Here is a 57671-nt window from a genome sequence, read left to right on the forward strand (position 1 = left end):
ATCTAAAGAATTAACTTATCAATATGCGGTAAATACGTCTGTTTCACCACGAGCAAGTAACATCATGGTTGCTGGTTCACCGCTGGTTGACAGTAAAGTATACCGCGTGACTGTAAATAGCTTTTTGGCAGATGGTGGTGACAACTTTACGGTATTAAAAGAAGGCCAAAACCGTATCGGTGGTGGTCAAGATATTGATGCCCTTGAAAGCTATGTCGCTAAGAATTCACCTTTAATTATTCCAACGACTACTCGAATTAAAGTCATTAAATAGCAAATTTAATAAAAAAGGACAGTTTAGGCTGTCCTTTTTTCTATCTGAACTTTTTATTCTGTATAGAGATTAAGTTCAATACTACTGATATTAGTTCCTGTATTCGCAAAAATAACATCTATGACTTCATGCAGTAGCTCTTTCACTTTTTCATGTTCATAGCTAGTTGCTTCTGCGGTTTTTAAACAAATCAAGTTACAACTCATTTTATCTTTTCTGATCTTATAAATACTTTTACTTTTTCCTAAGAACACCCTTTTGATGAGCTTGCGATTTTCAAATTCAGATAAGATTCGATAAATTGTTCCAAGCGTAATTTTATGTTCATTTTTAATTTGTGCATAAATGCTCACCGCGCTTAAGCCTTGTGGATTTTGATTTAAAATTTCAAAAACCTGTATTCTCGATTTTTTTATTGGTAGTCCATTTAATAATGATTTTGAAGTTGCCGTCATGATTAATTAGCCCTAATGTTGAAAAGTATAGAAATTCTTAAAATTATTTTGTCTACACTGGTTTAAAAATTATGGATATTTGTTTAATAAAAAACAAAGCCTATTCCCCTACGAATAGGCTTTGTGCTTAGTTTTAACTTAGAAACTATAAGTCGCTTTTACAAAGTAATTGCGGCCATAAAGTTTGGTATTAAATGATGCATCTTCATTCTCGAGATCAACATCGGTTAGGTTTTTTACACCATAGTCCAATGTTAAACGTGGCGAAAGTGGTGAGGTAAATGTCACATCGTAAGTCGTATAGGCTGGTAACTCTTTACCACTAGATAACATTTGATGACCTACATAGCTTGCACCAAAATTCATACGATAATTTTCAACAATAGCCCATGAAAGTGAACTATTAATTAACCATTCGGGACGTTCAGTAAGGTCTTTACCAGTTACTTCATTTTTAGCATCCAAATATGTTGCATTAGCTGTTATGCCTAAATCATCACTAAAGTCATATCCACCGTTGAGTTCTACACCTTTTAGTTTTGCTTTAGCAACGTTGTCCCATTTATATGGATATTTGGTTAGATTTGAAGAATCAGGATTAGAAACACGTTCAATTAAGTTCTCTACATCATTTTCAAATACTGTAACACCGGCATTCCAGTTTGGTTTACGAACAATTAAAGATGCTTCATAGTTGGTACTTTCTTCGGGTTTTAGATTTGGATTCCCTGTAATAAAACAGCTCCCCCCACAAGAAATTAACTCATAATTTGCATCTAACTGATATGGTCCTGGAACTTTATAAGCTTGACCAACACCACCTTTAAGAATAACTCCTTCAGCGAGTTGATAAGCTAAATATGCTTTACCAGTTGCTTTACCATCAAAATTATCAAAGTCGTCGTAACGACCACCTAAAGTTAATGTCAGTGCATCGTTAATATGGGTATCATTCTGAACAAATACTCCATAACTTTTCTGTTCAGATCCACCAGATGTGTATCCTACGGGATCTGTGATTTTCTGGTCTTTATAATCAACACCAGCTGTGGTGTTATTCATCATCCAGTCAAAGTTAGCAAAAGCACGACCTAGTAAGTTTTCTTGCTTATAATTACGACTTTGCGGAGCATTATATTCGCTGTCATAGTCATAAATTTTAGCGGTTTCTTTTCCAATATAAGCTTCTGTTTTACCCCAACTCCATTTCCCTCGATGAGTAATACCTACATTGGTTCGCTCATCTTCACCTTCTTGAATCGAAGATGCCGCATCTTGGGTAAGTGGTCTCTTATCTTTGGTATAACCTAAATCTAGGTCTAAAGTTTGTTGATCATTGATATCCCAACTTAAAGTCCCATGTACATTCTTAGTATCTTTCTCTACAAAATAGGCGCCATTTGAGTCCGGTTTACCATTTCGATACCACGCATCACGGTTATAAGAATCACCAGAAAGAGAAAAACTAACATTATCGGTTAAGCCACCGTATAGGTTAAATCCGTATCGGAATTGATCTTTACCATTCCCACGGTCAGCTCGGTTATATTGCCCAAAGATCGAACCATGAAGCTGTCCATTTTCGGCTTTCTTGGTAATAATATTAATTACACCACCCATGGCATCAGACCCATAAAGCGATGACATTGGTCCGCGAATTACTTCAATTCGTTCAATACTATTTAATGGAATTGAACTCCAGTCGAAGTCATTGCCCCGCCACATTGCTCCCAAGGAAGATGTTCTTTTTCCATTGATTAGAATTAAAGTATAACTGCCAGAAGTATCTTGCATCCCTCGGATAATAATTTTGTCCTGTCCGCTGTTATAGTTATAAACCCCAGCCTGTTTTTGTAAAACATCAGCAAGGCTCAGCGCCGCACTGCGTTCAATCTCTTCACTCGTGATCACACTAATGGATGCGGGTGCTTTATCTACGTCTTGTTCTTTTAATGCAGCAGAAACCACAATAGTTTTAAGTTTTTGAACTGGTTCACTATTACCTTGCTGTTCAATATCTGTATTTGCTTGAACGGCGAAAGGAAGCAGTGTTGAGATGGCGACCACCAGCGCCTTTTTCGTTAACGTCATTTCTCGGCCCTTATTCTGGATAATGATTACCACATGATAATTATTATCATTTATGATGTGCCGAGCATCATATACGCATGACTTTTACTGATCAAGATAAAAATAATTATTAGTTATATAATGATAATCATTATTGTTTGTGCTGTAAAAAAGCGTTACCATTACACTTTCGTGTGCCTAAAAACCTATTTAAAACAATCTTAAAGTAGACATAACAATGCTCTCTCGATTTTTTATCTATCACCCTATTTTTGTTTCTGTCGTTGCAATCACTATTCTTATTTTTGGTTTTCTTGCCACTTTAGCAATGCCTGTCGAACGCTATCCTAACCTTGCTCCACCGGGTGTTACGGTTGTTGCGAACTATCGTGGTGCAGCTGCTGACACAGTCGAAGAAAGTGTGACCCAAATTTTAGAACAACAAATAAAAGGTCTGGATAATTTGCTTTACTTTACGTCCTATAGTGAATCATCAGGAACGAGTAGCATTGATATTCATTTTAAAATTGGCACAGATATTGATAAAGCACAGCTCCAAGTACAAAACCGAATTAATGGTGCATTAAACCGTTTACCTGAGGAAGTTCAAAGACAAGGCGTAAACATATGGAAAACCACAGGCGATATGCTACTTATTGTGGGGCTATATGATGAAACTGGTAAAACCAGCAATATTGATTTGTCTGATTATATGGTGAATCACTTTGAACAGCCTTTAAGTCAGTTGCAAGGCATTGGTGAAGTTAATGTTTTTGGTTCAAGCTATGCCATGCGCATTTGGTTAAATCCAAATCAGCTTAGAAATTATCAACTTGTACCGAGTGATATTGAAAAAGCCCTAGAAGATTATAATACACAGATTGCTGCGGGTTCGATTGGTGCAATGCCCTCTGCTTCTGACCAAAATATTTATGCAAAAGTAAAAGCAGGTTCACGTTTAAAAACAATAGATGACTTTAAATCGGTAGTGGTTAAAGCAAATGTTGATGGTAGCCTTGTTTATTTAAAAGATATCGCGAGAGTCGAATTAGGGGCAGAAAATTACGAAAGTATTAATACGCTTAATGGCTACCCATCGGCAGGTTTAGGCATTTCTCTAAGCCCAGATGCTAATGCAATCGAGACTTCTGCCCTTATTAAAGAAAAAATGGCTCAGCTTAGCCAGCATTTACCAGCTGGATATAAAGTCGTTTATCCGCGAGACAATACACCATTTATTGAAGAGTCAATTAAGCAGGTCATGATCACTTTGCTTGAAGCAATCGTGCTTGTTGTTATTGTGATGTATCTCTTTTTACAAAATTGGCGTGCAACTCTTATTCCAACCATTACGGTTCCCATCGTCATTAGTGGCACATTTGTGGTGTTGTATTTATTTGGGATGAGCATTAACACACTTACGCTATTTGCCTTGGTTTTAGCGATTGGGTTATTGGTTGATGACACGATTGTAGTCGTGGAAAATGTTGAACGGCTTATGCACGAACAACAGCTAAGTGTACGTGAAGCTTGTTTAATGTCGATGCAAGAGATTAGCGGCGCATTGGTGGGTATTACACTGGTCTTAACCGCGGTATTTATTCCAATGGCTTTTTTTAGTGGTTCGACGGGTATGATTTACCGTCAGTTTTCTATTACATTAGCAGCAGCCATGTTGTTATCGCTATTTGTAGCCATGACCATCACACCTGCAATGTGTGCAGTTCTATTAAAAAAACATAATAAAAAACCAAAATGGGGACAACTGCTTGAGCTTGCTCTTCAAAAAATCAGATCAGCTTTTAGTTTTTTATCTGTTCTTTTAATCCGGTTCAAAATATTTTCCAGTCTGTTGGTTGTGGGCATCGCGGTTGTTCTATTTATGATTTATCGCAGTTTGCCTACAAGCTTTATTCCAAATGAAGATCAAGGATTACTTGCTGTTCCCTATAGTTTGCATAACAGTGCCTCAATGAGCCAGACTGAAGAAATTGGAAGACTCGTCAATAATTATTTCTTTGAACATGAAGGCAAAAATATTAATACCGTACTGGTCGTAAATGGACAAAACTTTTCAGGGAGCGGTCCAAATTTAGGTATGGCCTTTGTTTCGCTTAAACATTGGAATGAGCGTAAAGGAGAAGCCAATACGGCGAGTGCTATTCGTGAACGCGCCCAAGTATATTTACAAAAAAACTTGCCCGCTAAAGTCATGGTAGGAATGCCACCAAGTGTATCTGGTTTAGGTCAATCTGATGCTTTAGAACTTTGGCTTAGAGATGTAAATGGTCAAGGGCGTGATGAATTAATTAAACAATATAAAGCCTTAGAAAAAGAATCTCGAAATTATTCGGCCTTTGAAAATCTAAGTCCTCTTGTGAGTGAAGATAAAGCCGAAGTATTTATTCAACTCGATCAAAATAAAGCCAAAATGTTAGGAATTGACCAACAAGCAATTCGTTCAACACTATCGACTGCTTGGGGTGGAAACTATGTTGGCGATTTTGTTGAGCGAGGTCGAATTAAGAGAATCATTATGCAAGGTGATTCAGAGTTTCGTTCTAAACCCGAAGACTTAGCGTATTGGCATGTACGCAATAACTCAGGTGGAATGCTTTCCCTCGCCCATTTTGCACAAAGTCAATGGACAGGTGGCCCAGAAGCTCTTACCCGATTTATGGGACTGGCTGCCATTCAACTTGAAGCAAATGTAAGTTCTGGCTTTAGCTCAGGTCAGGCAATGCAACAGTTAAGTGATATGGTCAGTAAACAGTCTGGTATAGATGTCGCATGGAGCGGTCTTTCTTTACAAGAGCAACAATCTAGCCGCCAAGCAATTTATTTGTACCTCATTTCTATTTTGTTTATTTTCTTATGTTTGGCTGCTTTATATGAAAGCTGGAAAGTTCCTTTTATTATTTTATTAGGGCTTCCCCTAGGCATTACAGGCACTATTATTTTTGCTTGGATTTTTAAGTTACCTAACGATGTTTACTTTCAAATTGCCCTATTAACAGGTATTGGCTTATCTTGTAAAAATGCAATTCTCATTGTTGAGTTTGCGACTCAAGCACTCAAACAGGGAAAAAGTAAAATCGATGCAGCAAGTGAGGCTTTAAAGCTGCGTTTACGCCCGATTCTGATGACATCTCTTGCCTTTGGTGCGGGTGTGATTCCTTTAATTTTTGCAACTGGTGCAGGCGCTGCGAGTAGATATGAAATTGGAATGAGCGTATTTGGTAGTGTCGTGTTTGGTACTTTACTGGTACCGCTATTTACTGTGTTCTTCTTTGTTGTGGTTCATAGCTTACCGAGTTTGCAGTGGTCAATGAGCAAACCATGGTTGAGTCGAACTTTGAGATTTAACAGCCGTATTAAAAAGAACAATACTTCCTTTTAAAAGTTAAAATAAAAAAATGGCAGATTTAAAATCTGCCATTTTTTTTATTCTTTCAATTTAAGCGACTAGCTTATCAATCCAAACTTCTAGGGTTGGTTGTTCAGCTAAATCTTCAAAGCTTACCTGTGCGCCGTAAGCTTGCCATTTACCCACTAATGTCATAAGGCGAACCGAATCAAGTCCAAGCATGAGTAAATCATCATTTAACTGAATGTCTGATGCAGGAATCTGAAGCTGTTCACTCACTGCCAAAACAATACCTTCTTCAGTAAGTGGTGATGCAGCTTGTTCAAGCGCCCAAGCTCGTGTGACTTGTTGAGTTGTCATGACTTGCCCACAACGTGTACTTGTATATTTTAAAGCCATATCGTGTTCTTCACGGCTAAAGTCAGCAAGTGCATCTCCGCATAAAAACGGCTGAATATTTAGCATAAAGGCTTCTGCCGCACTCATGAGGCAACCAATATGGGCATAGACACCACAAATGATCAGTTGATCGCGGTTTGACTCATGCATAAGTTGTTCGAGTGGAGAAAATTTAAAAGCGCTATAACGCCATTTTGTTAAGACAGTATCATTTTTATCAGGCGTAATTTCCGGCAAAATTTGGGTAATATATGGATCATCTTTTAGACCAGTTCCCCAAAAGTCAGTTAATAACTGGCGATGTTCAGGTGTCTGGTTACCGGGCTGTGCAGTATAGACCACAGGGATATTAAACTTACGCGCAGTTTCAATCAGTTCTTTGGTATTTTTAATGAGCTCTGGAATAGGCGCTTGGGTCTGATCATAAAAATCTAAAAAATATTGCTGCATATCATGTACTAATAAAACAGCGCGATCGGTATGCAACTGCCAATGTGTTTTATTCGCTGTAAATTCGTGCGCTTGTGGCATGTTGTAACTGGCAATTTTAGGAATACTCATCAAATTTTTCCTTTTTTATCTTTAAGCAAAAACATTAGTGTTGGTTTCAAATTGTTGACGTAATCTTTTTTTGTCGATTTTTCCAAAAGCTGTATATGGAAATTGCTCGATAAATTCGACTCGATCAGGAATTTTGTAGGTAGCAAGTCCATAGTCTTTCAGATGTTGACGAACTGACATTGCAAGACGAATTGGGCTTGGATCATCAGCGTGTGATTGCCATGCAACAAAGGCGCAGCTTTTTTCACCCATAATCTCATCAGGCATAGCAACCAATGCTGCTAGGCGAATTTGTGGATGAGTTAATAAAGCTTGTTCAACCTCTTCGGTCGCAATTTTTTCACCAGCGCGATTGATTTGTTCTTTTGAACGCCCTTCTACAACAATGCAACCATCTTCACGAATACGTACTAAATCGCCTGTTCGATAAAAACCATCTGGTGTGAAAGAACGAGCGTTGTGCTCCGGTGCTTGATAATAGCCGCGAATAGTATAGGGACCGCGAGTCAGCAAATGCCCTACCTCTCCAGCTTCTACTGGCTGATCATTATCATCCAGCACTAAAATTTCATCATCTTGTGAAATTTTTAAACCTTGGGTATGGATAATTTGCTCTTTCGTCATGTCAGAATGGGTGTAATTCACCAGTCCTTCAGCCATGCCAAAAACTTGTTGTAGATTGACTTGGAACTCATCAATTAAGCGTGTGGCAACGGCATCGGGTAAACGCGCTCCTCCGACTTGCAAGCAATGTAGAGTTGATAATATTGGATCTTGATCTTTTGCCGCTTTATCCATCCATGGGCGAACCAAAGCAGGAACCAAGCAAGCATCAGTCACACCGTGTTTTTTGATCAATGAAAAAGCAGTTTCAGGGCTTGGGTCAGTTCCTAAAACCACAGCCCCGCCTGAATAAAAAATACCTAAAGAACCGGCCGAACTCATTGAAAAGTTATGTGCCGCGGGTAAAACCATGAGTAAGCGTGATACCTGATTGAGACGGCAGATTTTCGCACTCTCACGTACGCTATAAAGGTAGTCATCATGGGTACGTGGAATCAGTTTAGGAACACCGGTACTTCCACCTGAAAGTTGTAAAAAAGCAACCTGATCTGCCATAGTCGGTGAGATGGCTTCATCTAAAATATGGGTTTCTTTTAATAGATCTTGAATTGCTATAAATTTGCCGGCATTTCCAAGTACAAATATATGTTGTAAGTAAGGAGCAGTTTGCTGAAGCTTTTCGGCAAGCTCTCGGTAGTCAAATTTTTGTGCACCAAAATCAGCACAGAAATAAGCTTTTGCTTGAGTTTGTTTGAAAAAACTACTGAGTTCTGCATATCGATGGGCAGGCAATGACATCACAGGTAAAGCACCAAGCCGAATCAGTGCAAAAAATAAAACATAGAACTGATAGTAATTTGGCATTTGTAAAACTGCTTTGTCACCCGCTCTTAGCCCATGTCGATATAAGTGGCTTGTACAGTAATCAACTAAATGATCAAACTCAGCGTAACTAACTGCTTTATCAGCATCATATACCGCAATATTTTGCGGGTATTTTTGAGCACTTTCACGCAAGAAATCACTCAAGTTTTGTCCAAGCCAATAACCTTTTTTGCGGTAAATCTCAGCAAATTCTGCTGGATATGGCACTGCACCATCCAAATAAACCTGTGTTGTCATGTGTTTGGTCCTTGTATTGGCAATTGATTGGGTGAAATCTGGAATCCGTCCAGCACAGTGCGAAATTTAGCGGCAGTTTCAGCATGTTCAGCTTGTGGACGAGATGCCTCCACAATCCCTGCACCAGCAAATAAACGGGCAATGTTTTGATAGATTCGGGCACAGCGCACAGTTACCGACCATTCACCATTACCTTGTTCATCTGCCCAACCCATAGTTCCTGCAAATAATTCACGGTTAAATGGTTCAAGTTGCTGAATTAGTTCTTTCGCAATTGGACTAGGCTCCCCACAAATTGCAGGGGTTGGGTGCAAGCGTTCAATTAAGTCAAAAACATGTGTATCGGCTTTCTTAAGTTCGCCAGTAATGTGTGATGCCAAGTGCCAAAGGCGTTTGGTACGAATGAGTGATGGTTGCGTAGGTACTTTTAACTGCTTACAAAAAGGTGTGAGCTCATCGGCAATCATTTCGATGACGAGTGCATGCTCATGTTGATCTTTTTGTGAAGCAAGTAATGCTCTAGCGTTATTTTGGTCTAGGGTTGGATCGTCATCACGAGCCAATGTGCCAGCAACCGGTTTACTCCAGATTTTTGTATTTTGCTTTGCAATTAAAAGTTCGGGGCTTGCACCGACAAACCATCCTTCACTTTGAGGATGCCTCGCGACTGCATAGTTATAGCCTTCGGGATTATGCTTGGCTAAGTTATAAAATAGGTCCGAGACGGAAATATTTTGTTCAAATTCAAGTTGTAAAATACGAGCAAGTACGGCTTTATCAAGTTTTTTTGCTTGCATTTGCTGAACTAAATATTCAACCTGCTGTTGGTAATGTTCACCTAAAGGGAAATAATCCGCCTTTTCTAAAGATAAAGAACCAAAATCAATATCAGACTGTGCATAGAGTACTTTCTGATAGATTTTTGCATTTTGCATCAGCATTAAATTGACATCGGCTGCCGAACAAAATGGTAGTCCACCCATAATCTTGACGTCTTTATAACCGTCATTCATTGCAAGTTCTAATTGAGCTCGTGCTTCATCTAACCAATCTTTTAAAAGGCTATTTTTAGCAACTTGAATATCTTGTAATTTTTGATCACTATTGATGGTGTATTCTGGCGTTGTGAAAATAAAACCTGCGTCATTTCCACAATTTAAAATTTCTTGGGCTAATGCAACGCGGCTTTCAGTAAAATTTTCTCGTTGGATAAAATACGGATGCTGTGCCGACATCTCGCAACTCCTTATACAGTTATTTTGTTGTAATGAATGAATGTTTAAACGCCTAAAGTGGCTCCTCCATCAACCACAATTTCTTGCATGGTAATTTGTGCAGCTTGATCAGAAAGTAAAAAGCTGACCGTATTGGCAATATCTTCAGGCTGGGCTAATTTTCTTAAGGGGATGCCTGTACGGTATTGGCTTAAATCTCCATCGATTACCGCAGGCGGAGGTGAATTATCTGTCCAAAGCTGCTGCTGCATTTGAGTTAGCGTAGAGCCTGGTGAAACAATATTAAGCCTTACTTGGTGAGGTGCGATTTCAAGCGCAAGATTACGGCAGTAATGGCTCAGTGCAGCTTTACTCGTTGCATACATGCCAAGTTGTATACGTGGCATACGTGAACTGTTCGAGCTAATCGTGACAATACTTCCCTGCTTTTTTTCACAAAAGTGCTTGGCAAGTTGTTGACTTATTGCGATGGGTGCCATGACATTTACAGCAAAAAGTGTTTGCCAGTCTTCTGTTTTTGCTTCAAGCATAGAACGCATAATCAAAACGCCCGCTGCATTCACTAAACCCGTTACGCTATGGTTGTTTAAAATATCTGTAATGAGCTTCGCTGTTGTTTCTTGATCAGTAATATCTTGTTGAAAGCCTTGCCAACGCGATATTTCACTGCTTTCTATCTTTTGTTTGATTTCCCATTGTTCAGGATTTTCCTGTCGGTCGATGCCGATCACTTGATACCCTTGCTGCAATAATTTTTTTGCAATAGCAGCTCCAATACCTCTTGCAGCACCTGTGACTACGATGGTAGAGCTCATGTTTTACTCCAGTTTGACTCGAATAGTAAATTCCGCCACATAATTGCAAATAATTATCATTATTATCAAGTGCGATAAATATCAAACATAAGATTACAATCTAAATCAAGTTATTTATTAACCAAGATTTCGACCTATTTTATTGATTTTTAAAAATTTTAATAAAACTCATCTTTTTTTATTGATTATAATGATAATTGTTTTCATTTACTAATGAGAATCATTTTGTTAATTTGACCGCGCTTTCTTGTCGAGATGGACTCAAAATGAAGCCATTTTCTCATCCCTTACATCCCCTATTTCAACAACTCAATGTTGGGAGTGAGGTCTGGTGGAATACCGTTAACAAATTAGGTAGTCCGCTAGTTAACCTACAAAAAAATAAAGTGCTCTGTACCTTTGTATGGCGTAGTCCTGAGCCTAAAGAAAGTATCTTTGTCTATATTGATATTTATTCACAAAGCCCTTCTATCTATCAAAAGTGGAATCGTTTTAGCCATATAGCTGGGACAGATGTGTACTTCTTTGAAATAGAGCTGCCCTTAACTTGGACTGGTAGTTATGTTGTAGTGACCGCTAGTGAAGAAGCGCCAGAAACAGATTGTGCGTCAACACGACGCTCATGGTGGCAAACACAGCTTAAACAAAATGCTCAAATTGACTCATTTAATCAAAATAAGTTTTATACAGGACATCTGGCCCGATACATCAATCAAATTCAACTCGAAAACACAAAAGCTTTCATAGACGATTGCCCAATTACAAAGACATTTCAATGGTCAAGTCGCTTATGCCAACAGGACTATTTGGTCGACATTTTTATTAGTCATCAATCGACTCAAGAAGTCTTGTCTCTCGTTATATTACTTGATGGCCAAATCTGGAGTCGAGAGCTTTCAATTCTGTCCGAAATTCAACATTTGACTGATTCAAATAAGATTCGTCCAGCAGTTTATGTTTTTGTTCATAGTTTAAATAGTCAACAACGCCAACAAGATTATGGCTGCCATGATGCATTTAGTCAGGCGTTGGTTGATGAACTCATTGAAATACTCTTAAAAGAATATTCTTTTATTTCTAAAACAGACATTACGTTATGTGGTCAAAGTTTAGGTGGATTATGCACTTTACATAGCGCTTTGCTGTTTCCGACCATTTTTACTTCCCTGATTTTGCAATCTGGATCTTATTGGTGGTCAGATTTTTCAAACAGTATTTTAGGGCAAAAACACAAAGGTAATATTTTAGAACTGCTTCAAAACCTATCTCATCAATTATCAAAAACAACTCAAATTTATATCAGTGCTGGCACGTATGAAACCGATATGCGGGACGATGCCCTTCAGCTTTATCAACAATTGCAATCATTCAATCAAGTGAGTTTTCACACTTTTCAGGGCGGACATGATGCCGTGAACTGGCGTACTGACTTGCTTAAGGCATTGCAAAAAACTCTTTCACTATAACCATTTGTTTCATCAAGGATAACAATATCATGAGCAACTTACAGGAAAACTATATTAATCCTTTCGATAATGAAAGTTTGTCTTTTCAGGTTTTAAAAAATCAACAAGGTGAGTTCAGTTTATGGCCTGCTCAACATCAGGTGCCATCGGGGTGGGATATTCAGCATGGCCCGGATACGCGGGCTTCATGCATTGCATATGTAGAAAAGCACTGGCTTGCAATTAACCCCTTTCAACAAGCGTAAAGGAGTATTGTCATGAATCAGGCATTAAACAATGAATTTACTCCGGACCTTTCTCAACCAGCTCGTTTTGAATTGGCATCTACTCAGCTCGGCATTTTCCTTGCCGATCATTTAAGTTCAATTGAAGATTTATATACCATTGCGCATTGTTTGGAACTACCAAAAACTGTCGATATCCCAACGTTTAAAAAAGCAATTCAGATCGGCTTAAATGAAGCTGACACGGTCATTGCTTCGTATTCATCTGACCCATCTCAACCGTTTATTGAGCTTAATAACCAAGTTCAGTTTCAAATTGAAGAATTTGATTTTTGTCATTTAACGCCTAAAAAAGCTCAGCAACGTTTATGGGACTGGATGCCATCAGATCGTCAATGTGCTAAATCACTTAAAGCGGGTGAATCTCAACTGTTTCGTCAGGTGTTATTTACGACGCATGATAAAGTGTATTGGTATCAACGCTATCACCACATCATGCTTGATGGTTTTAGCATGATTAACCTGACCAAACGTATTGTTGAACTCTATCAACAATTACAAGAAGAAAAAGACCTTTCAGTTTCTCCGTTCATTGGCGTCAATGACGTTATTTCTGAGCGTCAGGCTTATGAAAATAGTCATCAATTTAAAATAGACCAAGCTTTCTGGAAGGCATATTGTGAAGATTTACCTAGTCCAGTTAGTTTAAGTACTCATCATTTAGCGGCAAAAACCACAGCGACATTTATTAAGCATCAACTCCGTTTTTCGAAAGGAATTTTAGAGCAAATTCAGGCTTTAGCTGCGCAATCTAAATTAGCTTTAAATGACATGATGATGTCATTGTCATTACATTATATTTACAAAATGACAGATAAAGCCGATTTGGTTAACGGTATTCCATTCATGCGCCGTTTAGGTTCAAAAGCGATTCGCTCAACCTTACCTACGGTAAATGTATTGCCTGTGAAGTTTAAAGTTGCTGAAAAAGACAGTTGGGTAAGCTTGGCTCAACATGTACAAGAGCAATTACGACAAATTCGTCCGCATCAGAAATACGATGCCGAACAAATTTTAAGAGATTTAAATAGTATCGATATTCATGAACGAATGTACGGCCCTATTTTAAACTATAAAGCTTTTGATCAAGACTTGATCTTAGATGGTGAAAAGGTCAAAACACACCATATTTCTACAGGACCAATTGATGATTTTGAGTTTTCCTTTATTGTTCAAGATCATGAACTCATTATCGAACTACGTGCAGATTCGCAGCGTTATAGACAAGATGAACTATTTAACCATGGTCAACGCTTAACTTTATTACTTGAACAGGCTCTAATTCGTCCAGAACAGGCATGTAGCAATTTTAATATTACGACACCACAAGAGCTTGCTGCCCTGACCCAAAGTGGTATTGGTCCACGTGTTAGCCATCCTGAACAATATAATAATGTTCTAGATATTTTTTATGAGCAAGTTAAGAAGTATCCCGAACGTACCGCAATTGTGAGTGGTGAACGTCCAAACCTTCAGCATCTTAGTTTTGCTGAGCTTGCAGTACAAGTGAATCAACTCACTCGTTTTTTACAAGAAAATGGTGCCAAAAAGCAAACTGTCATTGCTGGAGCTATTCCTCGTTCGATTGACTCAGTTGTAGTGATGTTATCTGTACTCAATTCTGGTGCGAGTTTCTTACCTCTCGATTTAGATTATCCAATCGATCGTATGCAAATGATGTGTGAAGATGCAAATCCATTATTTGTATTAACCACACAAGCTCTTGCACAGCAACTACCACAAAATATTCAGCAGTTATATCTTGATCATGGAGATGTTCAAACACAAATTCGAAAGCAAGATGCGAGTGATATTCCTGCCGAAAATCGTAAATTTGATTTCCAAGACATTGCTTATGTGATTTTTACCTCAGGTAGTACTGGTCGTCCTAAAGGGGTAATGAACACACATGGTTCTTTACTCAACCTCATTTTGTCACATAAACCAACCATTTACTGGCCAGTATTAGAAGCTGTAAATCAGCGTTTCCCTGACCGTCCGTTACGTGCAGCGCATACACACTCTTTCTCGTTTGACTCATCTTGGTTGCAAGTTTTCTGGATGTTATGGGGCCAAGAGCTACATATTTTTGATGAAAACATGCGTCGTGATGCATTTGGTTTAGTGCAAGAAATTCAGCAACGACAAATCGATACACTTGATTTACCGCCATCTTTTTGTGCGCAAATGATGACGAATGGTTTATTTGCTGAAAATCAGCATCACCCAAGTCTTATTTTGATTGGTGGTGAAGCTGCACCTTTAGCTTTATGGCAACAGCTCAATGCTCAGCCAGCGCTTTTTGCACATAACTTATATGGCCCAACAGAATATACGGTTGATACTTTCCGAGCCGAATTAAAACAGACAGCTCGCCCTGTCATTGGTAACCCTATTGGTAATACACAGGCCTATGTACTAGATCGTCATTTACAACGATGCCCTACAGGCGTGATTGGTGAACTTTATATTTCTGGCTTTGGTATTGCCAATGGTTATTTAGGTCGAGCTGATTTAAGTGCTGCCCGTTTTGTAGCGAATCCATTTGAACATGGACAGCGCATGTACCGTACGGGTGATTTAGTCCGCTGGAATAGTTCGGGTAAACTTGAATTTATGGGGCGATGTGATGACCAGATTAAAATTCGTGGTTATCGAGTTGAGATCGGTGAAGTTGAAAATGCACTTTCGATTTTAGCCAATGTTGAAAGCGCAGTCGTGATTGCAGAACCGATTAATAACAGTCATCGTTTACTTGGTTATTGTGTGGTTAAAGACATTGAACTTGATGAAAAAACCAGTGAGCAATTAAGTCAGCAATATTTAAGTCAGTTACGTCAAAACTTACCTGAATATATGGTGCCTTCTGCTCTAACTGTTATGTCCGAATTTCCACGAAATGTAAGTGGTAAAGTTGATAAAAAAGCACTGCCAAAACCTCAAATTCGTACCCATAGCCGAATGGCCGAAACGTCTGAACAACAACTTTTATGTCAAATTACTGCATCTGTTCTTAAGCTTGACGCAATTGGAATTGATGACGACTTCTTTATGACGGGTGGCGATAGTATTTCGGCCATTATGCTTTGTACTCAATTGCGCCAACGTGGTTACGGCTTAAGACCAAGTGATGTATTCCAATTTAAAACAGTGGCCGCTATGGCACCGCAACTCACCCGTTTAGATGAGCAACAAGCAGCCATTTCAAAACCATTATTTTCAGCAGAACTAGAACAAAAAGTTCAAGAAAAATATGGCAAAAACAGCACTATTTTACCTTTGCTTCCTTTGCAAAAAGGCATGCTGTTCTTATCTCAAGTAGAAAATCAATCGAACTATAATGCCTTTACTCGTCTTAGTTTAAATGGAGACATTGATCCGGTACGTTTACAGCAAGCGTTGATTACCGTATTAAAACGTCACCCACAATTAGGTGGACATTTTGATAGCGAATTAGCTGAAGAACCTGTTTTTATTTATTCATTACATCCTACTCAAGCTTGGCCAGTTCAGTTTTGTTCGGTCACTCCCGATTTGCTTGAGCAAACCATTCAAGAAGCATTGCAGCAACCGATTCAGCTCGACCAATCCTATGGCTTAATTCGGGCAACCTTAATTCAACATGCTCCAGAACAGTCAGAATTATTGATTATGGTGCATCATCTGTTAACTGATGGTTGGTCAACTCCGCTATTTTTACAAGACTTTATTAAAGCCTATCAGCAAACTAACCAACAACTGCCAGTGCTTGAACATAGTTATGAAACAGTGATTAAAGCTTTATCTGCACGTGACCATGAAACATCAAACTTAATATGGCAACGTGATTTAGCTGATTTGCAGCCACTTATTTTATTTAATCAAGCACAGCAAGCTGTACAGGAAACTTCATATCGTTTAAGTGCTGAGTTGGGCGCGAAACTTCAACACAAATTACGCCAGCAAGGCATCACGCTCAATGTCTTCATGCAAATGATTTGGGCAATGACTTTAAATATTTATGCTCATCGTGAAGATATTGTATTTGGTACACCTGTTTCTGGGCGTTCAGCACCTATTAATGGTTTAGAGCAGCAAATCGGATTGTTTTTAAATACGATTCCGGTGCGTGTAAAACTCAACATGCAGCAAACGCTTTGGGAACAATTGACTCAGTTACAACAATTACATGTTGAACATTTAGAACATGATGGTTTGGGTCTGGGTGCAATTCAGCAATTAGTGGGGCAAGGCAATCTTTTCGATAGTTTGTTAGTCGTAGAAAACTATCCTGATAACCAGTATTTACAGCAAAAACTTGGTGATGCTACGATCTCCAAACTCACAAATCGTGGTTATAGCCATTATCCACTTGCTTTATTGGTTATTCCTGATCATCAAATTGAACTATTACTCGAACAGCGTGGTGTAATTGATCAACCAGAGCATTTCCTCGAGCGAATGGTTCAATTGATTGAAATTGCATTAAATGAACCAGAGACTTCTCTAGCTCACTATCGCTTACAACTGGCCGAAGAACGCGATTTAATCCAGAAAACGAATCAAACCCAATACTATGTTCGCCAGAGCACGTTACAGCAATTACTCAGAGAACAAGCTCGAATTACTCCTGAACAAACGGCATTATCTGATGAAAATCATCAGCTCAGTTTCAGTGAAGTGCGTTTGCAAGTTTGTGCGTTAGCACAGCAATTGCAAAGAGCGGGCGTACAGGCTGGGGATATTGTTGCGGTTGCTCTACCAAGATCAGTCAAATTGAGTATCGCTATTTTAGCGGTGATTGAAGCAGGTGCAGCTTATTTACCTATTGATTTACAACATCCGTCTGAACGCATCAAATTTATGTTGCAGAATGCCAAATCTAAACTTGTGATTGGTGAACAAAAAGATCTAGCTGCTATTGCCTCTCCATCAATAGCCACCTTTACTTTTAATGAATTGTTTGATGAAACAAAGGTTGATTTAAGCAGCTATAAAACAACAGTCATTACGCCACAGCATCCAGCATATTTAATCTATACATCGGGTACAACAGGCCAACCAAAAGGTGTCATGGTTTCTCACCAAGCCATTGTGAACCGTATTTTATGGATGCAATCAGAGTATCCACTGTCAACCAACGATACGATTTTGCAAAAAACGCCATGTACTTTTGATGTTTCGGTATGGGAGTTTTTCTGGTCATATTTAGTAGGTGCACGATTGGTTATGGCACCTGTAGATGCACACCGTGACCCATTGGCATTATTAAGCCTCATTCAAAAATATCAGGTAACAACATTACATTTTGTACCGTCAATGTTGGCTGTTTTTGAAAATGCTGCTACCGAAATTTTGTCATCTGCTCAGCGTCAAAGTTTACCGATCCGCCGAGTATTCTGTAGTGGTGAGGCATTACCAACGGCTTTAGCAAAATCATTTACCGAGCACTTTAGCTGTGAGCTACATAACTTATATGGCCCAACCGAAGCTGCGGTAGATGTGAGTTATATGGACGCAACACTCGGATTACACCCAGAAGAAAGTAGCGTTGCAATTGGATATCCAGTCTGGAATACCCAGCTTTATATTTTAGATCAATACTTACGCCCTGTTCCTGTTGGAGTGGACGGTGAGCTTTATTTGGCAGGCCATCAACTGGCCATGGGTTATTTGCATCGAGCAGACTTAACAGCAACACGTTTTGTGGCAAATCCATTCGCAGCAGGTCAACGCATGTACCGCACTGGTGATATTGCCCATTGGCATGCAGACGGAAGTATTCAATATGTAGGCCGTGCTGATGACCAGTTAAAGATACGTGGGCAACGTATTGAACTGGGTGAAATTGAACAACAATTACGCTTAATCAGCGGTCTTGATGTGGTTGTACATCCTATCGTTACTGAACAAAATAAAGCTGATGTTCAATTGGTTGCTTACTTACAAACAACAGCACCTTTGGACATCGACCAATTAAAGAAACAATTGGCGAAACAGCTTCCTGCATATATGGTGCCGACACACTATATGTTGGTCGAGAAATTCCCATTAAGTCATAATGGTAAGCTAGATCGTAAAGCACTACCACGACCACAACTTGATACTTCAAACACAGAAAAACAGTACGCCACAACTGGCTTTGAACATGAACTGACACGTATTTTCCAACAAGTTTTAAATACAGAACAAAATATTGGTGTAAATGAAGATTTCTTTGCCATTGGTGGACATTCCATTTTGGTCATGAAGCTTGCAATTGAAATCCGAAAAGTATTTAAGCGGACCATTCCAATTGGTCAGTTAATGAGTCATGTCACGATTCAGCGTTTAGCGGCTTTGCTTCTTACACAAGAACGTTTGGAAGAAGTTGAACAAACTGGTATGCAACCTGTTTTACCAATCCGTTCTGGCTCTGGGTATCCATTGTTCTGTTTCTTCCCTGGTTCTGGTTCGGCATGGCAATACACTGTGCTTAATCGTTATCTGCATTCTGACTTACCAATTATCGGGTTGCAGTCACCTCGACCAGATGGCCTATTGGCAAATAGCACTGATATGGATGAACTCGTTGAAAAACAACTTGAGATTATTCGTAAGCAACAACCGACAGGACCTTATACCTTATTAGGTTATTCACTTGGTGGCACTGTAGCCTATGCGGTTGCTGCAAAGTTAACTGAACAAGGTGAGCAGGTTGATTTTCTCGGCTTGTTAGACACTTACCCAGCCGAAATTCATCAGTGGTTAGATTTATCGGTAGAGGAAATGAATGCTGAAGCCGAACAAGAACAGCTTCAATTCTTCAATGATATTCTGGCCGATGCAGATACGGCATTAAGTGAAGAAACTCGACGTTTACAAGAGGATATTTTCGCAAACTATCGCGATGCCGTCCGTTTATTAAAACCTTATAAAATGCCAAACTTTGATGGTGAACTACACTTAGTTGTCGCTGAAAAAGACTTGCTTCCGTATATCCAACCAGAACAACAATGGTCCCCTTTAGTTAAAAAACTCAATATTGTTCGACTAAGCGAAGCGGACCATACCGATATATTGTCTCCACAGCAACTTGAAACACTTGGCCCAATTTTAAACCGTATGATTTGTCAGGCACGCGGTTTAGAGGAGCACACGCCATGAGCTTCAAATCTATATTGACCGATTTTAGTCTTTTAAAACGTAATGCTCATTTCCGACATGTATTTATTGCCCGCACATTGTCATTGTTAACCATTGGCATGTTGGTCGTGGCTATTCCAAAACAGGTCTATGACATTACGGGTAACTCGCTTAACGTTGCCGTCGCAATGGCTTTTGAAGGCATAGCCATGTTTATTGGCTTGTTACTTGGTGGTTTGCTGTCAGATCGCAAAGACCGAAAATGGCTAATTTTATTGGCACGTGGTGTGTGTGGTTTAGGCTTTGCAGGCCTCGCCATCAACGCCATGTTTGAGCACCCTTCGCTCTATGCGATTTATTTTCTATCAGCATGGGATGGTTTCTTTGGTGCACTAGGCGTAACGGCAATGATGGCGATCATGCCTGTGATTGTAGGGCGCGAGAATATTGTACAAGCCCGTGCGATCAGTATGGTATCCGTACGTCTTGCAACCGTTATTTCACCAGCAATCGGTGGTATTTTAATTGCTGCTAGCGGTGTTGCAACCGTATATTGGGTATCAACGGTGGGTACTTTACTTACTGTATTTTTATTGATGGGACTACCTGCGCTTAAACCACAACATGCATCAAATGGTGAAAGTCCTCTTCGCCAATTGGCTCAAGGATTTAAATTTGTTTTTAAAAATAAAGTGGTCGGTAGCACCATTTTAATTGGAACGCTGCTCAGTTTTAGCAGCGCTATTCGTATTATTTTTCCGCAAATGGCAGATGAAATTTTTCACGGCGGCGCATTTGAACTCGGACTTATGTATTCGGCCGTGCCTTTAGGCTCGACTTTAGGTGCCTTACTGAGTGGATGGACAACAAGGTTACTCAGACCCGGCTTAGTCATGCTCTATACGTGTTTAGGTGTTTTTAGCTGCATGATTATGATTGGGCTTTCACCTTGGCTAATCGTGACTTTACCGATTTTATGTGTTTTCGGATATTTGATGTCGATTGCCAACTTGCTTCAATACAGTATTGTGCAAGGACATACGCCTGATGAATATTTAGGACGTATTAATTCAATCTGGCTCGCACAAGATGCATTAGGCGATTCGATTGCCACTACAACTTTAGGCCTTTTAACTCGGTTTTTACCAATATCAGGAAGTATCCTCTTCTTTGGCATACTAAGCTTTGCAGTAGGATTTATGTTCTTATTCAACTCTCAAGATATGCGTGAAACAGGCTTCCAAGATCCTAAGTTACAAGAAAATTAAACCCTAAAAAAGAAAGAAGGCAATTTGTTGCCTTCTTTCTTTTTAAGAAGAATTTCGTGCTTGAAAAACCCAAGTCATAATATGGTCTTGTTCTACAGCCCAGCCACCTTGATATTGTTCTAAGAGTTGATAACGTTGTTGAATTTCTGGCAAGAAAGTTAGCGTTAATGTTTGATTTTCAAAATTAATATCAACGATAGATGCTTCTAAGAAATCGATATATTGCTTTGCAGTGGGATAAACCGCCTTATACAGGCTTTCTTTTACAGAGAAAATTAAGCTCACATAGCGGGCAAAATCAAAAAACTCGCAGGCTTTAGTTTTCCATAAATCAAACTCAGATGGCGTTAAAACAAGATGTGCACTCTCTTGAGCAAATTCTGAGGTCACCCAGTGCTCAATATCAATTCCCAAATAAACCGCATGGTTAAATAGCGCAACAATTAACTTATTTTGTGAATGACTAATACTACCCAAAATACGAGAGGGCCAAATGGGTAAATGTTCATACATAGAGGTTATTGGCTGATCTAAACCGAAATGATGATTTAAAACAGCCTGAGCTAAGACCCTGCCACATAAGTACTCATTTTTACGTTCGACACGCGCTTGAGCAATTTTTAGCGGATGCTCTAATCGTTGGTCTATATGCAAATGCGTTGTTTGCGATAAATCTAGCCCATAACAAAATAGCTCTGATGTAAGAAAAATAGGACTCGAAATTTCATAAATTGATTTACTGATTTGTTTAGGAATGTATAGATAATGACTCACTGTATTCGACTTCAAAATAAATATTTTTAATGAGTTATCTCCTATCTTAACTTACTCACCATAAATAGATAAATAATTATATTTATCATTTGATAATAATTATTATTTACTTATACTATTGGGTAAATTTTGACTTTAATTTACTTATAAATATTGATTATGAAACTTATAGGACTTTTTTTGACCCTGTTGGGAGCGGTCAGTATCTATTGTAGTCATAGCAACCAAAATCTGTTGTCTCGACATCTTCCTACTTTCTTTAAGTATTTGGGTCTAGTGCTATTAGGCATTGGATTTATTACGCTCTTTGCAAGCTTACCGAAAGTGGTTGCCGCTTTTTGCTGGTTCATGCTCATCATTTTTGCGTGGTCTTTCCTCCCTTTTATGGCGCTTTTTAAACGGAAACTGGTTTCATGAAAGCTAAAATTCAGTCTCCGATCCAGCCAGACTGGTGGAGTAAAACGTTTGCAGGTGGAGTTTTTGGTCTAAGTCTTTCTATCGCGATTGGTAATTTGATTGTTTTATTAGGCCAACCTTATGTTGCCATGGATTTATTGGTGCAAGTGGGAATGTGGAGTGTTCCTTGGTTTTGGATGCCTATTATGTTTGGCAGTTATTTTTTTACGACTGGACGAAAAGCGCTTATCTATTTATTGATTGCGAATGCCGTAGCGTATAGCTGTATTTTTGTCTTACGGGGTTAAACATGAAAGTACGTTCAGACATCATGAAATTAGCAAAAAGCATGCATACTTGGGTGGGTGTATGTGCAGGGATTTTGCTTTTCATCTGTTTCTTTGCTGGTGGGCTCAGCATGTTTCAGCACCATATTAGTAAGTGGGCTACGCCAACACAGCAAGTTTTACCGAAAGTCTCACCCGATCAATATAATGAACTCATTCAAAAAGTACAGACTGCCTATCCTGCTGCACAAAAGAACTTCACACTCAATTTATCGTCCAATGAATTTCACTATGCACCCATTACGTGGAGCGAGCATGTACGTGGAGATGGCTTTAATGCTGCTCAGTCTACGTGGATGGCAAGCTTAGATAATAAAGGTCAATTAATCGTTGCTCAAGAAAACTTATCTAAAGCAGGCTGGCTAATCGAACAGTTGCATGAAACAGCAGGCATACCGGGCATGGCAGGCCATCACGGATTAGGTCTCTATGTGATGGGTGTGGTTTCAATTTTATATTTTCTTGCCCTGCTTTCAGGAGTGATCATACTTTTACCAACCTTGGTAAAGGATTACTTTGTTATTCGCCCTGGTAAAAATAAAAAGCGTTTTTGGCTAGATGCGCATAATGTGATTGGAATTACCAGTTTACCGTTTCACATCATTATTAGTATTAGCGTTATTGTGTTTGCTTTTCATGACTTTTTTTATGATGCGATTGGACAACTTGCACTCAAAGGACAGCCTGTTTTTCAGCGTTCTCCCCCAGCGCTGATTCAACCGAAACAAACACAGATCGATGTGCGGCAAATATTAGCTCAAGCTAAAAAAGTAGCACCTGAATATTCAGTTGACTATATCCAGTTCAGTGGCCTAGATAAACCTGAAAAAGCCAATGCACGTATTGCTCTTTATAGTTCAGATCAGATGTTGCGTGGTGCAAATCATGACTTTATGCGTATGAACCCATATGCAGTTGAGCACTTTAATCATAAAGGCATTAACACACAGACTGATGCTGGGAATAAGTTAATCAACGCCATGTTTAGTCTACATTTTGGAAGTTTTGGCGGTACAGGCGTACGTTGGATTTATTTTGTATTAGGTGTCGGTGGCGCTTTCTTGTTTTATACAGGTAACATCCTTTGGGTTGAAACTCGCGCACGTAAACAAAAGCGTGCTGAAGACCCTGTTCCTGTTCAACGTAAAGATGTAGTGTTCCTTGCGAACTTAACGATAGGTGCATGTTTAGGGTGTGTTTTAGCTGTCGTAGGTACAATGTTGGCCAGTCGTTGGCTTTTCGCTACACTCAATATTGAAAGCATGAATCACCTCTTTATGTATGGTTATTATGCGATTTTCCTACTGACTTTGATTTATACCTTTGTGATTGGCTATGCAAAAGCTTTACCAGAACTGCTGTTAACCTTGGTTTTGGTGTTATTTGCGATTCCGCTTACATCCCTTTTAGCCTACTTCATTCCTCAAAGTGGCTTATGGGTACATGGCGGAGAAATCTTAGTCGTTGATTTCTTAGCTATCATTTTTGCTTTCGCTTTCTGGCGTTTTTATCAACAAGCCCAAGATCGCCGAAAATCTGCTCCAACGGGCAGTTTATGGGCTAGTTAACAACCATAAATCGGCAAGACTGAAATAATGTGTGAAATATGAAAAATTATAAAATCCACATTGTTTCGGTCAGTTGTTTAATCTCTTGAATATCATGACTCACATAAATCATCGGAATTTTTATTCCCTCTTTTACCTTCTGAAAAAAAGGAATAATTTCAGCTTTATGATTCGCATCTAGTGCTGATAACGGCTCATCAAGCAGTAACAGCTTAGGTGAATATAACAATGCTCGCCCTAAAGCTACGCGCTGTTTTTCCCCTCCTGAGAGTTTGATGGGCATACGTTGTAATAAGTGTCCTAACTTTAATAATTCAATAATATAATCTGCTTCGAAGTGACGTTCTTGTTGGGAAAGATGATTAAGACCAAATAATAAGTTTTGCTTTACCGTTTTATGCGGAAAAAGCTGAGCATCTTGAAAAACTAATCCAACATGCCGCTTTTGGGTACTCAAGTTAATGTTTTGATCTGAATCAAACCATGTTTGATCCTGTATTTTAATGAGCCCACTACATGGAGTGTTCAGCCCTGCAATGGCGTGTAAAATTGATGTTTTACCTGACCCAGAGGCACCAAATAATCCAATAACAGAAGCATCTGACTGGAAACTAGGCTCAATATGAAATTGACCCATCTGTAGCTGAAAACGGCAATCAATCAACATAACCTTACCGTCCTAAACGCTTCTTTTGATAACGATGAAACCACTGTGCAAACCATAGAGCTAAAAAAGCCACACTTAATGATAAAACAATAAGCCTTTGAATAGCTGCTTCTGTATCGGGCTGTTGCATTAAGCTATACATAGCCAAAGGCAAAGTACGCGTTTCATTTGAAATATTACCCACAAAGGTAATGGTCGCACCAAACTCACCTAAACTACGGCAAAAACATAAAATAGCACCAATTAAAATACCACTGCTGGCAAGAGGCAAAGTGACATGAAAAAATGCCCCTAAAGATGAGGCACCTAATGTCTTTGCTGCCATTTCTAAACGCTGATCGACCAGTTCAATCGCTAATCGAATAGATTGAACCAATAGCGGGAAACCCATCACTGCTGATGCCAGAACGGCACCTTTCCAGTTAAATGCAAAATCAATTCCGAGCGGTGCCAAATATTGCCCAATAATGCCACGGCTCCCAAATACCTGTAATAGCAAATAACCAGGAACAACTGGTGGTAGCACTAAAGGTAAGAACACCAAAGTTTCAATGAATGACTTACCCCAGAACTCTTTACGTGCCAAAAACCATCCCACACAAATTGCAGGAATAATACTGACGACAAGACAACTTGCTGCAACCTTACAAGAGAGTTGTAGCACGCTAAGCTCTTCTGGGGTTAAAGAGAACATCATGGTTTTGCTGGAGCCAACACGCTAAAGCCATACTTTTTAAAGACAGCTTTGGCTTGGTTGCTTTGTAAAAATTGATAGAACTTTGCTGAGTTCGGATTCTTTTTAATCAACCCTATAGGATAAATAATTGGTGAATGTGTATTTTCTGGAAATACGCCAACTACTGTTACATCTTTACTAATCGCTGCATCGGTTGCATAGACAATCCCAACCTGACATTCACCACGCGCAACAAAATTTAATGCCGCTCGAACATCTTCTGTTTCAACTAACTTTGGCTCAATACGGCTCCACCAACCTAGGTTAGTAAAAGCTTGTTTAGCATATTTGCCTACAGGCACACTTTTGGTATCCCCTGTACAAATCTTGCCTGTAAACACTTTATTTGGATCGATCGTTTTATCTAATTTTACTTTTAGTGACTGACCTTTAGGGGTAATTAGAACCAGACGGTTACCTAATAAATTTATACGGTCATTTGTTGCAACTAATTTTTTATTTTGCAGATAATCCATCCACTGGGTATCTGCTGAAATAAATACATCAGCTGGCGCCCCAGCTTCAATTTGTTTGGCTAATGTCGATGAGCCTGCATATGAAGTTTTAACTTCTACTTTATTTTGTTTTTCATAAATTTTTTCTAAATCGTTAATCGCATTGGTTAAGCTCGCTGCTGCATAAATGGTAACCGATTCAGCCTTGGCTGGAACATTAAAGACCAATCCTATGCTGAGGACTGAACAGGCTAAAGCCAACTTTTTTATCTTCGTATCACTTACCATTATATTTACCTTTTTGTCGTTTTTTGCAGCGATATATACCCAAGAATATAGCGATAAGCATAGACGATGAAAAGTAGAAATTATTTATAAAGATGGATATTTTTTCTGAGCAACTGAAAACTATTGGTAGATAAAACTGATTCGCGCTTAAATTCTTTAATTTATAAAGTATTTCTCATCTTATTTCTTTAAATAGCTACTCATGATTTGATACTCCTGTTCTAAGGCTTGTCTAGCATTAACTTCCATTTGGCGATAGTGATGCAAGACTTTCTGGCCCAAAGCTGTAATGGCTGCCCCACCACCATGTGTTCCACCCGTTTGGGTTTCGACTAGAGCTGTTTCGAAGCATTGATTCATGGTGTCGACCAACTGCCACGCACGGCGGTAACTCATATTCATAGATTTTGCGGCTTGTGAGATCGAACCAGTTTTCTCAATTGCTTCAAGTAAGTCGGCCTTACCCGGTCCAAATGCAATGTTCTGCTCTAAAAGAATTCTAATCTGTAATTTTAAATTTTGTTCTTTCATAGACTTAGTTCACAAAAGTTTATTTTATGCTCATTAACATTATAGGGAAGTTTAACAAGCTAAGACATATACAAATTTAAATCTCGATTAGCTCTTAAAAATAGTCTTATTAAAAAATCAAAACTGCACAAAGTGGATAAAGATCTGGAAAAAACGGATAGAGGCCAAAGCCTAATCGCGGTTCAATCAGGTAAAAGCTGAATGAATAGGATTGAGCAAATGACCTCATCTAATTTAAAACAATGGAATGATTTTGTAGATGGATGTATCGACTTCCGTCCTAACGATGGCGTGTTTCGTATTGCACGTAATATGTTTACTGAGCCTGAACTATTTGACTTGGAAATGGAACTTATTTTTGAAAAGGTTTGGATTTATGCATGTCACGAAAGTGAGATTCCAAACAATCATGATTTCCTAACAGTTCAAATTGGTCGTCAACCGATTATTGTGAGCCGTGATGGTAAAGGCGAACTACATGCCATGGTCAATGCTTGTGAGCATCGCGGCGCAACCTTAACACGCGTTGCTAAAGGCAACCAGTCAACCTTTACATGTCCGTTCCATGCTTGGTGTTATAAGTCAGATGGCCGCTTGGTGAAAGTCAAAGCACCTGGTGAATATTGTGAAGATTTTGATAAATCAAGCCGTGGCTTAAAACAAGGCCGTATTGCCAGCTACCGTGGATTTGTATTTGTAAGCCTTGATACTCAAGCAACAGATTCTCTAGAAGACTTTTTGGGCGATGCAAAACTGTTCCTTGATTTAATGGTTAATCAGTCGCCAACAGGTGAACTCGAAGTACTTCAAGGCAAGTCATCTTATACCTTTGCAGGTAACTGGAAGCTACAAAATGAAAATGGCTTAGATGGTTACCATGTAAGTACCGTTCACTATAACTATGTCTCTACAGTCCAACACCGCCAACAAGTCAATGCATCAAAAGGTGAAGAACTCGATACGCTTGACTATAGCAAGTTAGGGGCCGGTGACTCAGAAACTGACGATGGCTGGTTCAGCTTCAAAAATGGTCATAGCGTATTATTTAGTGACATGCCGAACCCAACTGTTCGTCCGGGCTACAGCACAGTTATGCCGTATATGGTCGAAAAATATGGCGACAAATATGCTGAGTGGGCAATGCACCGTTTAAGAAACTTGAATTTGTACCCTAGCCTATTTTTTATGGACCAGATTAGTTCACAGCTTCGTATTGTTCGTCCTGTGGCATGGAATAAAACCGAAGTCATTAGTCAATGTATTGGTGTTAAAGGTGAATCTGCTGAAGCACGCCGTAACCGTATTCGCCAGTTTGAAGATTTCTTTAACGTATCAGGCCTCGGTACACCAGACGATTTAGTTGAATTCCGTGAACAGCAAAAAGGTTTCCAAGCACGTCTTGAACGTTGGAGCGATATTTCTCGTGGCTGTCAGTCTTGGGAATATGGCGCGACCAAAAACTCACAAGATTTAGGCATTCAACCTGTCATTACTGGCCGTGAGTTTACCCATGAAGGACTCTATGTAAACCAGCATGGACATTGGCAACGTCTAATGCTCGACGGATTAAACAAGAAAGCATTAAAAATGCAGGATATTACTTTTGAAAACAATGCCGTAATGGATGAGGTGTAACCATGTCACAAGAACTACATTTTGCTGTATCTCAGTTTTTGTACAAAAAAGCAGAACTTTGTGACGCTTATGACTGGGATGCCTACATAGAGCTTTACGATGAAGATAGTGAATATCATATTCCACAGTGGATTGATGACCATAACTATGTTCAAGATCCAAATCATGGCTTGTCTTATATTTATTATGCGGACCGTACAGGACTTGAAGACCGTGTATTCCGTATTCGTACCGGAAAAGCTGCGTCTGCAACACCGTTACCACGTACTTTGCATAGCATAAACAATATCCGAGTTAAAACATTGGAAGATGGATTAATTGAAGCAAAAGTTGTATGGCAAACGCTTTATAACCGTCAAGGTTTAGAAGGCTCTTTTTACGGACATGCGACTTATCTTTTACGCCAAACCGCAGATGGTTTCCGTATTCGTCGTCAGCACAGCATTTTGCTTAATGACAAAATTGATTCCGTTTTAGACTTCTATCACGTTTAAGGGGAATGAAAATGGGACATTCAGTTGCACTTAACTTTGCCGATGGCAAAACCTTTTTCATTTCGGTAAATAACGACGAATTGTTGCTTGATGCAGCAGTTCGCCAAGGAATTAACCTACCGCTAGACTGCCGTGAAGGTGTTTGTGGTACCTGTCAGGGTCAATGTGAAACTGGTATTTATGAACAAGAATATGTTGATGAAGATGCATTAAGTGAGCGTGATTTGGCTGAGCGTAAAATGTTAGCTTGCCAGACGCGTGTGAAATCCGATGCTGCTTTTTATTTCGATCATGATTCTGCGATCTGTAACGCTGGTGATACCTTAAAAATTGAAACCAAAGTGACTGCGGTTGAGCTGGTTTCTGAAACGACAGCAATTTTGCATCTTGATGCAAGCGGTCATGCTGCACAACTTCAGTTTTTACCGGGTCAATATGCTCGTTTGCAAATTCCAGATACTGAAGATTGGCGCTCATATTCATTTGCAAACAGACCGAACGCAACCAATCAATTACAGTTTTTAATTCGTCTCTTGCCAGACGGTGTTATGAGTAATTATTTGCGTGATCGTTGTCAGGTTGGACAAACCCTACTCATTGAAGCGCCGCTTGGTAGTTTCTATTTACGTGAAGTACAGCGACCACTGGTTTTTGTAGCTGGTGGAACAGGATTATCAGCTTTCTTGGGAATGCTTGATAACTTGGTTGAGCAGCCTAACTCACCTGCTGTTCAATTGTACTATGGCGTAAATAATGAAACCGATCTATGCGAACAACAGCGTTTACATGCCTACGCGGAGCAGCTACCAAACTTTAGTTATCACCCGATTGTGACTAAAGCAACCGAAGCTTGGCAAGGTAAAGCTGGCTATATTCATGAGCACTTAAATAAAGATCAATTGGCCGAGCAGGCTTTTGATATGTATTTATGTGGTCCACCGCCAATGATTGAAGCTGTTAAAAATTGGTTAGATGAACAATCTTTGCAAAACTACCGTATTTACAGCGAGAAGTTTTTACAGAGTAATACATCACGTTGAAGTATAAATAATTTAAAAACCACTAAAACCTGAAATGATTCAATATACTCTGTAGGGGGTATATTGAATTTTTGCATTTAAATTAAAAGTTTTTATATATCAATAATATAAAATAATAAATCCCGACAAAATAAATTGACCAGCTCACTCGGATTTGCTATAAATTTTGATAGATCTTAAGGAATAAGATCATGATGAGATTAACTTATAGCACCTTTTATATCCCCCTATTCTATTTCTCGAATTTACTAAATTGATGGACAAAATCCGATGTAAAAATTTGAGAAAATCACATTAACTAGCGGTTAAATTGGTCTGTATTTTGCTTATATCTCATTGTAATTTGCGAGTAACTTAATTTTTTAAGTGCCGTATTTACTTGCTGTGCAGCGAAGTTTTAAAGCTCTTGCAATACAAGTAAATACAGGAGTGAGCCAAAAGGGATAAATATGAACCAAGCCAACTCCCCAGAACTCAGTGGACGTCATTTTCAAAATGAGTCTATCTTTACCAATCATAATCTGGTGTTTGATCACCACGATTTAAGCGAAACCTGCCGCAATGTAGGCCAAATTTTTAAACCGCATGATCTTAAAATCTCTCAGCAGAAGCGAGATTTCAGTGCAACTATGCACCATGTTAAAACAGGCGCATTGTCTATTAGTCGCTTGGAATATGGCGCGGATGTCATTATTGAACCAGATCACCTTGATAGCTTTTACTTAATTCAAATTCCAACTCAAGGCTATGCAGAAATCGAATTCGGTTCACAAAAGTTTATTTCTTATTCTCAAGTTGCTTCTCTTATTTCTCCTCAGCAATCTTTACGTATGCGCTGGCATGCGAACTCACCACAGCTTATTCTAAAAGTTTCAAAGGATGATTTTACCTACCATTGCCGTCAACACATTGCTGATTCAGAAAATAACTTACTTGTTTTTGACCCTAAATTAGACTTTGCTACACAAAGTGGAAGCTACTTTTTACAGCTCGTTAGAACACTGATGGATGCTTTAGCATGTGATCAACATCCACTCCATCATCCTTTAGCCTTTAAACAATTTGAGTCAAATTTGTTTAATGCCCTCATTTATGGTCAACCCAATAACGCATTACATAAAATAGATCAGCATAAAGAAAAAACAGTCTCTCCTTATTTCGTGAAGCGTACAGAAGCCTATATAAAAGAACATTTACATGAGCCACTTAATGTCGAAATTTTAGCTGAACATGCAGGCGTGAGCGTAAGAACCCTATTTACTGGTTTTAAAAACTATTTGGGGACAACCCCAATGTCTTATTTAAAAGAATTACGTTTTGAACAGGCTCATTTAGAACTCATGCACAATGAAAATCTCTCTGTCACTGACGTTGCATTTAAATGGGGATTTAGCCATTTAGGACGTTTTTCTCAAGAATATAAACGCCGTTATGGAGAGTTACCTTCGTCTACCCGCCGTTCTGGTCATAGTGAAGGCTCAGGCTTAATTACTTCAATTTTTTCTTAAAACAAATAGAGAAAAGCCTTTTATATCAATAAATATAAAAGGCTTTTTTTATGATTTAAAAATGATGGACATAACGGACTTGTAATCGTGTTCCTTCTGGTCGGTTTTGAGCATCTTGCTCAAAATAAGCATTTGCAACCAAGTGATCATTTTTAGAAAAACTATACATCGCACCCGGACCAATTGCCCAGACTTGTTCACGTCGGCCTTTGACTTTTTCACCATCCACTTCAGTATCTGTCACTTGTTTTAGCCAATAGCCATTTAGTCCTAAACGGAACTGTTCAGTAATGGCATAGTCTGTTGCGAAGTTTGCATGAATTGCTTGCCCAGCTTGTATATCATTTGCTCCAGCAAAAGCATAGCTTGGGTCATCATTTTTAAAGTTATAGAGATAATGGATACGCGTTGAAGCTGTCCACTTTGGATTAAACCAATACGTTGCAGCCCAATAAGGATCAAATGAAACAGCATTATTACTGGGATTAATATCTTTTTGTTGATCGTATTCCCCAGTAGGTAAATTCATCTGAAACTCAAAACGATGTACAAACTTCGGCCCTTGTGCACCCATGACTGGATCGAACTGAATAAAAGGTCCGATCATAATGTCCCCAAAGCCACTTTGGGCCTTAATGGCAGCATTATTCAAGCCATCATCCATATCCATTTTGCTGACAAAAGGAACCAGAAAATTTATGCCTAGACTGGCTTTATCTTTTACTCGGACATTCGATAAATAACTAATCTGCTCAACCAGTACTTGATAATTTAAATCTGTTTTAGGTAAACCTAATTTTTGTCCATTGGCATCGACCAGTTTATTGCTATCGTAATTTTGAAAATAGGTTTGAGCATACCAACCGGGCCCTGCGGGTAAGCCGCCATCGAGAAAGCTGGTCATACCTAAGTTTACGGTCGGTAAATCATAGGCATGTGTAACCAACGGCAAACCCAACAATGTTCCTGCTAAAAATCCATGTTTAATTAAAGTGCTTTTCATCTTCTTATTTCCTATAAAAAAATCACGACCGGATTGATCGTGATTGTGGTGTATTAATGTGCTAATTCTGGATGCTCAGCAGCAATCCGATACTTTCCTGCATGGAATACCAATGGTTCACCTTGGCGTTGTTGGTATTGTTCAATTTGACCAATAAAAATCAGGTGATCTCCGCCTTCATACTGATTTACATTGCGGCAAACCAAGGTTGCGAGTGCATCGGACAAAATTGGAACGCCTGCATTACATTGTTGATGGGCAATGCCTGCAAATTTGTCTTCAGCACCTCGAGCAAAATGTCCCGAAAGCTGGTGATGCTCCTGTGCCAACATGTGAATGGCAAAATATTCAGCTTCTACAAAATCAGACAAACTTGGCGCTGTTTTTGAAAGACTCCACAAAATTAATGGTGGATCTAAAGACAGCGATGAAAATGAATTCGCTGTCATTCCTATTTTCCGACCGTCTTTACCACGGGTTGTAATCACGGTAACGCCAGTTGCAAACTGACCAAGTAAATTACGGATTTCTCTTGGATTTTCAGCATTAATGATTTGTAAACCTTGAGTTTCAATTGTGTCCATTTTTAATTCTCCCTTTGATATTTTGACCTTAAGCCACTTTTGCTGCGGTTTTTGAGGCCATGAATGCCTGAGCCTGATTTGCATCAAACCACCAAGGGGCAAAAGAGCGCGGGTCATCAAAGTTATTGGCCATAATTGAAGCAATGCTCTGGTTTTGGCTTGCGGCTGCTAATAGTTCAACAACATGAGGCTGTGGTGGCACTAATAGGCTATTGGTCCAAGCCACGACTTTTTCTGCATAGGCCCAATAACGCTCAAAGGTTTGAACCATCCATTGTTCGCTAAAGTTTTGATTATCATTGGCTAAAATGGCATCGAAATAGATTTTGCTACACTTAGCAGCGTTGTTTGAGCCTTGACCAGTAATCGGGTCATTCACCACCAAGGCATCTGCCATCCCAAAAATTTTCTTGCCAGACGGTAATGTCAAAATTGGTTTGCGTACTGTCGGTGGGAAACGTCCTGCTAAATATCCACCAGCATCGGTTAACTCAACATTTGTGCAGCGTTCATATTCCCAAGGCACAAATTTCTTGAGTAAGTATAAACTGCATTGCAGATGCTGTTCGGGCGTTTTGACATCTTGCCAGCAGTCCATTGGTCCATTTGGAATACCTTCAAAGACCATAATGTCGCAAGGCCCATTCACGGTAAGTGCTGGAAATGAAAAGTATTCGCCCACTTCTGGAATAATATTAAAAGTCACACGAGAGTATGGGGAAATTGGCTTCATGTTTTTGACATAGGTCAATGCCAAAGCGCGCTGCGGTTTATCGAAAACACTACGTGCATCATCACGTTCAAACTGTTTAACGACTTCACCTTTACCAGCCGCAAGTAATACAAGCTCGTAATCATTTGCAAGTTGTTCTAACTCTTCTATTCCCACATCCTGAATTACCAATCGACCGCCACGGCGTTCAAATTCTTCCATCCAATATGGCATTTTGACGCGTTGATCGACCGATTGAGCGTAACGCTCAAGACGAGCACTCCATTCAAATGCTTTACCACCATTTTCAGGATTGACTAAAGCTAGCCCAATGCCTTCTACCGCTGGACATTGTTCTTCCCAAAAATTCAGTCCCAAGTCACGTTCAGTTTGTAAAGCGGTATGAAACATACACTGGCTTGACATGACTTTACCTTGGCGGATTTCATCGGCAGTTCGGTTGGTGATCATTGTCACGTCATAGCCTGTATCTAATAAGCCTAAACCAAGCTGTAAACCAGACTGTCCTGCTCCAACAATTGCGATACGGCGCATAATCTTCTCCATAATTTTCTAAATGTGCTTTTAAAACGCTGTGCTATTCGGCTAAACGTGGAATAGCGGGCTGTGATCCTTCAGGGCCCATCACTGAATATCCGCCATCGACCGCATAATCTGCTCCGGTGACAAAACTCGCAGCGGGTGACAATAAAAACAAAACAACATTGGCGATTTCTTCGGGATGACCCAATCGGCCTAGCAAGTGATAATCGGCTGCCACGCTATCGGCCTTTTCACGGTTATTGCCACTGACTTCTGCAATGACACGAGACCATGTCCAGCCCGGTGAAACAGAGTTGACGCGAATACCATCGGCAGCAAAATCCATTGCCATGCTTTGTGTGAGTTGACGAATCGCGGCTTTAGACACTGGATATAACCAGCGCCCTGTTTGTGCCACTTTGGCCGAGATTGAAGTAAAATTAACGACTGAACCTTGCTGCTTTTTTAGGTCATTGTATAAAGCACGGCTCAGCTCAACTGTAGAAACCAGATTAATATCAAGTGCTTGTAACCAATCCTGACGTGAAGATTTAAAACCATCATCTAAATATGTACATGCCAAATTCACCAAGTAGCTCACTTCACCTAAATGTTGGTGAATATCTGCCACAGCTTGTTGAATAGCCGCATCGCTGGTTAAATCGGTTTGAATAAACATCACATCATGATTAAAGCTTTCTGCAATCGCTTTGCCTTTGGCATCAATATCTAAAATAGCGACATGAGCACCTGCACTTACCAAAGCTTGTACAACAGCTTTACCAATCAGTGTTGCACCGCCACTTACCACAGCGACTTTTCCTTTTAAATCTATATTCATTGCAGATACTCCTTAATTGACTGGTTTGCCTTCACTACTTGACCAAGATGGCATCAACGTATTTGAAGGAAGATCTTCATCAAGAAGTTTTCGTGCTGTTTCGACACCTGCAACTGGTAAACCTGTCGGGTCTAATAAACCAATTTGAACAAGCACCGATGCTTGGTCCCAGTAAATATGCTCATGGCACAACTTTGAACCTCTGAACTGAATTACACCCAACATTGGAATCTCGACATATTTACCAGTCGGTTTTACACCCGGTAATAACCAGTCAATTTCAGCGTCGTGGGTAAAGCTCATAATGAACTCGTCTACCACTTGCGTTGAACCAACCGTACGAGAGATCGAAGTGATCTTCATATCTTTCGGGTTTTGATGAACAAAATGATATTGATAAAAACGGGCAAGCTGGCTTTGGCCTACACCACCAGTTAAGGTTGGAATATGGTTGACATAAGGTTCTGCAACCATCGTTGCCATGGTTGCTGGCACATCACGCGTATCAAACTCATGACGAATATGCTCTTCCCATAGCGCAACTAAGTCATATTTCGGCCCAATCGTTTCATGTAGTGCTGTTACTGTACGCTCGTGGGCAAAGCGTGCTGAAGGTTTGTGATAATGATTGCTTTTAGGGCGTGCAAAGGCATGATCAACACCTTCGTAAACATAGGTCTGTACATTTGAATATTGGTTGGCTGCATTAACAATCGCTTGTCTTGCATCTGGCGGTGTAAATTGGTCCAGTTCGGCAATATGTAAAACCAAACGACCCTTTACGTTAGCTAACTCATCTAACGCTTTTTCAATGCCTACACCGTAATAACCTACAGCACATGCCACTTCCGAAAGTCGACAACCTGCCAGATACGCAAGCTTTCCACCCAAACAGTACCCCACAACTCCGAGGCCTGTAGAAGTGTCACATTCTGGTCGAGTCTTTAAAAAAGATAAGCTGTCCTGAATATCTTCAACCCCAAGATTTTCATCATATTGCTGATAAAGCTCGAAAGCCTTTTGAAAATCTTCTTGTGTGTAACCCAGTTCGATATTAGGTGCTACACGCCAAAATAAATCAGGAACTAAAACGGTATAGCCCTCTTCTGCAAGAAATTCTGCTTTTTCTCGCATGGCTGCATTCACCCCAAAGATTTCCTGACAAAGCACCACTCCAGGTCCTTTTCCTGTTTCTGGTGTTGCTAGATATGCACTGAACTGCTTTCCAGATGCTGTTTTAATTTGAACGGTTTGACCAGCCATAGTGTCAACTCCTGACATTGTTATGGCTTTATCTTCTATCCGAATATTTTTTTAGGCTGTCCAAAAGCTGCAAGCACTATCCAATCTCTGCGCAATTATCAAAATCAATAAAAATGGATAAAACACAAAAAATAAGAAAACTAATAAATTTCATAACTTTAAATTAAAAAATTAAATTAATACTTTTTATCTAATTTGGAAAAAATGGATGAAGATTAGGACTTATTGGATAGTGACGATTGGCTAAAAATAGTTCAATCAAGTCATGTAATTAATTTGATTACATAAAAAAGCCCAGTCATTTTCTAAATTAAGGCGTTTATTTATGCATCGACCATGGCCAATTTATGGACAACAAAAAACGTTAATGCTCATCAATATTTTATGTTGTAGTGCATTTTCTACTCAGGCTTATTCAGCGGATGAAGAATGGAAATTTACATCAAAAAATGCATATATAGACAGAAACTATGACAATCCAGATGTAAAAGACACAGGTAGCTGGTCACAATCAGTTTCTCTATTTTACAACTCAAATATGCATGATACGCCGTTAGAAATTGGCGGAACCCCAATTCAAATTGGCGCAAATGCTTCAGCACAATATGCGGTTCGTTTAAGCCAAGATAAACATGTTGCCGATACGGTGTTACCTTTTGATAAAGCCACGCAGTCCCAAGCACCTGATTATCTAAAATATGGCGCGACTTTAAAGTTAGGCTATAACAAGACACTACTAAGCATTGGTGAATTATGGCTAGATTTACCCGTAACCACTGTAGATGCAAGCCGACAACTTCTGACGTCTTATTGGGGAACTAATCTTAAGAGTCAGCTAAACGATAAGCTTTTTGCTGAAATTGGCCGTATTGAAAAAGTATCACCGCGAAATGAAGAAGATTTCCATCGATTTTCTTTTACTTCAAAAGGTGTGACTGGCTATTCCGATGGCCTTAACTACATAGATCTTCGCTATCAATTTACGCCTACATTGAAGGGTGAATATTATTTTGGAAATATGGAGGATTTATATAACAAACATTATGTCGGCGTTGACCACATATGGAAAAACTCTAATTTTTCAGTTAATTCAAAATTTAAATATTTCAATGCTAAAGATAATGGAAATCTTTTTGACATCGACGCACAAAACGTAGGGTTACTAGAAACGCTTAAAGTAAAAAATCATAGCTTTGGTTTGGGTTATCAGCAAATTATTGGTGAGTCTGCTTACCCGTTACCAGATGGATTCTTACCTGAAACTTATTTCATTAACTGGAACACTACTGGTTTCTTTAAACAAGATGAAAAGTCTTATCACTTCATCTATGGCTATGACTTTAAAGATCATGTGCCTGGTTTAAATACGACTTTCAAATATGTATACGGCGATCACTTCAAAACAGCAGATGGCTCAAAAAATAAAGAAAGTGAAGCAAACGTTATTGTCAATTATGCCCTTCAACAACCTTTTCTCAAAGGTCTAGCTCTTCAGTACATCTTCATCAATTACGACGTTAAGCATGGAAACGATTTCTCTGAAAACCGTTTCTTCGTCAATTACAGCAAAAAATTTTAATGAATAAGGAATACGTATGAAAACGATAGATGCAAACACGATTATCAACCGTGAGAAACTGTCTCCGCTACAGTGGATGGTTTTTATCCTAGGCTTTTTCGTCTTTTTCTGTGATGGTCTAGACACAGGAATTATCGGTTTTATTGCTCCAGCCTTACTGGATGATTGGGGTATTACTAAGCCTCAACTTGCTCCGGTTTTAAGTGCTGCCTTAGTCGGTATGTCGATCGGTGCAATCATTTCTGGGCCTTTGTCCGATAAATTTGGACGTAAAGGCGTCATTGTTTTTACAAGTCTTTTATTTTCCATATTTACGATTTTGTGTGGCTTTGCTAATTCAACTCAAGACTTAATGATTTATCGTTTTATTACAGGTGTTGGTTTAGGCGCAGCCATGCCAAACATCAGTACGATTGTCTCTGAATATATGCCTGTAAAACGTAAAGCATTCCTAACAGGTCTTGCTGGCTGTGGTTTTATGCTGGGTATTTCTTGTGGCGGTGTGCTGTCAGCTTATCTATTAGAAAGTTATGGCTGGGCTAAGGTGATTATTATTGGCGGAAGCATTCCCCTAATTTTAGTGGTTGCTTTATTGCTTAAATTACCTGAATCAACTCAATACTTAATTACACGTCATCAACAAGACAAAGCTCAGCGTATTTTAGAAAATATTCAAGGCCATTCGTTCCAAGAACCTGTAAAACTTGTTTTAACTCAAGCAGAAAATGCTTCAGATGAAAATCCGGTTAAAGTGGTTTTAGGAAAATATCTGTGGGGTTCAAGCATGCTTTGGCTCTGCTGCTTTACCAGTCTTTTGGTGTTTTATCTTTTAACAAGCTGGATGCCAACGATTTTAAAAACAGCAGGTTTTAGTACGCAACAGTTTAGTTTAATTGCCGCGATTTTCCCTTTTGGTGGTGTAATTGGTGCAACCATTATGGGATGGTACATGGATAAACTGAATCCAACTACAGTCATTAAATATTCATATCTCATTGCTTTTGGACTATTCATTGTTGCAGGTCTGGTGAGCTCAAATATTTTCTTGTTAGGTCTTACTATCTTCTTAATTGGTGCATTACTCGCTGGCGCACAGTCTTCATTACTGCCACTTGCAGCTATGTTCTATCCAGCAGTGTGCCGCGCGGTTGGCGTTTCATGGATGCATGGTATTGGTCGTATTGGTGCAATTTTAGGTGCTTTCTTTGGCTCTCTTATATTTACTTTCAACCTAAGCTTAAGCGGTATTTTCTTTATTCTCGCATTACCAACCTTCATCTCATTTATTGCGCTTAGTCTGAAAGTGATTTATGAGAAATCTAAAAACAAACAAGTGTTAAAGCTCGAAGAAAGTCTATAAATATTAAGCGATAAATAAAAAACTGATTTAGTTGCCTAAATCAGTTTTTTATTGGGAAAATTAAATATCAGAAAATTTTGCCTTTAGTCTCACTTGGATTTTCGCCAAATTCTTCGCGATATTCTTGAGAAAAACGACTTAAATGGTTAAAGCCCCAGTCATACGCAAGCTTTGAAATAGAAACCTTCCTATCTGCTCCTGTGGTGCTCAAGATTTTATAAATTTGCTGGAGACGATATTTTTTTAAATACGACATAGGGCTTGTGCCGTAGTATTGTTGAAATTCGTCATACAATTTTGATTTTGAAACCCCAGCCAGACGTTGCAAATCTTCTGCACAGATTTCTTCGTGCGCATGTTCAATAATAAAATTACGAACCTTACGGATATAAGTTGGCTCATCTTGATGTGAGAGTGACTTTAAGGCTTCAGAGTAGTTGTTCTCTTGAGACAACAATAACGCTTTAATTACAAAATTTTCATAGTCTTCAGACAACATCTGCAAACCATAAAAATTGCTATATTGCGATTTTAACTGTACAAAATTTTGAATGTTCTTCCACCATGCACCAATAAGTTGCTCAGAGTCTAAGTGCATTTCAGGATTAAAAATGATAGGCGTCTCTATGGGTTTATTCAGTAGATCCGCAAGGACAATCTGCATACTTCGTTCAGGAATAACCACCTGAAATTTTCTGCAATCTTTATCGATAATCAAATCTTGCTGATCGTTATTTGAAACAATAAGGCCCTTGTTTTCATCAGATTGATAATGAGCACCACGAATATTGAGAGCTTGTCGACCTTGTATAGGCAAACTAATGCTATACGCTTTTAAATTTGAGATGTTAATGGCAACGTTTGCGCCATAACTGATTGTACCGATCGCCATTTTTTTATTAGGCAAACGCATTCCGTCATAGTGAAAATCGAGAGTGTCTTTGTAAATTGTATCTAGACGGTGTTCACCACAAATCGTGGACATCAAATTCTGCGCAAATTCAGCTTTGCGTGAATAATGATTGAGTTCCATCTGTTGGCTGAGTGATATCATATCCTTTTCACCTAGCTAAATAACTTATTGCTTAAAAAGCAACTTGTATGCCAATTAATATCCTTTAATTGACGAATTTTCCTGAAAAATATCTAATCAAGAAAGAGAGTAAAGATTACTTTCTCACACTCTATTAAATTTTAAAAATGGAAATAAGTTAAATACCTTTAAAGTATAATTTCATACCTTAACAAACTTATTTTATTAGATTTTTTATAAATAAATAGAGTAGAGATAAATTATTATTTTGAATACTAGACTATCGTAAATTTTAACGAATAAAAAAACCGCCCATTTAAAATAAGCGGCTTTTATAAAACAATAAATTATTGAGCGGTGTAGCCACCATCCATAACGACAGCTTGGCCTGTTACTCCACCAGCTTTACCACTCGCAAGGAAAATTGCATAGTCAGCGATTTCTTCAACAGAGAGTAAACGTTTTTGAGGAACCATTGCCAAAATTACGTCTTCAAGTGCACTGTCTAAACTCACATTACGCGTTTTAGCCAAATCAGCAATTTGACCACGAACCAATGGCGTATCTACATAACCTGGGCATAAAGCATTTACTGTAATACCGTCACGTGCACATTCTAATGCCGCAACTTTTGTTAGGCCAATCACGCCATGTTTAGCACTGTTATAACCTGCCTTTCCAGCGAAACCAATTAGGCCATTAATTGAAGCCATATTAATAATACGGCCATATTTTTGAGCTTTCATGATTGGAAAAACGTGTTTAATACCAATAAATGCCCCTGTTAACATGACCTGAACTAGCTTTTGAAAAACAGCCGTTGGAAACTCTTCAATCGGTGCAATATGCTGGAAACCAGCATTATTAATTAAGATATCAACGGTTCCAAAGGTCTTTTGAGTGAGTTCAATGGCTTGTTTATAAGCATCTTCATCAGTTACATCACATGGTGCAGATAGCGCATCAAAACCTTGCTCTTTAAGTGAGTTCGCCGTTTCTTGGCACTTTTCGGCATTCATGTCAGAAATGACAACTTTGGCACCTTCTTGAGCAAATTTCTTAGCAATCTCTAGACCGATACCACTTGCAGAACCTGTAATAAAAGCGACCTTACCGTCTAAAAGTTTTGTCATTTATTTACTCCTTAATACTTATAACGTGCTGATTTAAACAATACCCGTTACGGTAAAGACCGTAATCACCACAAATACCGCTAATGTCTTAATTACTGTGACTGCAAAAATATCTTTATACGATTGTTTATGAGTTAAGCCTGTAACGGCGAGTAAAGTGATGACAGCACCATTATGCGGAAGCGTATCCATACCCCCCGATGCCATTGCAACCACACGGTGCATGACTTCTGGTGGAATACCCGCGGCTAAAATCGCGGCATTATAGTGTTCAGCCATCGCACTTAAAGCGATACTCATACCACCAGAAGCTGAACCGGTAATACCTGCTAATACGGTTGTGGTCACAGCCCCATTCACTAAAGGATTCGTAAAAGTACTGCTCATTGCATGACTAATCATGGCAAAGCCCGGTAATGACGCAATAATTGCACCGAAACCATACTCAGAGGCCGTATTCATTACTGCTAAAAGTGAGCCACCAATACTGGCATTAATGCCCTCTTTAAAATTCGTCACGACACGTTGATAATCAAACAAAATCGCAGAAATAATCCCGACAATGAGCGCAAGACCAACCGCCCAGATCGCACCAGTTTTTGCAACATCTACAGTGTAATCAGCTAAACCGACAGTGGCAAAATCAAAGCCATTTGGGTACCACTCTTTGATTGCTTTAGATAAATATTTATTCATTACTGCAACAAGAATAAGGGGTACAAACGCTAAAAACTGACGTGCCGTACTTCCATTATTTTGCAGAGTCATTTCGGCTTCAATTTCTTGAGACGGCGTACTGTCTCCCCCAAAACCAGAAAACCCTTCTCCAGCTTTTGCAGCAGCGCGACGACGCCATTCTAAGTAGCTCAAACCCATACACAAAACAAAAATAGCGCCAATAATTCCTAGAAATGGTGCAGCATAAATATTGGTACCAAAGAATGTAGTTGGAATTACGTTTTGAATTTGTGGCGTACCCGGCAATGCATCCATGGTAAATGTAAATGCACCGAGCGCGATGGTTCCCGGAATTAAACGTTTTGGAATATTGGCTTGTCTAAATAGCTGGTTTGCAAATGGATAAATTGCGAATACAGCAACAAATAAACTTACTCCACTGTAGGTCAAAATTGCACCTAAAAGTACAACGGTTAAAATTGCCTTTTTCGCCCCAATCCATCTTACAATGGTTCTAGCGATAGACTCAGCAATTCCTGACATTTCAACGACTTTACCGAAAATTGCCCCAAGCAAGAATACAAGAAAGTAATCTTTAATAAAGTTCACCATTTTCGGCATAAAGACACCCGAATAAAATGGTAAAACATTAGCTGGGTTAATGAGTAAAACTGCAAGTAAGGCACAAATTGGTGCCATAAGAATGACAGAAAAGCCCTTGTAAGCTGTATACATTAACAGCCCAAGCGAAAGTAGAATTACAAATAATTCCCACATATATTCTTTCTCCCTAAAGAATAGATATTAGGTTCAATAAAATTACCAAAAGATATTTAGGTTATCCCAAACCTAAAATGATAAAAATCACAGTATCTATAAGTGGTAATAGGTAAATGAGCTTAAAAATAAAATATCACTAAAATATTTAAAAACAATGTAATTTATTTAAATTTTAAAATAACAATAAAATACAAATACTTATGTTATTTAATTGGTAAAATTTAATTATTTAAAAAATTATTATTATTTTATAAAACTTATTAATTGTTGAGTAAATTAAATTAATCTCTTTACATTATTTAATAAAGACAATTAAATAATATATTTTTTAAAATAATTTGGTGAATATTTTCTTAGCTAAGGTCAGTAATCTTTTATAAGTAATAAAAAACCCACTTAATGACGAGTGGGTTCAATTAAAATTTAATATTACTCGACTGCCTTAGACACAAGCTCTTACGCTTTTATTTCATTCGGGTTAGTCTTAAATTAAAGTCAGATGGAAGTAAAATTCGATATTCTATCTCCGAGCCTGGTTTGACTTCAGTTTCTTGAGAAGTGGCAATATTTGGGCACATTCCACCGCCTGTTTCTAATCTAAAAATATAATATTTAGGTTCAAGATAAATCGTAGCTATTTCATTTGAACGAATTGAGAATATTTTTTCGTTATTAACATACATATCATGGCTACAGCCAGATCCTAAAAAACCTTTATCTCTCAAAAAAGTAACTTTTGCTTGTTCTGGAGTGTGTTTCTTCAGATAGTTCTGATTGTATATTCTCTCATTAGGTACTGGCTTAGCTGTATTTGAAGCAACTGGAGCTGTTGAACACCCAATTAAGCTGAGAACTAGTCCTAAAAAAATAATGTTTTTCATGAAATTATCCATTTTAATAATGAGTAAAATTTAACAGTTCAGAAAACGAAAAACCACCCAAAGGTGTCTTAAAACTTAAAGATATTTTAGTAGTGAGAGTAAAAACTTAGTTAGTGTTAATTTTGTAATATCAATAATAGGATAAGGTTTACCGTTAATCATCAGAGAAAAGAATTTGGCTTTTTTGCGGAATTCGTCTAAAACTAAATTATCTAACGCTTATAAGCCACTACTTTTTCAAATCTTTACCACCTTCAAAAAAGAAGGTTTAAATAAATTTAAATTTGTTAATATCTTGGCTTATATCTCTTATTTCCTCCACTCGTAATACAATAGTGTCCACCTCTTGGTCCCACACAATAATCAACTACAGCACAAGAACAATCACTATCATAGTATTTTTGAGACTGCTTTTTTACTGAATGATGCGATTGCGATTTTAAAGCCTGATAATTATTGGACTTAGCCTTTCTAGTCTTTTGTTTAAAACAGTCTTCTGTTTCACATAAAAGTTTCTCGGAGATCCATTGAGGTGATGATGAATTTAGAGAAATACGTACCCAGTTTCCTTTTTTCTCATAAATATCAACTTTTGCACCACGTCCAAGTTTTGCTACAACACTACCATTAGGCTTATCTCTAATATTAAGTGTATTGGTATTGATATATTTTGATTCTACAATCTCTTCAACTGAGCTTTGTGCTTGCCCTGAGCTTGAATTGTTTCTTGAGGTATTATCATTTCCAGAACCAAAAATTCCTAAAGCAATTATTCCTGCGGCACCCCAGCCTAAAGTAGATTTTTTCATGATTTACCATTTATTTTATATTTTTCTTACTGTAACAGGGTGTAATTAAAAATAAAAATCAGCCTATATAACCAATAGTCTAATAGTAATAAATATTAAACCGCCTTAAGGCAGTTTAACTATTTTCAAAATACTTTAGAAAGTGATTACTCTTCTTCATTTGTTGTCTCTTTTCCTAAGCATGCGTTTTCGATACTGTCACCAAACTTAAGAATCGGAGGAAGTTCATTTTCATTATAAGTTTCTGGAATTGGCCATTCATATGCCAGTTTAGCAATCCTATTCGCTTCTTTCTTATTATAAAAACTCTTTTCAGCTTCTATATATTCAAGTAGATCATCAAGAGGTATACCATCTTGCCTAACATGCATAAATGTAAAGGCATACCTTCTTAATCCGTACAATACTTGTCATTTTGAGTATATGTAAAATGCATAAAATTATATTTTACGATATATAACAGAATTCAAAAAAGTCATTTTTTTTAAAAATGGGATTTTTTTCAATAAATAGTTATCTATGGAAGTAATGAAATTGAAGAGTGACTTAGGGTACTTAAAATTTAATATTTGCATATAAAGGAAAATTGGTGTAATAAAACCAGTCTGACTATACCTTAAAATTTCAAAACCCTCTATTTCTCTAAATTTATAATATTCTAATATTGTATTCCTGTATTCCCAATGTTGTTTATTAAACAACCCAATAAAGCGTTGAATAATACGTGCAATTATTATAAGTGGATTGTAGGGTCCATTTTCATGTATTGCTATAATTCCACCTTCTTTAAGTATTCTCTGACATTCAAAAAAGAATACGTTTTGATCTATATATTGTAGACATGACGATGTCAAAATTATATCAACAGACTCATTATCAACAGGAATATTTTCTGCATAGCCATTTATTTTTATAATATTATTTGGTGCTAGATTTAATTTATAATTATTGGGGTCTACTAAGATATATGTATAATTTGTTAAATTGGTAATCTTAGAAAAAGGTGCATATCCACCACCAATATCTAATATCATCCCAGTCTCTTTTTTATAAAAATAATTCAAATATGATAAATTGATTAAAATCTCATCTGTCCAATATATAACATTTTCATATACCCATCTTTCATCTATATTAAATGGTTTCATAAAGAAATCCCTCCATAACTGTAATTTCAGATACAGAAACAAAAGATTTAGAAGGTATATTAAAAATTAATTTATGTCCTCTTGATTTACTCAACCTTTTAGTGGTGATTTCAATATAGTTTGAACTTTTCTCGCGTATATCAATAATATATTCAAGCCAGGCCTCTTTCGGTAAAAAATATTTTTCTCTAGTTTCGAAGTTAAAAATATAATTCGGCCTACCAGAGAAGTCTGTACCCATTAATATGCAACCATTAACTGCTAACGAAGCAGTAAAACCACCTAAGTACTTCAAATGTCTTTTTAGCAACCTACACTCATTTTCATTAATTATAAACTCATCTAAGTATTTACTACTATCACCTGTAGAAATAAGATATTTATCTTTTGAGGTATTTATAATGTTATGTATATGATAAATTCTATTGTCATTCTTATATGGATCATAAATTTTTAGCATTTGATTTTTTTTTAATATTATTCTTGCACCAGGTTGTCCATATTCCACATAAACAATTGAATCACTATTATAGGACCAACTTCTTGAAACAATTTCTTCACCATCAATTTTTAGTATTTTAAAATTTAAAAATTCTACTTCATGTAATTTTTTTTTATAGTTAAGTGACTTTTTCGCTTTGTATCTTACAAAACAATAAACACCCCAAATAAATTCAACGCTCCGTTTCTCTCTTATCACCCCCACTATTACTTGGAGTGGAATAACATTTATTCCAAATATTTTAATTTTATTTTTTGGATTTAATATTCCTTTTTTTTCATGAACAATATTCTTCAAATCAAAATCTCCAACCACTTGAAATTATTAAAACTTCTACATATAAAATATTAAAGACTGCCTAAAACCCTATTTTATTGACAATTTAAAGTTATACTTAATTAATATTTATTATAGACAAAAGAAATATCATAGCAACAAATAAAATTAAAATTTAATTAAATATCTTAAATTTATTATATGATAAAATTTTACTGCACTTAATGTGCAGTTTTATAGATTATAAAAAATGAAATTTAATTAGCACTTGATTAAGTATTAATTAAATATTTTAAATTAACCTTCAGTCATAATCGGAGTAATCTGATCTGCATTCCAGGCTGTGTTTTCTCATACATCACTTCCAGTGACACGAATGTAATATGGAGTTGATCGTCACCATATGAAAGTAGATGGTAAATCTGAACTGATCAAATTGATTTTAATAGGATCTATCATAGCAGCAGTATAAAAATTTAGAAGTACTGTCTGCACAGGATTATTGATCTTTAACTCAGCATAGATGCTGAATTGGACATCTTTTTTACTGGTTACTTATATTGTATAAGCTCGACTTATATCATCAGTTGTAACCTTTTCAATCGAATATCTATATTTCGATCAACTTCACGGCTAAGCCGAATCCCCTTACTAACAGACTGAACAAAAGCCCTCTTTAGAGGGCTCATATTTTTAAGTAGAAAACTACTTTTATTCAGATCATGTCGTTGATTAAATTTGATATTGATCAGCTTTAAGATTTGGTTGATCTACAAGCAATTCAATAAAAGATGGAATTGATGTAGTGTTAAGCAAATACGGGTTAAACTCATCGACATGATGATGAAAAAAGAAATCTTTTATTTTCGTATTTATAGGCGCAAATTTCATATTCCAATGCTTAAATAACCGCTGCTCGGACGGTTCTGAAAAGATAATTTCACAGTTCTGATGTCGCGAATCCTTCAAAATTGAATTATAGAACAGCAATTCAACTTGCTCTTTCTCGCCCTCTAAATACTGCAAGAAATACCCATTACCATAGTAAAGTACTCCCGTAATATCATTATAAGAGTTGAATTTGACTGCTTCTGTGAGGATATCAATTAAATCTTGTTTTACTTGACTATGTTCACTATTGGTTTTACTTGCATACATAAAGCCTATTAAACTCATAGCGATAACTCGAAGATATATGTCAGTTAGGCATTCTGACAGCTACATACTACGCTTACAACCTGACCTATTTAAAACCTTGTATTTCAAGAGTAAAGATTATTATCATTTTGAAAATGACAAACTTTAACAACCAGAAATCTTTTGTAAATTAATCTCAACTTAACAAACTAACTAGAAAATATTATTTTCAGTAAAATCAAGAATTGTCTTTAATTTGTGGATGTCTAATGGAGAACCATGAAATTATTCTTCAAGACGAACATCATAAACAACTTAAGATTGTCAAAGTTCAGGATGTACGTTTTGATGTAAATACGCTTAACAATAGTTATCAATGGTTATGGGTATTTGATCATAGTTCAGAGTTTTTCCCATTTGAGTTGTGGGATCAGCTCGACAATGCAACTGTTCATCAAAAGATAAAGCTAGATAATCAAGTTTTTAAAATTATCAAGATTTTGACAAAGAAAACTCAAGTCTGGCCGTCATAACATATAGCTGTACGAATAAGATAAAAGCCTAGGAAATGGTCACTCCTTAAAGTTTTTAAATCATTACTGGATTAGCAAGCCAATCATATAGAAATTATTTTTTGGTAATGAGCTTATTGAATTTTTTCAGTTATGGAAAAACCACTCATTGAGTGGTTTTTTTCAATTAAATTTTTAGACTAAATAGCCTCTATGACAATATATTTTCCTTCATAGAAGACACCATCTGCACTTGTTTCTTTTAATTTGCAATAAATCGCAATCGGATGTATCAGCTTTTTATTTTCTTCACTAGGCACATGAGTAATCCCAGATAAAAAATTTGAATTATCATTTTCTAAACTCCAAGATGTACCTCCATCTTTATGCCATTTGCTATTTGGATATTTAGAATCTAACCATTCAATACATTGCTTCATAGTTGAGAATTTTTTTGTTTCCTCTTTTTCAATTTTTGATGCTGCACTTACCGAGGCTCCAAACGTCAAGAATAAAGCTCCAATTAAAGTTTTCCTCATGAAATTACCCTTTATTATTAATAATTAAAATTTAAGAGCTTAAGATATAAAAAAAAACATCATTAGGTAGATTAGTTTTTAGGAAGAGTTTTGTTAATTTCACTACTGGCAGTTTCATGAAGCTTTAATAAGTTGAAACTTTCATAGTTAGCTAAAATACAAAAAAGAAGAGCGGCTAGCAAAACTAGGGTTATCTTATTCATTTCATTTTACCTTTGAGATTTTATTTTTTTAATTCCAAAATGCTACACGAAAATATTGTCAAAACCTTACTTGTTAATAATCTACCACAATTTATTACAAAAACTATTTGGAAGAATTAATTACCTTTTATAAAGCTGGTAATGGTAATGCAACTGGAGAATCAACAACAATGAGATGTAAAAAAGCACCCTAAGATGCTTTTACAATTTTAATATATTTCAAAGATTTTAATGAAAACTACTGACTTTGTTTAGAAAGCTCAACAATCAACTTCTCCTGATAGTCATTGAGCACTTTGTCAATATTCTCTACCCACTTCGACTCGTTCGCTACTTGCGCAGATCTAGTTACCTTACTATAGATTTTAAATGGTGGGCGATTAGGGTGTTTGGCATCTAAAATTTCGGTATCAATTTCAGAATTGATTTTGATTGAGGCAAATCCAGGCTGGAACCACGACCAAAATTTATTAATTTTAATATTAAGTATCAGATCAGCATTTGCTTCATTAGTGGGGTTATTTGTAAGAACCTTATATCCCGACTGCTGCAATGCATCAGAAACACGTTTATCAACCAAATGCGATACAGTCTCATCCTTTAAAAGTATATCCCCTAAAGCCTTTCCATATCCATTTCTTTTACGAGCAACGGCTCGGGCTTTTTCTTCTGCTGTTGCATTAGATTGCTCACCTTTTAAAGATGGAATATCAGCTGATGCAGGCTTATCTTGAAATTTTCGATCATCCTCAACCTTCACTATAATCGATTTGCCTTGTGCAACTATATTTTGGGATTGATTTAGTTTTTGACCTTGAGGTATTTCAATTAAGCCCCTTGATGTTGCACACCCAACTAAACTTAAAGCAATTAAACTTGTAGCTAATATTTTCATCATGAGTTTTTAACCGTTTGTTATAAAGTTCACATAACTTAACAAATTATTTACTAAATGTCACACAAAGAAATACTCAGCTAATCCTAATTAATAATGAGCTAACAGAGCTACTCCATACTGAAGTTCTATCGACAAAGGCTCTGCTACATAGCCTACATCCAATTTATAAAATAAGACGTAATTAATTACATCTTGAACTTTATGAAAGATGGTAAAAATTAAACAACTGTTTTTTTAGTACAGTGAATTAAATAATGAATAAGAGAACCCAATTGGAATGTTATTACTAAAGCAATAAAGCTAGAAAAGATGCTAGTAATATCGTTATTTTTCCTTACAGAAAATATCGTCAGTATAAGTGAAAGAATGATTGAGATATAAAGAGCACTTTTATACTTATTTTCAGTTGCTTTAGCAGTGAAAATATAATCTGAAGTAGTCAGCGCCACTATTCCAAATAACGCTATGAAAAAGGATTCATTATGTTAAAAATATGGCTTGCATTAAAAGCAATTATCATACCTACGGTGCATACCCCTAACAGCATAGAAAAAGAATAGAAAAAAATATTTTATTTTAAAGATATTAAAAAAACAATCATATATCAATAACTCTATACAAATAAAGAGAATATTAAGATGATAGGGAATTTAGATGAAGTTCAATCTAAGAGAGGAGAAAATATAATTATAGATACGGAAAGTAGTATCTATAATTCTTTTACACACTTTAATGAAGCTACCTTTAAGTCATTATCAGCTTTGTAGAGCATATTTGAATTAGAGGCACTTAAAATTGTTCTAGCTTCAATTATATCTTTGTTCAGAATCTTAACTTGTAGGGCCATACCATTTTGAATGTAGATCATATTATTTGCATACTTAATTTTGTTGAATACAACCTGTCCACTCGTATCGTCACAAAGTATTCCATTGCCATCTGCTTCTAGTTTTATGGTTGATATGCTTGGACCGATCGAAATCGTCCATATGCCTGAGACTAGAGGCATGGAAGGCTGCTCTTCGTTAAATTTATTATTAGCCATCATATGAACGGTTGGACTTACACAGCTACTTATTAAAAAAACTAAGCTTAATGCAATTATCTTTTGCATGATAATTATCCATTTTAATTGTGAGTAAAATTTAACAGTTCAGAAAATAAAAAACCACAAAAAGCTGATTGATGGAAAAATTAATTAATTCAATTTACTTTTTATAAAGCTACCTCACACATATCCTTAGCCCAGCAAGATAATTAAAAAAAATTTGAATTATCCGTAATGAATTGAAGTGCCAAAGTTTTCAAATTAGATTAGATTTAGCAAAAAAGTTTTGGCAAATTACAACGGTAAAGCGGATATCTCTTAATTTGTTTCCATAACACGATTTAGATAGCCATAGTTGGTACCATTAATTATATAATCAACTTGTTTACTGTTTTGATTTGCAAAATACTTAACCTGACCGTTCTATCAGCAATTACTTTTATAATATTATTGCCTCTCGCCGTACTTAGAGGTACTAGATAACCTTTTCATCTGATTTTTTGGTTGCGTCTAATACGTTAATAAAATCACTATTTATGATGCCAGAATAATTATTTTCTTTAAGAAAAATATAGTTGTATATTTGCGAAGTAACACTTAGGTTGACTTGTAAATTTCTAACATCAAAAATAAATTTCTAAACAAAGATATCTGAAGTATTAATAAGTTTATCAATTAAAATAACATTATCTAGATTTTTAAGATAATATTGAGTTTAAAATTAAGTATAACTTTTAGAAGCTAAATATAAATCAATATTTTTGTTGGAGTAATAGTTTATAAAATAATAAATAGATTGATTAGTAATATTGATCGATGAATTTAACAATTTTTTTGCTTTCTTGTTTCGCAATAAAATTTAAGAAGCGTCAGACGCGAGCCCAATCCTAAATGCGATAGCCCTATTCATGTAGTTTCCATTTCACAATGATGGAAACTACCAACTAAACTTGATGCGGCTCTAAAAATCAGCTTTACAACACATTTCTGAGTTGCTAACAGTATACATGCCATCAATAAATAAAAAGAGCTGGAAAAGAAGTCCATCTCCCTCTACAAAATTATTAGAACTATGTTCAAACATCATTCTGGGCTATGCTGGCCCATCTGATGCATGCACCACTCTAAAGTAAGGCGGACGATCTAAATAGTCTAATTTCTACTACACTTCACGAAATAATATTTTTTACAATTTCCCTATCGATTTTTAATATTTCTTCTAAAATTTTAGAATACTATGCATTCCTCTAGATAGAACATTAGTATTTTGCAATGTATAAGATTTTAAAAAAAATGGCTTTTTTTCTTATTGTGGTTAATACTTCATCTTTTGCTGATACTTATGAGCAGAATACGGATATTACTGATCAATTGAATAAAGACATTATGAAAGGTGGAATAGTAAGTATTCCTGCAGGTATCTATAAAATTGATACCATTAAGTCAGTAGTTCTCAAAAGTGATACTACATTAAAATTGGATCCACAGACTAAGTTAATAGCCATACCTAATGCTGAAAAAAGCTATCAATTTTTTAAAATCCACGATGTAAAAAATGTGACTATTTCTGGTGGAACATTAATAGGTGACAAATACTCCCATTTAAAAAAATCTGGGGAATGGGGAATGGGAATTGATATTAAGGATTCTCAAAATGTTAATATTTCGAATATAAATATTAACCAGATGTGGGGCGATGCTATTTATCTTGGAACAAATTATAGAGGAAATCCAAATAATCAGATTACCTTAAAAAATGTAAAAATGGATGATAACCGAAGACAAGGTTTAACCATTGTTTCAGCAAAAAATCTTTATGCCAATGATCTAGTAATATCTAATACAAAAGGGACATCTCCTGCCAATGGAATTGATATAGAGCCAAATGATAATAAGGCTTTTTTAGATAATTTAAACTTTACTAATATAAGAACTATGAACAACAAAGGTAATGGAATGCAGATTTCATTAACTAAATACAACAATACCTCAAAAAAAGTTAAAATTAATTTAAACAATCATGAGGATAATGGATCTTATTTTGGTTTAATTATAAATGGAATAAACAAGCCTATTATATCTGGTAGTATTAATGTTTCCAATTCTGATTATTTGAATAGTCGCCATTCAAACTATTGCTTCACAAATGTTATAAACAATAATTTAGTTATTAATTTAGACAATATAACTCAGGATAAAAAGAATAATTTCAAATCAAGTAAATTTTGCACAGATTATACAAAAAATCAGAACATAAAAATTAAAAATAATTTTGTAATTGGCTCGAATTAATTCGAGCCAATTACAAAAATTAGTTTTGTTGCTTATATGGTCATTTAATATAAATTGCATTATTACATCTTTGCACTGTAATAATGCAGCATAAAACTGATAAAATTATCCTAACAGCGTAAAAAATCGCCAATATGCTCATCAAAAAAATTTATAAGAGTCCGGGCCTTTCTTATAGTTAATTGGTTTTATAAAACCATCAACAAATCGCAAATATTCTGGTTTTCATACCTCAAACGGCTATTAACATTACTTTAAAGCTTGAGTAAGAACGTGAACCAATTGACTGTTTAAATCAATATACTATATTTGAAGTAATTCACCCCAATGTAAGCTGAGCAATCTAAAGGAATGAAATGACGCTTAAACAATTAAAAGCTTTTTTAGCACTTGCGCGTACACTCAACTATGCCAATGCATCTTTAGAGCTACATCTAAGCCAGTCTGCTTTAAGTCTCACCATCAAGAGTTTAGAAGAAGAGTTAGGCGGTAAATTGTTTAACCGTAACACACGTCGCGTTGAGCTTACCCAAGAAGGTAAATCCCTGATTCCCTATGCTAAAAAATTACTCGCCAACTGGGATGAAATGGAAAATGATGTTAAACAACGTTTTAAGCTCAATCGTGGAACCTTAAGTATCGCCTCAATGCCCTTTGTGACTCATGCAATTTTACCTGAGGTGATTCATCAATTTTTAGAACTTCATCCCAACCTGAACTTTTCAATTCAAGATATTCCAAATGAAACTATTATAGAAAAAGTACAAGACGGTATTTTTGAACTTGGTATCTGCTTTGAACCTGATCTCACCGAGGGCTTAGAATTCAAGCCTCTGTTTGAAGAAGATTTCTTAGCTTTATTACCTAAGACTCATCCACTTGCTCAATCATCTTCTATTACATGGCATGAGCTCTGTTCAAATCCATTCGTGACCTTACAAAAACCTTCAATTGTTCGATATTTAGTTGAGCAAAATTGTTTGCGAAATAATATAACGCTCGATTTAAAAGTTGAATGTCATCAAATTTCATCACTTTCAAGTTTTGTAGCTTATGGAATTGGTGTAAGTGCTATTCCTAGACACTTTGCTAAACACATTGATAAAGAACATAACGTATTGATTGAATTAAAGGATGAATCTATTCATAAGACTGTAGGAATTGTTTATAAAAAGAACTTTGAAATTTCAAATATTTCGACTCAATTTATTGAGGCATTAGTTCGATATAAATTTTAAAAAATTAAAGACTGCATCTTAGGGTGAACTAAGCATACGCTTAAGCTAAATTTATTAATTATTATAATTTTCAATACTATGGAATAATTTTTTAAAGTATTTTTCTTTATATGCTTCTAATCTTTTGTAGGTAATTTGATAGCATTCATTGAATATACTCATTAATCCTTTAAAAAAATTAACTTCTATAACACGAATTGAGATGCTAAAACTAAGATTACTAAGGGATATAGGATAACAATAGAATGAATAAAGTTTATGCCAATGCAGAGTCAGCACTGAAAGACGTTATTGCAGATAATCAAACACTTGCCGTTGGCGGTTTTGGTTTATGCGGAATTCCTGAAAAACTGATTGTTGCAGTTAAACAAAGTGGTGTGACTGGTCTTACTTGTATTTCGAATAACGCAGGTGTAGATGATTTTGGTTTAGGTATTTTGCTTCAAACCAAACAGATCAAAAAAATGATTTCTTCATATGTTGGTGAAAACAAAGAGTTTGAGCGCCAATATTTAAATGGTGAACTTGATGTAGAACTTACACCACAAGGTACTTTAGCTGAAAAGTTACGTGCTGGCGGTGCAGGAATTCCAGCATTTTATACTCAGACTGGCGTCGGTACACTCATTGCCGAAGGTAAAGAAGAACGTACTTTTCATGGCAAAAACTACATTTTAGAAGAATCTTTAACAGCAGATGTTGCTCTTGTTAAGGCCTATAAAGCAGATAAAGCGGGTAATTTAGTATTTCGTAAAACTGCTCAAAATTTTAATCCTGAATGTGCGATGGCTGGAAAAATTACAATCGCAGAAGTTGAACAGGTTGTTGAAATTGGTGAATTGGATCCGGATGAAATCCATTTAGCGGGAATTTATGTAAACCGTATTGTACTGAATGCATCACCTGAAAAACGCATTGAGCATAAAACTTTAAGCACGGAGGCAGTATAAAATGGCTTGGTCACGTAATGAAATGGCACAACGTGCTGCAAAAGAACTTGAAGACGGTTTTTATGTCAATTTAGGTATTGGCTTACCTACTCTAGTTGCCAACTATATCCCTGAAAATATTAATGTTTGGCTTCAATCTGAAAACGGTTTATTAGGTATTGGCGAGTTTCCAACTGAAGAAACTGTAGATGCTGATTTGATTAATGCTGGTAAACAAACAGTTACTGCTCGCCCTGGTGCTGCTTTTTTCTCAAGCTCAGAATCTTTTGCCATGATCCGTGGTGGCCATGTCAACATTGCCATTTTAGGTGCAATGGAAGTTTCTGAAAATGGTGACTTGGCTAACTGGATGATTCCAGGTAAGAAAGTTAAAGGTATGGGCGGCGCAATGGACTTGGTTGTTGGTGTCCAAAAAGTTGTAGTGCTTATGGAACACTGCGCAAAAGATGGTACGCCAAAAATTGTGAAAAATTGTAGTTTGCCTTTAACAGGTAAAGGTGTGGTTCATCGCGTAATTACTGACCTAGGTGTAATGGACATTACTCCACAAGGCTTAGAGCTGATTGAACTTGCTAAAGATGTCACGCTTGAACAGATTCAAGCTGTTACAGGCGTCGAATTTTATAAAACCTTAGTCGCATAAAATTAAATTTTTAGTAAGAAATAAAGACTTAAGTTAGAAAGTGAGCTTGAGTCTTAACCCTTTTAAGCACCGGATGTGCTGTCTATAAATAAGAATGAGAAGGATTTTTCAGCTATGGAAAAACAGCAAGGAATTTTTGAAAGATTTGCTCTTCGGATTAGTGACTGGTCTGAAAAATGGTTTCCTGATTCATATATTTTTGCATTACTCGGCGTCATTATCGTGTCAGTTGCTGCTTTAGGTATTGGTGCGCCAATTCACGATGTCGCGACTTCTTTTGGGAATGGTTTCTGGAGTCTTATTCCCTTTACACTGCAAATGACAATGCTCATTATTGTAGGTTATGTCGTTTCTGTTTCTAAGCCCGTAAAATTTCTGATTCAAAAAATGGCGCGTATTCCAAATTCTGGACGTGGTGCTATTGTTTTGGTAGCAACGGTTAGTTTGTTAATTTCACTAGTCAATTGGGCTGTTAGTACAATTCTTACAGCGCTTTTAGTAATTGCATTAGCAAAACGTAAAGAGCTGAATATGGATTACCGTGCTGCTGCGGCAGCGGCCATTATTGGTATGGGTGCAACTTGGGCACTTGGAATTAGCTCTTCAGCAGCACAGCTTCAGGCAAATAAAAGTAGTTTACCTGAATCAATTTACAATCTGACTGGCGTTATTCCATTTACCGAAACGATTTTCCTTTGGCAATCAATTGCGATGACTATTATTTTAGTGATTGTTTCAATCGCGATTGCATATTTTTCAGCTCCAAAAGGCAATAATGTTAAAACGATTGATAGTTTTGATTTGCAATTTGAAGAAGACAAACCACATGAGGAGAAATCAACGCGTCCGGGTGACTGGTTAGAAAACTCACCTATTTTAACGATTATTGTAGTGGCTTTAGGTGTAATTTGGATGTTTTTTGAGTTTTCAAAAAGTAATCCAATCATTGCTATTTCAAGCTTAAACACATACAACTTTGTGTTCTTAATGCTTGGTCTAGCATTGCATGGAACACCACGAAACTTCTTAAATGCCGTTGCAAAAGCAGTTCCAGCCGTATCAGGAATTTTAATTCAGTTTCCACTTTACGGAAGCATCGCCTTTATTATGACGCAAGCTTTAAACAGTCAGGATTTATCGCTGTCTCATTATGTTGCCGAGTTTTTCGTTTCAATCGCATCAAAAGAAACCTTTGCAATTGTGATGGGAATTTACTCTGCCATCCTTGGGTTCTTCGTACCCTCTGGCGGTGGAAAATGGATTATCGAAGCACCATATGTCATGCAAGCAGCAAATGATTTAAAAGTTCATTTGGGCTGGTCTGTACAAATTTATAATGCAGCTGAAGCTTTACCAAATTTAATCAATCCATTCTTTATGCTTCCAATGTTAGGCATTTTAAAACTAAAAGCAAAAGATGTGATTGGTTTTACAGTCACTCAGCTCGTTGTGCATTTTCCATTAGTTTTATTTTTATTGTGGTTCTTTGGAAGAACGCTTAGCTACACCCCACCCACTTTTTAATTTACTGGAGTCTTTAGTTTCAGCTAAAGGCAATTTTAACAAATACATCAATAAGAGATATTAAGATGAGTTCAATTGTTATAGTTTCAGGTAGCCGTACTGCAATGGGCGGTTTTCAAGGCAGCCTATCAGCTTTAAC

Annotated in this window: 49 protein-coding genes and 1 pseudogene (2 of these 50 cut by a window edge); 21 read left to right on the plus strand and 29 right to left on the minus strand. The window is 37.1% G+C overall.

Features of this window, described 5'->3' with window-relative positions:
* Window positions 1–274: the final stretch of a bifunctional metallophosphatase/5'-nucleotidase gene (locus K6I41_RS09410; protein ID WP_250375740.1), read on the plus strand. It extends 1502 nt beyond the left edge of the window; 274 of the gene's 1776 nt are visible here — the last part of the coding sequence; the start codon falls outside the window, past its left edge; it ends in the stop codon at window positions 272–274.
* A 53-nt stretch (window positions 275–327) separates the two neighbouring features.
* On the opposite strand, the gene K6I41_RS09415 is transcribed toward K6I41_RS09410, so the two are convergent.
* Window positions 328–729: a transcriptional repressor gene (locus K6I41_RS09415; protein WP_005305185.1), complete on the minus strand. Its 402-nt coding sequence runs from the start codon at window positions 727–729 to the stop codon at window positions 328–330.
* 138 nt (window positions 730–867) lie between these two features.
* On the minus strand, window positions 868–2820 hold the full coding sequence (locus K6I41_RS09420; protein ID WP_250374159.1) for a TonB-dependent receptor plug domain-containing protein: 1953 nt from the start codon (window positions 2818–2820) through the stop codon (window positions 868–870).
* A 217-nt stretch (window positions 2821–3037) separates the two neighbouring features.
* On the opposite strand from K6I41_RS09420, the gene K6I41_RS09425 reads away from it, so the two are divergent.
* The gene (locus K6I41_RS09425; protein ID WP_250374160.1) at window positions 3038–6199 is read left to right on the plus strand and encodes a multidrug efflux RND transporter permease subunit; all 3162 of its coding nucleotides are present in this window, start codon (window positions 3038–3040) and stop codon (window positions 6197–6199) included.
* Window positions 6200–6256: 57 nt separating this feature from the next.
* Here the strand turns inward: K6I41_RS09425 and K6I41_RS09430 are convergent, their stop codons facing one another.
* From K6I41_RS09430 to K6I41_RS09450, 5 genes and pseudogenes are all read right to left on the minus strand, one after another.
* Window positions 6257–6445, minus strand: a complete 189-nt coding sequence (locus K6I41_RS09430) for a phosphopantetheine-binding protein (RefSeq protein ID WP_235823111.1) — start codon at window positions 6443–6445, stop codon at window positions 6257–6259.
* 30 nt (window positions 6446–6475) lie between these two features.
* Window positions 6476–7126, minus strand: a pseudogene (locus tag K6I41_RS09435) (isochorismatase family protein); the annotation flags it as partial.
* A 21-nt stretch (window positions 7127–7147) separates the two neighbouring features.
* The gene (locus K6I41_RS09440; protein WP_250374161.1) at window positions 7148–8812 is read right to left on the minus strand and encodes a (2,3-dihydroxybenzoyl)adenylate synthase; all 1665 of its coding nucleotides are present in this window, start codon (window positions 8810–8812) and stop codon (window positions 7148–7150) included.
* Window positions 8809–10047 carry an isochorismate synthase gene (locus K6I41_RS09445; RefSeq protein WP_250374162.1) on the minus strand — a complete coding sequence of 413 codons (1239 nt, stop codon included), beginning with the start codon at window positions 10045–10047 and terminating at the stop codon, window positions 8809–8811. Before K6I41_RS09445 ends, K6I41_RS09440 begins: the two co-directional genes overlap by 4 nt.
* Before the next feature lie 44 nt (window positions 10048–10091).
* A complete protein-coding gene (locus tag K6I41_RS09450; protein ID WP_250374163.1) occupies window positions 10092–10862 on the minus strand; it encodes an SDR family oxidoreductase in 771 nt (256 codons plus the stop codon).
* 266 nt (window positions 10863–11128) lie between these two features.
* On the opposite strand from K6I41_RS09450, the gene fes reads away from it, so the two are divergent.
* The 4 genes from fes to entS are packed head-to-tail and all read left to right on the plus strand — an operon-like array spanning window position 11129 to window position 20984.
* A complete protein-coding gene (gene fes, locus K6I41_RS09455; protein WP_250374164.1) occupies window positions 11129–12328 on the plus strand; it encodes an enterochelin esterase in 1200 nt (399 codons plus the stop codon).
* A 29-nt stretch (window positions 12329–12357) separates the two neighbouring features.
* On the plus strand, window positions 12358–12573 hold the full coding sequence (locus tag K6I41_RS09460; RefSeq protein WP_005305165.1) for an MbtH family protein: 216 nt from the start codon (window positions 12358–12360) through the stop codon (window positions 12571–12573).
* A 12-nt stretch (window positions 12574–12585) separates the two neighbouring features.
* Window positions 12586–19737, plus strand: a complete 7152-nt coding sequence (locus tag K6I41_RS09465) for a non-ribosomal peptide synthetase (protein ID WP_250374165.1) — start codon at window positions 12586–12588, stop codon at window positions 19735–19737.
* On the plus strand, window positions 19734–20984 hold the full coding sequence (entS, locus tag K6I41_RS09470) for an enterobactin transporter EntS (protein ID WP_151821876.1): 1251 nt from the start codon (window positions 19734–19736) through the stop codon (window positions 20982–20984). The genes K6I41_RS09465 and entS overlap by 4 nt, the downstream gene beginning before the upstream one ends.
* A gap of 42 nt (window positions 20985–21026) precedes the next feature.
* Here entS and K6I41_RS09475 read toward each other — a convergent pair whose 3' ends face one another.
* Window positions 21027–21758, minus strand: a complete 732-nt coding sequence (locus K6I41_RS09475) for a 4'-phosphopantetheinyl transferase family protein (protein WP_250374166.1) — start codon at window positions 21756–21758, stop codon at window positions 21027–21029.
* Window positions 21759–22171: 413 nt separating this feature from the next.
* Here K6I41_RS09475 and K6I41_RS09480 point away from each other — a divergent pair, with 413 nt between their 5' ends.
* Together K6I41_RS09480 and K6I41_RS09485 are read left to right on the plus strand one after the other, a co-directional pair.
* Window positions 22172–22462, plus strand: coding sequence for a hypothetical protein (locus K6I41_RS09480; protein WP_191000101.1), 291 nt, complete (start codon window positions 22172–22174; stop codon window positions 22460–22462).
* Between the two features lie 2 nt (window positions 22463–22464).
* Window positions 22465–24069, plus strand: coding sequence for a PepSY-associated TM helix domain-containing protein (locus K6I41_RS09485; RefSeq protein ID WP_250374167.1), 1605 nt, complete (start codon window positions 22465–22467; stop codon window positions 24067–24069).
* 46 nt (window positions 24070–24115) lie between these two features.
* Here the strand turns inward: K6I41_RS09485 and K6I41_RS09490 are convergent, their stop codons facing one another.
* The 4 genes from K6I41_RS09490 to K6I41_RS09505 form a co-directional block, all read right to left on the minus strand.
* Window positions 24116–24736, minus strand: coding sequence for an ATP-binding cassette domain-containing protein (locus K6I41_RS09490; protein ID WP_250374168.1), 621 nt, complete (start codon window positions 24734–24736; stop codon window positions 24116–24118).
* Window positions 24737–24740: 4 nt separating this feature from the next.
* Window positions 24741–25433 carry a molybdate ABC transporter permease subunit gene (gene modB, locus K6I41_RS09495; RefSeq protein WP_000971585.1) on the minus strand — a complete coding sequence of 231 codons (693 nt, stop codon included), beginning with the start codon at window positions 25431–25433 and terminating at the stop codon, window positions 24741–24743.
* Entirely contained in the window at window positions 25430–26215 is a 786-nt protein-coding gene (gene modA / locus K6I41_RS09500; RefSeq protein WP_013197950.1) for a molybdate ABC transporter substrate-binding protein, read from the minus strand. Before modA ends, modB begins: the two co-directional genes overlap by 4 nt.
* A gap of 180 nt (window positions 26216–26395) precedes the next feature.
* Window positions 26396–26746, minus strand: coding sequence for a winged helix-turn-helix domain-containing protein (locus K6I41_RS09505; protein ID WP_250374169.1), 351 nt, complete (start codon window positions 26744–26746; stop codon window positions 26396–26398).
* Between the two features lie 219 nt (window positions 26747–26965).
* Here K6I41_RS09505 and antA point away from each other — a divergent pair, with 219 nt between their 5' ends.
* The 4 genes from antA (at window position 26966) to K6I41_RS09525 (ending at window position 31423) form a co-directional block, all read left to right on the plus strand.
* The gene (antA, locus tag K6I41_RS09510; protein ID WP_019459119.1) at window positions 26966–28381 is read left to right on the plus strand and encodes an anthranilate 1,2-dioxygenase large subunit; all 1416 of its coding nucleotides are present in this window, start codon (window positions 26966–26968) and stop codon (window positions 28379–28381) included.
* Between the two features lie 2 nt (window positions 28382–28383).
* Window positions 28384–28875, plus strand: coding sequence for an anthranilate 1,2-dioxygenase small subunit (gene antB, locus K6I41_RS09515; protein ID WP_250374170.1), 492 nt, complete (start codon window positions 28384–28386; stop codon window positions 28873–28875).
* Between the two features lie 5 nt (window positions 28876–28880).
* Window positions 28881–29915 carry an anthranilate 1,2-dioxygenase electron transfer component AntC gene (gene antC, locus K6I41_RS09520; protein WP_081399152.1) on the plus strand — a complete coding sequence of 345 codons (1035 nt, stop codon included), beginning with the start codon at window positions 28881–28883 and terminating at the stop codon, window positions 29913–29915.
* 449 nt (window positions 29916–30364) lie between these two features.
* Window positions 30365–31423 carry an AraC family transcriptional regulator gene (locus K6I41_RS09525; RefSeq protein WP_250374171.1) on the plus strand — a complete coding sequence of 353 codons (1059 nt, stop codon included), beginning with the start codon at window positions 30365–30367 and terminating at the stop codon, window positions 31421–31423.
* Between the two features lie 55 nt (window positions 31424–31478).
* Here K6I41_RS09525 and K6I41_RS09530 read toward each other — a convergent pair whose 3' ends face one another.
* The 5 genes from K6I41_RS09530 to K6I41_RS09550 are packed head-to-tail and all read right to left on the minus strand — an operon-like array spanning window position 31479 to window position 36369.
* The gene (locus K6I41_RS09530) at window positions 31479–32426 is read right to left on the minus strand and encodes a SphA family protein (protein WP_005305127.1); all 948 of its coding nucleotides are present in this window, start codon (window positions 32424–32426) and stop codon (window positions 31479–31481) included.
* 53 nt (window positions 32427–32479) lie between these two features.
* Window positions 32480–33010, minus strand: coding sequence for a flavin reductase family protein (locus K6I41_RS09535; RefSeq protein ID WP_005305124.1), 531 nt, complete (start codon window positions 33008–33010; stop codon window positions 32480–32482).
* A 28-nt stretch (window positions 33011–33038) separates the two neighbouring features.
* Window positions 33039–34277 carry a styrene monooxygenase/indole monooxygenase family protein gene (locus K6I41_RS09540; protein ID WP_005305121.1) on the minus strand — a complete coding sequence of 413 codons (1239 nt, stop codon included), beginning with the start codon at window positions 34275–34277 and terminating at the stop codon, window positions 33039–33041.
* 43 nt (window positions 34278–34320) lie between these two features.
* Window positions 34321–35106, minus strand: coding sequence for an SDR family oxidoreductase (locus K6I41_RS09545; protein ID WP_250374172.1), 786 nt, complete (start codon window positions 35104–35106; stop codon window positions 34321–34323).
* Window positions 35107–35118: 12 nt separating this feature from the next.
* Window positions 35119–36369 (minus strand): dienelactone hydrolase family protein, encoded by a 1251-nt coding sequence (locus K6I41_RS09550; protein ID WP_250374173.1) that lies wholly within the window; start codon window positions 36367–36369, stop codon window positions 35119–35121.
* Window positions 36370–36736: 367 nt separating this feature from the next.
* Between K6I41_RS09550 and K6I41_RS09555 the strand changes: the two genes are divergently transcribed.
* Window positions 36737–37948 (plus strand): OprD family outer membrane porin, encoded by a 1212-nt coding sequence (locus tag K6I41_RS09555; protein ID WP_502800636.1) that lies wholly within the window; start codon window positions 36737–36739, stop codon window positions 37946–37948.
* A gap of 16 nt (window positions 37949–37964) precedes the next feature.
* A complete protein-coding gene (locus K6I41_RS09560) occupies window positions 37965–39308 on the plus strand; it encodes an MFS transporter (protein ID WP_250374175.1) in 1344 nt (447 codons plus the stop codon).
* 67 nt (window positions 39309–39375) lie between these two features.
* On the opposite strand, the gene K6I41_RS09565 is transcribed toward K6I41_RS09560, so the two are convergent.
* The 9 genes from K6I41_RS09565 to K6I41_RS09605 form a co-directional block, all read right to left on the minus strand.
* Entirely contained in the window at window positions 39376–40362 is a 987-nt protein-coding gene (locus tag K6I41_RS09565) for an AraC family transcriptional regulator (RefSeq protein WP_250374176.1), read from the minus strand.
* A gap of 326 nt (window positions 40363–40688) precedes the next feature.
* On the minus strand, window positions 40689–41474 hold the full coding sequence (locus tag K6I41_RS09570) for a 3-hydroxybutyrate dehydrogenase (RefSeq protein WP_250374177.1): 786 nt from the start codon (window positions 41472–41474) through the stop codon (window positions 40689–40691).
* A gap of 33 nt (window positions 41475–41507) precedes the next feature.
* The gene (locus K6I41_RS09575) at window positions 41508–42929 is read right to left on the minus strand and encodes a GntP family permease (RefSeq protein WP_239967760.1); all 1422 of its coding nucleotides are present in this window, start codon (window positions 42927–42929) and stop codon (window positions 41508–41510) included.
* A 467-nt stretch (window positions 42930–43396) separates the two neighbouring features.
* Window positions 43397–43813 carry a DUF2846 domain-containing protein gene (locus K6I41_RS09580; protein ID WP_250374178.1) on the minus strand — a complete coding sequence of 139 codons (417 nt, stop codon included), beginning with the start codon at window positions 43811–43813 and terminating at the stop codon, window positions 43397–43399.
* A 287-nt stretch (window positions 43814–44100) separates the two neighbouring features.
* Complete coding sequence (locus K6I41_RS09585) at window positions 44101–44622, minus strand: SH3 domain-containing protein (RefSeq protein WP_250374179.1); 522 nt, start codon at window positions 44620–44622, stop codon at window positions 44101–44103.
* A 146-nt stretch (window positions 44623–44768) separates the two neighbouring features.
* Complete coding sequence (locus K6I41_RS09590) at window positions 44769–44993, minus strand: hypothetical protein (protein WP_250374180.1); 225 nt, start codon at window positions 44991–44993, stop codon at window positions 44769–44771.
* Window positions 44994–45062: 69 nt separating this feature from the next.
* Complete coding sequence (locus K6I41_RS09595; RefSeq protein WP_151988124.1) at window positions 45063–45770, minus strand: class I SAM-dependent methyltransferase; 708 nt, start codon at window positions 45768–45770, stop codon at window positions 45063–45065.
* Complete coding sequence (locus K6I41_RS09600; RefSeq protein ID WP_151988123.1) at window positions 45757–46569, minus strand: hypothetical protein; 813 nt, start codon at window positions 46567–46569, stop codon at window positions 45757–45759. Before K6I41_RS09600 ends, K6I41_RS09595 begins: the two co-directional genes overlap by 14 nt.
* A gap of 711 nt (window positions 46570–47280) precedes the next feature.
* Window positions 47281–47724, minus strand: a complete 444-nt coding sequence (locus K6I41_RS09605; RefSeq protein WP_212771761.1) for a BLUF domain-containing protein — start codon at window positions 47722–47724, stop codon at window positions 47281–47283.
* A 230-nt stretch (window positions 47725–47954) separates the two neighbouring features.
* Between K6I41_RS09605 and K6I41_RS09610 the strand changes: the two genes are divergently transcribed.
* On the plus strand, window positions 47955–48218 hold the full coding sequence (locus K6I41_RS09610) for a hypothetical protein (RefSeq protein ID WP_151988122.1): 264 nt from the start codon (window positions 47955–47957) through the stop codon (window positions 48216–48218).
* A 179-nt stretch (window positions 48219–48397) separates the two neighbouring features.
* Here K6I41_RS09610 and K6I41_RS09615 read toward each other — a convergent pair whose 3' ends face one another.
* From K6I41_RS09615 to K6I41_RS09625, 3 genes are all read right to left on the minus strand, one after another.
* Window positions 48398–48736, minus strand: a complete 339-nt coding sequence (locus K6I41_RS09615; protein ID WP_049836606.1) for a hypothetical protein — start codon at window positions 48734–48736, stop codon at window positions 48398–48400.
* 441 nt (window positions 48737–49177) lie between these two features.
* Entirely contained in the window at window positions 49178–49837 is a 660-nt protein-coding gene (locus K6I41_RS09620) for a YajG family lipoprotein (protein ID WP_049836605.1), read from the minus strand.
* Window positions 49838–50546: 709 nt separating this feature from the next.
* Entirely contained in the window at window positions 50547–50951 is a 405-nt protein-coding gene (locus K6I41_RS09625) for a J517_1871 family lipoprotein (protein ID WP_049836603.1), read from the minus strand.
* 1206 nt (window positions 50952–52157) lie between these two features.
* On the opposite strand from K6I41_RS09625, the gene K6I41_RS09630 reads away from it, so the two are divergent.
* From K6I41_RS09630 to K6I41_RS09655, 6 genes are all read left to right on the plus strand, one after another.
* The gene (locus K6I41_RS09630) at window positions 52158–53177 is read left to right on the plus strand and encodes a hypothetical protein (protein ID WP_060465665.1); all 1020 of its coding nucleotides are present in this window, start codon (window positions 52158–52160) and stop codon (window positions 53175–53177) included.
* A gap of 356 nt (window positions 53178–53533) precedes the next feature.
* A complete protein-coding gene (locus K6I41_RS09635; RefSeq protein WP_151768656.1) occupies window positions 53534–54415 on the plus strand; it encodes a LysR family transcriptional regulator in 882 nt (293 codons plus the stop codon).
* A 245-nt stretch (window positions 54416–54660) separates the two neighbouring features.
* Window positions 54661–55365, plus strand: a complete 705-nt coding sequence (locus K6I41_RS09640) for a CoA transferase subunit A (RefSeq protein WP_250374181.1) — start codon at window positions 54661–54663, stop codon at window positions 55363–55365.
* A gap of 1 nt (window position 55366) precedes the next feature.
* On the plus strand, window positions 55367–56008 hold the full coding sequence (locus tag K6I41_RS09645; protein ID WP_005305067.1) for a CoA transferase subunit B: 642 nt from the start codon (window positions 55367–55369) through the stop codon (window positions 56006–56008).
* Between the two features lie 114 nt (window positions 56009–56122).
* Window positions 56123–57532, plus strand: a complete 1410-nt coding sequence (locus tag K6I41_RS09650; RefSeq protein ID WP_250374182.1) for a short-chain fatty acid transporter — start codon at window positions 56123–56125, stop codon at window positions 57530–57532.
* A gap of 65 nt (window positions 57533–57597) precedes the next feature.
* A protein-coding gene (locus K6I41_RS09655) for a thiolase family protein (RefSeq protein WP_250374183.1) crosses the window boundary here: on the plus strand, window positions 57598–57671 show its start. The gene runs 1099 nt beyond the window's last position; only the first 74 of its 1173 coding nucleotides appear in the window; the start codon lies at window positions 57598–57600; its stop codon lies off the right edge, out of view.

The sequence above is a fragment of the Acinetobacter sp. AS23 genome, from assembly GCF_023612055.1.
GTDB lineage: Bacteria > Pseudomonadota > Gammaproteobacteria > Pseudomonadales > Moraxellaceae > Acinetobacter > Acinetobacter oleivorans.

Excerpts from the sequence above, each read along its gene's own strand:
- K6I41_RS09445 (WP_250374162.1), bottom strand. The coding sequence starts at position 10,047 with ATGTCGGCACAGCATCCGTATTTTATCCAACGAGAAAATTTTACTGAA.
- K6I41_RS09415 (WP_005305185.1), bottom strand. The coding sequence starts at position 729 with ATGACGGCAACTTCAAAATCATTATTAAATGGACTACCAATAAAAAAA.
- K6I41_RS09540 (WP_005305121.1), bottom strand. The coding sequence starts at position 34,277 with ATGCGCCGTATCGCAATTGTTGGAGCAGGACAGTCTGGTTTACAGCTT.
- K6I41_RS09595 (WP_151988124.1), bottom strand. The coding sequence starts at position 45,770 with ATGAAACCATTTAATATAGATGAAAGATGGGTATATGAAAATGTTATA.
- K6I41_RS09465 (WP_250374165.1), top strand. The coding sequence starts at position 12,586 with ATGAATCAGGCATTAAACAATGAATTTACTCCGGACCTTTCTCAACCA.
- K6I41_RS09570 (WP_250374177.1), bottom strand. The coding sequence starts at position 41,474 with ATGACAAAACTTTTAGACGGTAAGGTCGCTTTTATTACAGGTTCTGCA.
- K6I41_RS09485 (WP_250374167.1), top strand. The coding sequence starts at position 22,465 with ATGAAAGTACGTTCAGACATCATGAAATTAGCAAAAAGCATGCATACT.
- K6I41_RS09425 (WP_250374160.1), top strand. The coding sequence starts at position 3,038 with ATGCTCTCTCGATTTTTTATCTATCACCCTATTTTTGTTTCTGTCGTT.
- entS (WP_151821876.1), top strand. The coding sequence starts at position 19,734 with ATGAGCTTCAAATCTATATTGACCGATTTTAGTCTTTTAAAACGTAAT.
- K6I41_RS09490 (WP_250374168.1), bottom strand. The coding sequence starts at position 24,736 with ATGTTGATTGATTGCCGTTTTCAGCTACAGATGGGTCAATTTCATATT.
- K6I41_RS09555 (WP_502800636.1), top strand. The coding sequence starts at position 36,737 with ATGCTCATCAATATTTTATGTTGTAGTGCATTTTCTACTCAGGCTTAT.
- K6I41_RS09620 (WP_049836605.1), bottom strand. The coding sequence starts at position 49,837 with ATGATGAAAATATTAGCTACAAGTTTAATTGCTTTAAGTTTAGTTGGG.
- K6I41_RS09450 (WP_250374163.1), bottom strand. The coding sequence starts at position 10,862 with ATGAGCTCTACCATCGTAGTCACAGGTGCTGCAAGAGGTATTGGAGCT.
- K6I41_RS09625 (WP_049836603.1), bottom strand. The coding sequence starts at position 50,951 with ATGCAAAAGATAATTGCATTAAGCTTAGTTTTTTTAATAAGTAGCTGT.
- K6I41_RS09590 (WP_250374180.1), bottom strand. The coding sequence starts at position 44,993 with ATGCATGTTAGGCAAGATGGTATACCTCTTGATGATCTACTTGAATAT.
- antC (WP_081399152.1), top strand. The coding sequence starts at position 28,881 with ATGAAAATGGGACATTCAGTTGCACTTAACTTTGCCGATGGCAAAACC.
- K6I41_RS09560 (WP_250374175.1), top strand. The coding sequence starts at position 37,965 with ATGAAAACGATAGATGCAAACACGATTATCAACCGTGAGAAACTGTCT.
- K6I41_RS09535 (WP_005305124.1), bottom strand. The coding sequence starts at position 33,010 with ATGGACACAATTGAAACTCAAGGTTTACAAATCATTAATGCTGAAAAT.
- K6I41_RS09640 (WP_250374181.1), top strand. The coding sequence starts at position 54,661 with ATGAATAAAGTTTATGCCAATGCAGAGTCAGCACTGAAAGACGTTATT.
- modB (WP_000971585.1), bottom strand. The coding sequence starts at position 25,433 with ATGATGTTCTCTTTAACCCCAGAAGAGCTTAGCGTGCTACAACTCTCT.
- K6I41_RS09650 (WP_250374182.1), top strand. The coding sequence starts at position 56,123 with ATGGAAAAACAGCAAGGAATTTTTGAAAGATTTGCTCTTCGGATTAGT.
- K6I41_RS09530 (WP_005305127.1), bottom strand. The coding sequence starts at position 32,426 with ATGAAAAGCACTTTAATTAAACATGGATTTTTAGCAGGAACATTGTTG.
- K6I41_RS09605 (WP_212771761.1), bottom strand. The coding sequence starts at position 47,724 with ATGAGTTTAATAGGCTTTATGTATGCAAGTAAAACCAATAGTGAACAT.
- K6I41_RS09460 (WP_005305165.1), top strand. The coding sequence starts at position 12,358 with ATGAGCAACTTACAGGAAAACTATATTAATCCTTTCGATAATGAAAGT.
- antA (WP_019459119.1), top strand. The coding sequence starts at position 26,966 with ATGACCTCATCTAATTTAAAACAATGGAATGATTTTGTAGATGGATGT.
- K6I41_RS09585 (WP_250374179.1), bottom strand. The coding sequence starts at position 44,622 with ATGAAAAAATCTACTTTAGGCTGGGGTGCCGCAGGAATAATTGCTTTA.
- K6I41_RS09645 (WP_005305067.1), top strand. The coding sequence starts at position 55,367 with ATGGCTTGGTCACGTAATGAAATGGCACAACGTGCTGCAAAAGAACTT.
- K6I41_RS09480 (WP_191000101.1), top strand. The coding sequence starts at position 22,172 with ATGAAAGCTAAAATTCAGTCTCCGATCCAGCCAGACTGGTGGAGTAAA.
- K6I41_RS09505 (WP_250374169.1), bottom strand. The coding sequence starts at position 26,746 with ATGAAAGAACAAAATTTAAAATTACAGATTAGAATTCTTTTAGAGCAG.
- K6I41_RS09565 (WP_250374176.1), bottom strand. The coding sequence starts at position 40,362 with ATGATATCACTCAGCCAACAGATGGAACTCAATCATTATTCACGCAAA.
- K6I41_RS09525 (WP_250374171.1), top strand. The coding sequence starts at position 30,365 with ATGAACCAAGCCAACTCCCCAGAACTCAGTGGACGTCATTTTCAAAAT.
- antB (WP_250374170.1), top strand. The coding sequence starts at position 28,384 with ATGTCACAAGAACTACATTTTGCTGTATCTCAGTTTTTGTACAAAAAA.
- K6I41_RS09550 (WP_250374173.1), bottom strand. The coding sequence starts at position 36,369 with ATGGCTGGTCAAACCGTTCAAATTAAAACAGCATCTGGAAAGCAGTTC.
- K6I41_RS09630 (WP_060465665.1), top strand. The coding sequence starts at position 52,158 with ATGTATAAGATTTTAAAAAAAATGGCTTTTTTTCTTATTGTGGTTAAT.
- K6I41_RS09420 (WP_250374159.1), bottom strand. The coding sequence starts at position 2,820 with ATGACGTTAACGAAAAAGGCGCTGGTGGTCGCCATCTCAACACTGCTT.
- K6I41_RS09580 (WP_250374178.1), bottom strand. The coding sequence starts at position 43,813 with ATGAAAAACATTATTTTTTTAGGACTAGTTCTCAGCTTAATTGGGTGT.
- K6I41_RS09615 (WP_049836606.1), bottom strand. The coding sequence starts at position 48,736 with ATGAGGAAAACTTTAATTGGAGCTTTATTCTTGACGTTTGGAGCCTCG.
- K6I41_RS09440 (WP_250374161.1), bottom strand. The coding sequence starts at position 8,812 with ATGACAACACAGGTTTATTTGGATGGTGCAGTGCCATATCCAGCAGAA.
- K6I41_RS09610 (WP_151988122.1), top strand. The coding sequence starts at position 47,955 with ATGGAGAACCATGAAATTATTCTTCAAGACGAACATCATAAACAACTT.
- fes (WP_250374164.1), top strand. The coding sequence starts at position 11,129 with ATGAAGCCATTTTCTCATCCCTTACATCCCCTATTTCAACAACTCAAT.
- K6I41_RS09635 (WP_151768656.1), top strand. The coding sequence starts at position 53,534 with ATGACGCTTAAACAATTAAAAGCTTTTTTAGCACTTGCGCGTACACTC.
- K6I41_RS09575 (WP_239967760.1), bottom strand. The coding sequence starts at position 42,929 with ATGTGGGAATTATTTGTAATTCTACTTTCGCTTGGGCTGTTAATGTAT.
- modA (WP_013197950.1), bottom strand. The coding sequence starts at position 26,215 with ATGGTAAGTGATACGAAGATAAAAAAGTTGGCTTTAGCCTGTTCAGTC.
- K6I41_RS09545 (WP_250374172.1), bottom strand. The coding sequence starts at position 35,106 with ATGAATATAGATTTAAAAGGAAAAGTCGCTGTGGTAAGTGGCGGTGCA.